The sequence below is a fragment of the Porphyromonas levii DSM 23370 genome (assembly GCF_000379925.1).
Classification (GTDB): domain Bacteria; phylum Bacteroidota; class Bacteroidia; order Bacteroidales; family Porphyromonadaceae; genus Porphyromonas_A; species Porphyromonas_A levii.
On record NZ_KB904234.1, the window covers coordinates 1 to 42,540 of the forward strand.

At 46.5% G+C, this 42,540-nt stretch carries 31 protein-coding genes, 3 tRNA genes and 1 pseudogene; 25 read left to right on the plus strand and 10 right to left on the minus strand.

Annotated features, from left to right (window positions below):
- Positions 1-480 precede the first annotated feature (480 nt).
- Positions 481-894, minus strand: a complete 414-nt coding sequence (locus A3GG_RS0102240; protein ID WP_018357705.1) for a hypothetical protein — start codon at positions 892-894, stop codon at positions 481-483.
- A gap of 91 nt (positions 895-985) precedes the next feature.
- Between A3GG_RS0102240 and miaB the strand changes: the two genes are divergently transcribed.
- Both miaB and rfbB read left to right on the plus strand, forming a co-directional pair.
- On the plus strand, positions 986-2,362 hold the full coding sequence (gene miaB, locus A3GG_RS0102245) for a tRNA (N6-isopentenyl adenosine(37)-C2)-methylthiotransferase MiaB (RefSeq protein WP_018357706.1): 1,377 nt from the start codon (positions 986-988) through the stop codon (positions 2,360-2,362).
- Between the two features lie 5 nt (positions 2,363-2,367).
- A complete protein-coding gene (rfbB, locus tag A3GG_RS0102250) occupies positions 2,368-3,441 on the plus strand; it encodes a dTDP-glucose 4,6-dehydratase (RefSeq protein WP_018357707.1) in 1,074 nt (357 codons plus the stop codon).
- Positions 3,442-3,675: 234 nt separating this feature from the next.
- On the opposite strand, the gene A3GG_RS0102255 is transcribed toward rfbB, so the two are convergent.
- The 7 genes from A3GG_RS0102255 to A3GG_RS0102285 all read right to left on the minus strand — a co-directional run bounded on the left by A3GG_RS0102255 (position 3,676) and on the right by A3GG_RS0102285 (position 10,959).
- Positions 3,676-3,750 (minus strand) — tRNA-Pro (locus A3GG_RS0102255).
- A gap of 225 nt (positions 3,751-3,975) precedes the next feature.
- Positions 3,976-4,851: a glucose-1-phosphate thymidylyltransferase RfbA gene (rfbA, locus tag A3GG_RS0102260; protein WP_018357708.1), complete on the minus strand. Its 876-nt coding sequence runs from the start codon at positions 4,849-4,851 to the stop codon at positions 3,976-3,978.
- A 2-nt stretch (positions 4,852-4,853) separates the two neighbouring features.
- Positions 4,854-5,774 carry a DUF5106 domain-containing protein gene (locus A3GG_RS12745; RefSeq protein WP_018357709.1) on the minus strand — a complete coding sequence of 307 codons (921 nt, stop codon included), beginning with the start codon at positions 5,772-5,774 and terminating at the stop codon, positions 4,854-4,856.
- On the minus strand, positions 5,771-7,267 hold the full coding sequence (locus tag A3GG_RS0102270) for a butyryl-CoA:acetate CoA transferase (RefSeq protein ID WP_018357710.1): 1,497 nt from the start codon (positions 7,265-7,267) through the stop codon (positions 5,771-5,773). Before A3GG_RS0102270 ends, A3GG_RS12745 begins: the two co-directional genes overlap by 4 nt.
- 78 nt (positions 7,268-7,345) lie before the next feature.
- Complete coding sequence (locus A3GG_RS0102275) at positions 7,346-8,146, minus strand: ABC transporter permease (protein WP_018357711.1); 801 nt, start codon at positions 8,144-8,146, stop codon at positions 7,346-7,348.
- Positions 8,143-8,766: an ABC transporter ATP-binding protein gene (locus A3GG_RS0102280; RefSeq protein WP_018357712.1), complete on the minus strand. Its 624-nt coding sequence runs from the start codon at positions 8,764-8,766 to the stop codon at positions 8,143-8,145. Before A3GG_RS0102280 ends, A3GG_RS0102275 begins: the two co-directional genes overlap by 4 nt.
- Positions 8,767-8,901: 135 nt before the next feature.
- Positions 8,902-10,959, minus strand: a complete 2,058-nt coding sequence (locus A3GG_RS0102285; RefSeq protein ID WP_156808647.1) for a hypothetical protein — start codon at positions 10,957-10,959, stop codon at positions 8,902-8,904.
- 664 nt (positions 10,960-11,623) lie between these two features.
- On the opposite strand from A3GG_RS0102285, the gene A3GG_RS0102290 reads away from it, so the two are divergent.
- Positions 11,624-14,452 (plus strand): M16 family metallopeptidase, encoded by a 2,829-nt coding sequence (locus A3GG_RS0102290; protein WP_018357714.1) that lies wholly within the window; start codon positions 11,624-11,626, stop codon positions 14,450-14,452.
- Between the two features lie 71 nt (positions 14,453-14,523).
- On the opposite strand, the gene A3GG_RS0102295 is transcribed toward A3GG_RS0102290, so the two are convergent.
- Positions 14,524-15,966, minus strand: a complete 1,443-nt coding sequence (locus tag A3GG_RS0102295) for an ATP-dependent DNA helicase (protein ID WP_018357715.1) — start codon at positions 15,964-15,966, stop codon at positions 14,524-14,526.
- Positions 15,967-16,129: 163 nt separating this feature from the next.
- On the opposite strand from A3GG_RS0102295, the gene A3GG_RS0102300 reads away from it, so the two are divergent.
- The 17 genes from A3GG_RS0102300 (at position 16,130) to A3GG_RS0102385 (ending at position 32,934) form a co-directional block, all read left to right on the plus strand.
- Complete coding sequence (locus A3GG_RS0102300) at positions 16,130-16,843, plus strand: hypothetical protein (RefSeq protein ID WP_018357716.1); 714 nt, start codon at positions 16,130-16,132, stop codon at positions 16,841-16,843.
- An 88-nt stretch (positions 16,844-16,931) separates the two neighbouring features.
- A complete protein-coding gene (locus tag A3GG_RS0102305) occupies positions 16,932-17,774 on the plus strand; it encodes a DUF3822 family protein (protein WP_018357717.1) in 843 nt (280 codons plus the stop codon).
- Positions 17,765-18,304, plus strand: coding sequence for a 16S rRNA (guanine(966)-N(2))-methyltransferase RsmD (rsmD, locus tag A3GG_RS0102310; RefSeq protein ID WP_018357718.1), 540 nt, complete (start codon positions 17,765-17,767; stop codon positions 18,302-18,304). The genes A3GG_RS0102305 and rsmD overlap by 10 nt, the downstream gene beginning before the upstream one ends.
- 25 nt (positions 18,305-18,329) lie before the next feature.
- Positions 18,330-18,578: a GlsB/YeaQ/YmgE family stress response membrane protein gene (locus tag A3GG_RS0102315; protein ID WP_018357719.1), complete on the plus strand. Its 249-nt coding sequence runs from the start codon at positions 18,330-18,332 to the stop codon at positions 18,576-18,578.
- A 135-nt stretch (positions 18,579-18,713) separates the two neighbouring features.
- Complete coding sequence (locus A3GG_RS0102320) at positions 18,714-20,204, plus strand: monomeric [FeFe] hydrogenase (protein ID WP_018357720.1); 1,491 nt, start codon at positions 18,714-18,716, stop codon at positions 20,202-20,204.
- Positions 20,185-21,186, plus strand: a complete 1,002-nt coding sequence (gene hydE, locus A3GG_RS0102325; RefSeq protein WP_018357721.1) for a [FeFe] hydrogenase H-cluster radical SAM maturase HydE — start codon at positions 20,185-20,187, stop codon at positions 21,184-21,186. Before A3GG_RS0102320 ends, hydE begins: the two co-directional genes overlap by 20 nt.
- A gap of 24 nt (positions 21,187-21,210) precedes the next feature.
- Positions 21,211-22,629 (plus strand): [FeFe] hydrogenase H-cluster radical SAM maturase HydG, encoded by a 1,419-nt coding sequence (gene hydG, locus A3GG_RS0102330; protein WP_018357722.1) that lies wholly within the window; start codon positions 21,211-21,213, stop codon positions 22,627-22,629.
- 83 nt (positions 22,630-22,712) lie between these two features.
- Positions 22,713-23,837 carry a [FeFe] hydrogenase H-cluster maturation GTPase HydF gene (gene hydF / locus A3GG_RS0102335; RefSeq protein WP_018357723.1) on the plus strand — a complete coding sequence of 375 codons (1,125 nt, stop codon included), beginning with the start codon at positions 22,713-22,715 and terminating at the stop codon, positions 23,835-23,837.
- A gap of 15 nt (positions 23,838-23,852) precedes the next feature.
- Positions 23,853-25,214 carry a TIGR00341 family protein gene (locus tag A3GG_RS0102340; protein ID WP_018357724.1) on the plus strand — a complete coding sequence of 454 codons (1,362 nt, stop codon included), beginning with the start codon at positions 23,853-23,855 and terminating at the stop codon, positions 25,212-25,214.
- Between the two features lie 64 nt (positions 25,215-25,278).
- The gene (locus A3GG_RS0102345) at positions 25,279-26,805 is read left to right on the plus strand and encodes a helicase HerA-like domain-containing protein (protein WP_018357725.1); all 1,527 of its coding nucleotides are present in this window, start codon (positions 25,279-25,281) and stop codon (positions 26,803-26,805) included.
- A gap of 618 nt (positions 26,806-27,423) precedes the next feature.
- A complete protein-coding gene (rpsO, locus tag A3GG_RS0102350) occupies positions 27,424-27,693 on the plus strand; it encodes a 30S ribosomal protein S15 (RefSeq protein WP_018357726.1) in 270 nt (89 codons plus the stop codon).
- 145 nt (positions 27,694-27,838) lie between these two features.
- Positions 27,839-27,910: transfer RNA gene (locus A3GG_RS0102355), tRNA-Glu, on the plus strand.
- A 41-nt stretch (positions 27,911-27,951) separates the two neighbouring features.
- Positions 27,952-28,209 (plus strand): 30S ribosomal protein S20, encoded by a 258-nt coding sequence (gene rpsT / locus A3GG_RS0102360; protein WP_018357727.1) that lies wholly within the window; start codon positions 27,952-27,954, stop codon positions 28,207-28,209.
- Positions 28,210-28,274: 65 nt separating this feature from the next.
- A tRNA-Glu gene (locus tag A3GG_RS0102365) sits at positions 28,275-28,346 on the plus strand.
- A gap of 129 nt (positions 28,347-28,475) precedes the next feature.
- Positions 28,476-30,710 (plus strand): RelA/SpoT family protein, encoded by a 2,235-nt coding sequence (locus tag A3GG_RS11655; protein ID WP_018357728.1) that lies wholly within the window; start codon positions 28,476-28,478, stop codon positions 30,708-30,710.
- A 5-nt stretch (positions 30,711-30,715) separates the two neighbouring features.
- Positions 30,716-31,372, plus strand: a complete 657-nt coding sequence (rpe, locus tag A3GG_RS0102375) for a ribulose-phosphate 3-epimerase (RefSeq protein ID WP_018357729.1) — start codon at positions 30,716-30,718, stop codon at positions 31,370-31,372.
- A 17-nt stretch (positions 31,373-31,389) separates the two neighbouring features.
- Positions 31,390-32,934: a ComEC/Rec2 family competence protein gene (locus tag A3GG_RS0102385; protein ID WP_156808648.1), complete on the plus strand. Its 1,545-nt coding sequence runs from the start codon at positions 31,390-31,392 to the stop codon at positions 32,932-32,934.
- Positions 32,935-33,092: 158 nt separating this feature from the next.
- Here the strand turns inward: A3GG_RS0102385 and gltX are convergent, their stop codons facing one another.
- The gene (gene gltX / locus A3GG_RS0102390; RefSeq protein WP_018357731.1) at positions 33,093-34,601 is read right to left on the minus strand and encodes a glutamate--tRNA ligase; all 1,509 of its coding nucleotides are present in this window, start codon (positions 34,599-34,601) and stop codon (positions 33,093-33,095) included.
- Positions 34,602-35,142: 541 nt separating this feature from the next.
- Here gltX and A3GG_RS0102395 point away from each other — a divergent pair.
- The 5 genes and pseudogenes from A3GG_RS0102395 to A3GG_RS0102415 all read left to right on the plus strand — a co-directional run bounded on the left by A3GG_RS0102395 (position 35,143) and on the right by A3GG_RS0102415 (position 42,262).
- Positions 35,143-36,348 carry a metallophosphoesterase family protein gene (locus A3GG_RS0102395; protein ID WP_018357732.1) on the plus strand — a complete coding sequence of 402 codons (1,206 nt, stop codon included), beginning with the start codon at positions 35,143-35,145 and terminating at the stop codon, positions 36,346-36,348.
- Between the two features lie 32 nt (positions 36,349-36,380).
- Positions 36,381-38,987, plus strand: a pseudogene (locus A3GG_RS0102400) (AAA family ATPase); the annotation flags it as partial.
- A gap of 97 nt (positions 38,988-39,084) precedes the next feature.
- Complete coding sequence (locus A3GG_RS0102405; protein WP_018357734.1) at positions 39,085-40,713, plus strand: fumarate hydratase; 1,629 nt, start codon at positions 39,085-39,087, stop codon at positions 40,711-40,713.
- 241 nt (positions 40,714-40,954) lie between these two features.
- Positions 40,955-41,455 carry a nitroreductase family protein gene (locus A3GG_RS12585; protein ID WP_248637643.1) on the plus strand — a complete coding sequence of 167 codons (501 nt, stop codon included), beginning with the start codon at positions 40,955-40,957 and terminating at the stop codon, positions 41,453-41,455.
- Between the two features lie 159 nt (positions 41,456-41,614).
- Positions 41,615-42,262, plus strand: coding sequence for a DUF4294 domain-containing protein (locus A3GG_RS0102415; protein ID WP_018357736.1), 648 nt, complete (start codon positions 41,615-41,617; stop codon positions 42,260-42,262).
- Positions 42,263-42,540 lie beyond the last annotated feature (278 nt).

The following is a 42,540-nucleotide window of genomic DNA, read 5'->3' on the forward strand; positions in this document are numbered from 1 at the left end:
AAGGAGAGGGAGAGGAGAGGGAAACAAACAATTGGAAACATTCAGTAGCGAGCTAACCAAATAGCCCGCTGGCAATCTCGTGTCCCAAAGTGTACCCATTTACAATAATTGTGGTATTCAGTAGCTTATAAATAGATAAAAAAGACAAAGACCAATCTCCAAAACAGCCAAACACCTCCCAAAATACAGCAAAGAGCACCCCAAAGTACCCCCAAATACTACCCCCAACAGCGCCGATCTATACTTTGCGGAATCTAGGCTAGCGCAACCAGGGAAATTTTTCCCTAGAAATAAATTTATTTTTCTGTACAAATAAAAATATTTATTCCTAGAAATAAATATTTTTATCTCTAGGAATAAATTTGCCTTATTGCGGTCGTCGTAAAGACTGAGACCGCTCGCCAATATTTGGAATAAGCTATGTGCTGTATTTGCACTGCCTTGTGCTAGATGTTACGAGTCTAACCTGAGGGGGCAAATTTAGTTGTATTTTCTATCTAGTATCTCTTTCATCACTACGGCAGTGCGGAGCTTTTGTTGGATGTTACTATCTAGGTCTAGGATGTCTTTGGCTAAAGGATTACTCTTGCCTGCCTCTTTGGAGTCTAGAACTTCCACCATCAGTTTCCCTCCCTCTATCTCTGTGAGGACATCTAGGCTCTGGTAGTTTGTGGTGGGAGTAATCTCTTTGGGGGTGGGCAAGGTATTATTTAGTTTCATGTGCGCCTCTTCTCGCCATGCCTCTAGCTGGGCATCACGTTTGGCGTTATGCTCTGCTGCTTCCTCCATATCCTCTCTCTCTCGCTCCTGATGCTCTTCTATTATCTTTTTAAGTCCGTCGGAGCCCTTCTTGAAGATGAAGAAGATGATAGCAACCCATATTATCCAACTCATATTATTATGTTCTGTCTGTCAAGTTGTTTTTGGTATCTTTGTTTCTCAAAGTTAGCTAAATAGTATGGGCTGACCAAATAGATGTCAAATAATGAACGATAAGATAATAGATAATAGCGAACAGTCTAAGCTCCTATATATGGAGACCTATGGCTGCCAAATGAATGTAGCTGACTCCGAAGTCGTGTATGCGATAATGGAAACCATAGGCTACGGTATGACGGAGCGCATGGAGGATGCCGATGTGGTGTTTCTTAATACCTGCTCGGTGCGAGACAACGCAGAGCAAAAGGTGATTAACCGACTAGAGCAGATAGATGGTATTCGCCGGAAGCACCGCCCTGGGATGATTATTGGCGTGCTTGGGTGTATGGCAGAACGTGTTAAGGAGCGTTTAATAGACGAACACCATGCCGATGTGGTTGTAGGCCCCGACTCATATCTCGATCTACCTAACCTTATAGGAGCTGCCGAGGCTGGAGAGAAGGCTATGAATGTGGAGCTCTCTACCAACGAGACCTACAAGGATGTGATTCCGCTAAAGCTAGATGGCGTACATATCTCGGGTTTTATCTCCATCATGAGGGGATGCAATAAGTTCTGTAGCTATTGTATTGTGCCATATACTCGTGGTCGTGAGCGGAGTAGGGAGGTGAAGAGTATCCTCAATGAACTGGAGGAGATGAAACGCCTTGGCTATAGGGAGGTGATTCTGCTGGGGCAGACGGTCAATTCGTATCGGTATGAATCGCCAGAAGGGGAGGTAGTAGACTTCCCGAGGCTTTTGGAGCTCTTGGCTACAGCTGCGCCTAATATGCGCATCCGATTTACCTCTCCTCACCCCAAGGATATGACCGATGAGACCATTCAGATGATGGCTAAGTATCCTAATATCTGCAAGCATATCCACTTGCCTCTGCAGAGCGGTAGCAATACGGTTCTCAAGGCTATGCGTAGAGGTTATACTCGGGAGTGGTTTTTAGATAGAGTGGCAAAGATAAGGGAGTTGATACCTGATTGTGGTATTTCTACTGATATCTTCTGTGGTTTTCATGCCGAAGGAGAGGCGGAGTTTGAGGAGACGTTAAGTATTATGCGGGAGATTCGGTTCGACTCCGCTTTCCTCTTTAAGTATTCGGAGCGTCCTGGGACATACGCTGCAAAGCATCTTGAAGATCATGTGCCTGAAGAGGTGAAGCTAGAGCGCTTGCAAAGGATGATAGATCTGCAGCAGGAGATACAGGCAGAGAGTAATAAGGAGGATATAGGGAAAGAGTTTACGGTGTTGGTAGAGGGCTTCTCTAAGAAAAGTAGGGAGCAATACTATGGTAGGACACAACAAAATAAGGTGGTCGTTTTTGATAAGCAACAGCATCGTATAGGCGAATTTGTTCGAGTAGTGGTAGATGAGGTGTCGAGCGCTACGCTTATGGGGCATGCCATAGAGTCTAACCAAGTACTGATATAAGCATTATGTCTGGGATTAATTATAAGAAAGTAGTCGCAGTAACTGGGGGCGCAGGGTTTATTGGATCCAATTTCTTGCTAACTATGGTGCCTGAATATCCGGAGTACCTATTTGTCAATGTCGATGCGCTAACCTATGCAGGTAGTTTAGCGAATCTGAAAGGGATTGAGGGTGCTGAGAATTACTGCTTTGAGCGTGTGGATATCTCTAAGATAGAGGAGGTACGGGCGCTTTTTGCCAAATATCCGATTACTAATGTGGTAAACTTCGCTGCCGAAAGTCACGTTGATAGGAGTATTCTGGGACCTCTCCCTTTTGTGTACACTAACGTGGTGGGGACGGTAAATCTACTACAAACTGCGTATGAGGCGTGGAAGGGAGATTTTTCCAATAAGCGTTTCTTTCAAGTAAGTACGGATGAAGTCTATGGTTCTCTCGCTCATGATGAGCACGCCTTTATCGAGCAGAATAGGTATGAACCACACTCTCCATACTCTGCTAGTAAGGCGAGTGCCGACCACTTTGTGCGTGCTTATCACGACACTTTTGGGATGCCTACTTTGATTAGTAATTGTAGCAATAACTATGGACCACTCCAGTTTCCCGAGAAGTTGATTCCGCTGGTGATTCGCAATATTATTGATCAAAAGCCTATCCCTGTGTATGGGGATGGCTCTCAGGTTCGTGATTGGCTTTACGTGCTGGATCATGTAAGGGCTATTGAGTGCATTATGATTAAGGGAAAGCCTGGGGAGACTTATAATATAGGTGGAAATAACGAGTTGAGGAATATTGACCTCGTTAAGCTATTAATAAGGTCGGTCGATAGTATTCTAGGTCACCCTGAGGGGCACTCTCTAGGTTTGATTACTTTTGTCGCAGATCGCCCAGGTCACGATGTACGTTATGCGATTGACTCACGTAAGATCTCTCATCAGTTAGGTTGGCAACCAAGTGTGACGGTAGAGGAAGGGATGCAGCGCACGGTGGCTTGGTATCTGAAGCACCAAGACTGGCTGGAGTATGTCACGAGCGGTGACTACCAAAGCTATTACGAACAGCAATACGGCAATAGATAGTAAGAAGAGAGCGAGCCTGAGGAGGATCACCTTAGGCTCGTTTTATTTTTCGGTTGTATGTTAGGCGCGAGGTTGTGTCGGTTGCTTTATGTATGGCGGTTGGGGGTTGGTAAAGTAAGGAGGGGGTGTTGCGAGTATGGTGTTTGGTACTCTTATGCGCTGCAGTCTGGGATAGTACGATAGGGTATAAAAGAAAACGAGCCTGAGGATTTCCTCAAGCTCGATTCACTTGTGTCGGGGTGGTGGGATTCGAACTCACGACCCCCTGGTCCCAAACCAGGTGCGCTAACCGGACTACGCTACACCCCGATAAGTCCTGCATTCAAGTCTTTCTCTCGTTTGCGATGCAAAGGTACATAGAATATTTTAATCTACCAAACATTTCTGCCCATTTCCCTAAGAAAATCTTTCTCTGTGTGCCTATTTCTATCCTATAATGTACTCTAATAAGAGGTCTATCGTACTCAATATATTGTGTATCTGTATCTTAAAGAAAAGTGTGCTCTAGAGCACACTTTTCTTAGATTTTATGCTCTACTCCGCTATTAAGTGGAGTAGGTACTTGGCATACTCGCTCCCTTTGTACTTCTCGGCAGTAGCGCGTATGCTTTCGGCATTGAGCCACCCTTTGTTTAGGGCTATCTCCTCGAGGTTAGCTACCTGTAGTCCTTGACGGCGCTCTATGGCACGAATAAATTCGCTTGCCTCATGTAGGGACTCGAAGGTTCCAGTGTCTAGCCAAGCAAATCCACGTCCGAGAGGTTCGACAGCAAGCCTATTCTCACCTAGGTATAGCTGGTTTACCGTGGTAATCTCTAGCTCACCACGGGCAGATGGTTTTACTTTTCTGGTTACCTCTACTACATCGTTAGGATAGAAGTAGAGCCCTACTACAGCATAGTTACTCTTGGGTTCTGTGGGTTTCTCTTCTATAGAGAGCACCTTGAAATCTTGGTTAAACTCTACCACACCATACCTTTCGGGGTCGCTTACATAGTAGGAGAATACTACTGCCTCACGCTCCTCCTTAACCCTTCTTAATGCCTCCTTAAGCGTGCGGTCGAAAGACTGGCCATAGAAGATATTATCACCGAGGATCAGGCAAGCGTCTTCACCGGCGAGGAAATCCTCTGCTAGGAGAAAGGCTTGAGCAATCCCCTCAGGTCGTTCCTGTACGATGTAAGATAGAGAGATACCGAAACGGCTTCCATCGCCTAGTAACTTCTTGAAGAGTGCTTGGTCATCCGGCGTGGTAATGATTAATATCTCTCTTATCCCTGCCAACATCAGTACTGATATGGGGTAGTAGACGAGTGGTTTGCCATAGACGGGCAAGAGTTGTTTGGAAAATGGGATTGTCGCAGGGTATAGCCGAGTCCCTGATCCTCCTGCTAGTACGATTCCTTTCATGATTAACGGTTGTCGAGATAATTTTCGATATCCTGAGGGAAAGTATCCTTAAGTATTACCTTTTTCTCCTTATCTAGGAGGTAAAGGGTGGGGAGCGCTTTGAGGTCGTAGAGGCTTTCGTTCCAAATGACACCATCAGCATTATAGCCAGCGGTGGCGAAGTCTGGGACAATGCTGAGTTTACTGAGCCACTCTTCCACGTCGTCTTGGGCGTAGATGCAAAGTACCTTTAGCCCTTTTTTTACTGCACTCTTGATGATGTTGCTTGTCCCAATGTACTCCATAAACTTCTGGCATGTACCGCAGTCGGGATTGTAAAACATCAGAAGCAGCTCATAGCCCTTAAAGCTATTGTAGAGGGTGTGTTTGCTGCCGTCAGCCGTTTGGTAGGTAAAGTCCTCAGCAGGAAAACCGACTTTGTTTCTATTGAAGAGCGCCTTGCGGTCTTCAAGTCGAACTTGATCCGCAGTATCTAGGAGCCCTTGTTTATTGGCTTCTTCCATTACAAGGAGGTATCTCTCCTCATTAAATATAGGGGAATTGGGATGACCTAGGTAGTTTGCTCCAATCTCCAAGGCTATAGAGTCCATAGCTGGGGTGGCAAGGTTAAAGAAAGTGTCCATCGTTCGGCGTTGAACCTCCTCATCGGCATTGTTTCCGATGGCATATAAGTCGGAAAGCCATTCTTCCCTAGCCCTGTCATTGGCGAACATATCGGGGGTTATCTCCTCCACGCCCTCAAAGAGACCGCCGAGCATATATCCAGCCCTTTCAGTGGGGTCTGTCATGATAGCCGGAGGGGTAGGCATCTCGGGTGCTTGCGCAGAAGACTTCTTGTCTTCGCTTTTAGAACCGCCACACGCCCCTAGTAGCAGTGCTATTAGGAGCGTGAGGGAGCTTACTTTCAATGTATTGAAGTTCATTTCTTATACTTGCTAAAGTCTGCGTTCTTCATGGAACCAGTCTCCTTGAACTGGCGGTGGAATTCGAAGCAGGCATCTAAGTGCATCTTGGTCTGTCCTTGAGGAGCAATCTCTAGGTACTCACGTAGCTTCTCCCTGTAGTCTGGGTGTACCACCTTATTGATAATCTCCTCGGCACGCTGTCTTGGAGACTTCCCGCGAAGGTCTGCAATACCGTATTCGCTGATTATAATCTTCACAGAGTGTTCCGAGTGATCCAGGTGCGATACCATAGGCACGAAGCAACTGATATCACCATTCTTCGCTACCGATGGAGTCGTAAAGATGGATAGATACCCTGAGCGAGTAAAGTCGCCAGATCCACCAATACCATTCATCATCTTGGTACCGAGGACATGGGTAGAGTTGATATTACCATAGATGTCTGCCTCTAGAGCCGTGTTGATAGCAATGATACCAATGCGGCGTGCTACCTCTGGGTTGTTGGAGTACTCTAGTGGGCGGAGAAGAATCTTATCCTTGAAGAAGTCAAGGTTGCCGTATATCTTCTGGATGCATTCACGAGAGACCGAAAGAGAACAACCTGAAGCAAACTTCACTTTACCCTTCTCCATCAGGGTGATTACTGCGTCCTGGATCACCTCTGTATAGACATTAAAGGCTGGTATATGCTCATTCTCACCCATGGCTCCGAGCACTGCATTGGCTACATTACCTACACCGCTCTGCACTGGTAGGAAGTCACAGGGGATGCGCTCTGCCTTCATTTCCTCCTCGAAGAACTTAGCCACATTGGCTCCAATCGCTTTGGTCACTTCGTCTAGCGGAGCAAATGCAGAGTCGTCATTAGGCTCAGAGGTCTTAACTACGGCTACAATCTTAGCGGGGTCTACCTTTACACACTCCTGCCCTACGCGATCGTGTGGGTCAAGTACCGCTATAGCCTCACGATGAGGAGGGTCTTGAAGCTCGTAGATATCGTGCATGCCACGGATAGCCTTAGGATGGCGGTCGTTGAGCTCCACAATAATCTTATCTGCAAGACGACAAATGGTAGGCGTGATACCCACACCAGTGGTAGGGACAATCTCACCATCCTCCGTTACCTCGGCAGCCTCCACGATAGCAATATCTATCTTGCCCAAGAAACCATACCTGATTTCCTGAGCGAGCATCGATAGGTGCATATCGAAGTAATCAGTCTCTCCGTTATTGATTAGGTTGCGAAGATCATTGTTGGACTGGTATGGGGTGCGGAACTTCACTGCATTTGCTCTTGCAAGCTCACCATCTAGCCTATCGCCAGTAGATGCTCCAGTAAACATTCCAATCTTGAATGGTCTTCCCGCCTCGTGCTCAGCCTTGGCATGGCGAGCGATAGCCGCAGGTACTACCTTAGGGCAACCTGCAGGGGTAAAACCACTAAATCCAACATTGTCATCGTGTCTTACAAACTGCGCTGCTTCGTCAGCGGTCATAAATTTTAGCGCCATGATATATCTGTATCTATGCTAATGAATATATGTAGATTATCTGTGACAAATGTAGCTATTCTTTTCGACATTAGCGTCTTAGCCCTTCTTCTTTTTCGTGAAAGTCTCAGGGCGGAGTAAGCCATACCCATCTAAGGACTGGTGGATAGCGATATTGAGGACAAGGACTATCGATATAGTGGAGCACACGAGGTGCAAAACCATAATCATTATCTGGTATCGGATGGCTACATTTGGGGAACTACCGCCTAGGATTTGTCCTACCAAGGTGCCAGGCATAGAGACCAGCCCCATCACTGCCATCGAAGCTATTGTAGGGGTAAAGGCGGTATGAAGGGCACCCCGAATAAATGGACGAGTAGCCTCTTCCCTATTTGCTCCATTACAAAGCATATAGTGGTAGTAGCGTTCTCCGGTGCTAAGCCCTTGGAAAAGGGCATTGAGCCCAAGGACGTTGCTCCCTAGGATATTGCCCATCAGGCTACCACACATAGGGATGAAGTATCGGCTCTCAAAGAGATAGTCGAGCTGTACCACAAATCTTAGGAAGTACATTATCACCACAAATACCGCAAAGAGTATGGAAGCATATATCCCAGGAAGGAAAATCTTCTTATTCAGATCCACCCTTCCTATCATCTCTATGCTGCAAACACCCACCATGATGAGTAGCCATACAATATTGATCCAAGCGTTATTCCACTCAAAGAGGTACTTGAGATAGAACCCAACCAGAAAAAGCTGCACTACCATGCGGATTGCAGAGAGGGTGATAGACATCGCTTGTCCCGTATTGTAGTAGATGTGTACAGCTATTGGGATGAGCAGTAGGCATAAGCCTATCACGAGATTGGGTATAGAAATGTCCGCTGTATTCATAGCTTGTTCAGTGTTATCTGTCTGTGCATAGACTCCGCAAGTTGGGTGTCGTGCGTCACCGTTACTATTGTAGTGTCGTGGAGCTGGGAGAGGTATTCGATAAAGCGCTGAGTATTGGTATGATCGAGTGCTGATGTAGGTTCGTCCATCAGGAGTATCTTCCTGCCCTGCAATAGAGCGGAAATAATCAGCATCCTTTGCCGTTCACCACCCGATATCTTCAGCATCGGTTTACCCAATATGGTAGTGGGGAGCCCGAGCCGCTCTACTGCTTCCTCGTATCTCTGACGGTCGAACTTCTGCTGTCTATTCGCTTTGTATTTATAGGGTGCCTGAAGCATCTCCAGTCCCGTATCATAAGGTAGCTGAACCTCCTGAGGTAACCAACCGACTAGCGTGCGAATCTTGCGGATATGCTCAGGCACTACCGCTAATCCATCCACTACGATACTCCCTTCTCTTGGTATTGCCAGCCCAACTATACTATTTAGGAGCGTGCTTTTCCCCGCTCCCGACTCGCCAGTAATGGCTACATGCTCGCCAGTCTCTATCAAGTCGGTAAAGCGATCTATAACCAGTTTGTCTCCAAAACGAAAGGTGGCGTTACTAAACTCAATCATCACAAAATCTTCATCTCACTATTTGCCCTATCTATACAGCAAAGATACCTAATTATATATACCAGAGAGAGAGGTTGTGCAAAACATTCTCTGCACAACCTCTCTCTCTGGTTATTGGTATCTGAATAGCGCTGATTACTTAGCTAGTTTCTCGAGTGCTATGGAAGTCTTGCGAAGTAAAGGGTCTATTGAGATAGGCTGTCCTACTGCATGCTCCATCCACTGCTGAGGGATGATACGACCATAGGTGAGCATCCGTGTAAGCTCCTTGGCAATATTCTTGTCCTTTACTGCCTCCTCAATTTGGAAACTAATCAAGTGTCCGATAGGGTAGTTAGGCAAGTAGAGAGGGTTATCAATCATGTGAGAGTACACAGCGAGAAGAGGTTCATCCTTTCCTCCAAGAATATCGGCAAAGTAAGTATTCCATACCCTTTTCGCTTCGGTAAGTACAGCCTCACGAAGCTCAGCAGGTGTGGCTTCTGGATGCTGATAGATCCACTCCCACACGGCAATATCTACTAGCGAAACGCCCATAATCTCCATGGTACCCCAGAATGCAGTCAGAGCTTCCCAATGCTCATCTTCTGGAGATGGGTTGGATAGTCCAAGCATCTCTAGATCACGCTTTTGGAATAGGAATGCGACAGCCTCTGTGAATGCTGTGTTAGGTACACCGCTGAGCATGTAGTAGTCTACATCCTCCAGTGTAAGTACCTGCTCCACGTTGTGTCCAAACTCATGAATAGCAATATTGTAGCCCTTATAGTCCATCCCCTCTGGAGTAATCCTTGTGCGAAGGTGAGCCTTCTCGCCCTTCATAGTTGCGCCCCAAGCATGTCCTGCTCCACGAGATGGCTCTACTACTACTTGCGAAACAATCTCATTTGCCTTGGCTTCGTCCCATCCTAGGTTCATGAGGATACGAGGTAGGTCTTTCCATACAGCCTCAGCATTTGGGTACTTCGCCTTGGTGATAGCATCTAACTCCGACTCGGGCAATCCGCCACGACCCTTGAAGCCATTATACCATATATCATGTGGCTCAAGAGGACGACCTAGGCGCTTAGTGATAAAGGCAGCAACCTCCTTGACCTGAGGTGAGGATAGAAGTCCCTCAAATAGCTTTACTACATCGGCTTGTAGTAGTTCCATATTGCCTTCAAAGGCACGGTGCAGTTGCGTAGGCATCTGTGGATAGTACTGATCCAGCTTTTGGTGCTGACGCATAGCCGTAAGTAGGTGGTTGTAGCGTATATCCTCCTCTCTCGCAGGGTTGCTTAGCTCTTTGCCCGATCGGAATACCTTATTAGATATAGGTTGCCAAGTCACCTCTGGGTTATTGATAACCACGGCAGGGATATCTTGCTTTACGATGTGCTTCATCACCTCGTAGATCATGCGCTGTTTCTCTAACCCCTTATCCGCGATGGAGTAGTTGCTCTTGATTTCGTCACGCAGTCCCCAGTGGGTAATTAGCTTTATGCCATCAGGGAAGAGCTGCTCGCCAGCTTCGTTGCGCAGCTTATCCATACATATATTGTAGTCCGAGATGTAGGCGTCTGCTCCTGTTAGAGTTTTAGAGACTTCCATCTTGAGCTCGGCTGGTACACGAGCTGAAAATAGGTCGCCCATACGAGCGTAAGCCCACTCCAGCCTGCTCCATTCCTTTCCTTTGGTGCTCTTTTCAGCTAGCGAATAGGGCGGAAAGTTGAGTGCCGTAACGAAAGCTAGCTTTGTGGCGTACATATCATCCGAGAAGTGTGATGATACATCGTAACTTCCTACTATGAGGTCGATATCCTGCATAGGGTCTCCATTAAGATGTAGTGGTTCCTTTAGCTTGACATCGATTAGGTTGTAGTGACCGAGAAGAATCTCATAAGTGCGAGACAGTCTTTCAAATAATAGCTTGCGGGCTTCGCTGTCTTTGGCAAAGTTCTCCACGCAAAACTTTTGGAATGCATCGCAATCACCATCACTTGCTGTCCAAAGAGTGGCAACGTGCTTCACGCCTCTCTCTAGTAGCTCCTTGTTGCTACCAGCGGGAAACTCCTTCTTCATGGTTTCGATAGTCTTCATCTGTACACTAGGGCAAATCGGATGATCTCCCTCCTTTGTCTCTTGCGCCCTTAGAGGGTATGCTACTACAGTGAGTGCTGCCACTAAGAACCACATCCAAACTTTCTTCATAGGTTACAATGGTTATGATTATACTAGTTTCGCAAAAGTACAAAATAATTAAAACAAAATGGCTATTTCGATAGACCTACTTCATAGTTGCCAAATTGGAGCGGAATAAGTTGCCTGATAGTAGGGCGGTGATGAGCTGGGGGCGTTTTGCGCTTTCCGTATTTGTATTTTCTAGATAGATAGCCAAAGATCGTTGAGGTCGTAAAGAACCCAATTGTGGTAGGTATTCCGTGTATAGTCTCTCCCGCAATGAACTCCAGTTCCTCCCGCGAGGGACTCGAGTTTCTCTGGCGAGAGACTGCAGTCCCTCCCGAGAGAGACTTTCCTTGCTCCCTAGTGTAATACTTTTTCCTATGTATAGGGCGATCTGTGAGAAAGGGAGAGACAATCACTCCTCCTAGTCAGAGTCTCTTGTACAATATCCACTCAGTGGTCTTGGTATCGGTCTTCAGACTTGTCGAGTTGCCGATACTCGCTTATATTTCTTTGATCTACCATACTGTATTACAGAGATATTCTGTCTAGTCTGTGTAGTAGAATTAGCACAATTTATATTTTTTAGAGCTTGATATTTCCGATATAATAGGTACATTTGCGCAATAGGAGACTATATAGAATCCCAGGTGGAGATAGAATAATAATAAATTATAATTTACAACTACAAATGAAAAAGACTTTACAACTTTGGATGAGTCTATTCGTGGTAGCGCTACTTGGTAGCTATACCCAAGTTGCTGCACAGGATCCTCAAGTGCAGCCTCTTCCAATTGACAAAGATGTTCGAGTAGGGAAGTTGCCTAATGGGCTTACTTACTTTATTCGCCACAATGAGATGCCTAAAGAACGTGCTAACTTCTACATCGTACAACGTGTTGGGTCAATGCAGGAGGAGGACAATCAGTCAGGTTTGGCTCACTTCCTCGAGCACCTCGCTTTCAATGGCTCTCGCCACTTCCCAGGTAAGGGGATGATTAACTACTTAGAGCGTATTGGCGTAAAGTTTGGTGAAGAACTAAATGCTTTTACCTCTTTTGATGAAACTCGTTATACGATTAAGGATGCGCCTGTAAATCGCGATGGCGTGGTGGACTCTTGTATCCTTATCCTTCGTGATTGGAGCGATGGTATTGCTCTATTAGATGAGGAGATTGATAATGAGCGTGGCGTAATTGAGGAGGAGTGGCGTCAAAGTGAAAAGGGTAATACTCGTGTACTTACTCAGGTGCTCAAGAGAATGTTCCCCGGACTTAACTATGGTAAGCGTATGCCTATCGGTAGTATGGATGTTGTCCGTAACTTCTCTTATCAGGAGCTACGCGACTACTACCATAAGTGGTATCGTCCAGACCTTCAGGGTCTAGTGATTGTAGGTGATGTTGATGTAGACGCAGTGGAAAAGAAGATTAAGGATACTTTCGCTGATATGAAAGCTCCTGTGAATCCTGCTGAGCGTGTATATGAGGAAGTGCCTGATCGTGAGGCTCCAATTAGCATCGTGGTAACTGATCCCGAAGCTACGAGCAATTACATCTCTATCTCTACCAGCTATGATGCTCTTCCAAAGGAGTATAAAGCATCTGCTGTTGGTCTTTCTAATAATTATATGACCACTGTACTAAGCATGATGATGAATACCCGTCTGGAGGAGATTGCACAGAAGCCTAATGCTCCATTTATCGGTGCAGAGATGAGTATTGGTCCTATCATGGGATTGACAATGACTGAGGATAACGTGGATATTACTGCTGTATTCGAACCTAATAAGGGAGAGATAGCACTAAACGCAATTGCTGCTGAGATCAAGAGAGCTAAGGATTTCGGATTTACTGCGGCCGAGTATCAGCGTGCAAGTGCAGAGCTAGTGAATAGCTATGAGAATAGCCTTAATTCTAAGGCAAACCGTACCAACACTTCTTATGCTGATGAGTATAGCAGCTACTTCACTAGTGGTGGCTATATCCCAGGTATCGAGTTCGAGTACCAGCTTATGAGCCAGCTAGCTCAGGGTCTACAAGTAGATGTTATCAATCAGATGTTCCAGCAGTTGCTAAATAGCAATAATACTGTAGTACTTCTTATGGGACAGGAGAAGGAAGGTGTTTCTTTCCCAACTGAGGAGGAGCTAATGGCTGCTTACAAAAAGGGTATGGAGCAGGAGGTAGAGGCTTATAAGGATGAGTTCTCTAACGTACCTCTAATGGATAATCTTCCAGATCCAGGTAAGTTACTTAGTGAGGAGAATGACCTGAAGTTTGGTGTTACGAAGTGGACTTTTGAGAATGGTGCCACCGTATACCTACTGCCAACAGATTATAAGAAGAATGATATTCGTCTTTATGGTATCAGCCATGGTGGTTATCTACAGCTTGCCGACAAGCTTGGTTCTGTCAATACTCGATCTTTCGATATGGCAGATGTGGCAGGTGTTGCTAACTTTGATAATACTGCACTCTCTAAGGTGCTCGCTGGTAAGACCGCTTCTGCTAGTACATTTGTAAATGGTCTATCAGAGGGCGTGAGAGGTAAGTCTTCAGATAAGGATCTCGAGAGCATGTTGCAGCTGATGTATCTCCGTATGACAGATATGCGTAGCAGCGATAGCGACTTCGCCGCTCAGGTAGAGAAAGCGAAGGTTATGCTTAAGTCAAGTACAGCTGATCCAATGTATGCTTTCTGGAAGGCGCTTCCAGGTGTTCTCTATCCAGGGAATGAGCTTCGCCAGCAGAAGACTGTGGAGGAGTACGACCAGATTGACTACGCTAAGATTGTAGAAGCATATAAGGGTAGGTTTGCTGATGCGAGCGATTTTACTTTCTTCCTAGTTGGAAGCTTTGACAAGGCAACCGTACAACCACTCCTTGAGCGCTATATCGGGTCTCTTCCAAGTACTCATTCTAAGGAGGCGGACCAGAGCGCTCTAGCTCCTAAGATGAATCCTAAGAGCACAGATAACACTATCACACTTACCGGAACAAACCCAATTGCTGCTTCTATAGCTGTATTTGTTAATGACGGCAAGTATGGTATGAAGGAGAATATGGTTGTTGATATCCTTGGTGAGGTGCTTAGCCAGCAGTTCTTCAAGAGTATTCGTGAGGATGAAGGAGGTACTTACGGTGTTGGTGTACAGGCTTCTGTACAAGAAGCTCCTAGAGGTGAGGAGTCTTTGCTGATTTACTACCAGACTAATCCAGATCAGGTAGAGAAGCTTAACAATAAGATTATGAGTGAGCTTCAGCTTGTAGCAGATGGCAAGATCAATATTGATGAGTACTTCAATAAGACAGTGCTCAACATGGAGAAAGCCTATGACCAGAATGTGCGAGAGAATAGTTACTGGCTAAATGTTATTAGTTCTTACTATTTCAAGGGCGAGAACTTCCATGACAACTATCTAGAGACGCTTCGTAGCATTACTACTGCTGATGTTCGTGCTGCGCTTTCTGAGATACTCAAGGGTCGTAAGCTAACTCAGGTTGGTATGACTAAGTAATCGAACTAAGGATAGTTACTAAATAAGGAAGAGGCTACGCAGCACTAAACTGCGTAGCCTCTTCCTTATCTTCACTGCTCTAGGTCTCCAAAGATAAAGGAGGGTGGATTGAGAATGTATAACTTTTCTGTAGCTCGGGTCATAGCGGTGTATAACCAACGGCAAAAGGAGAGATTAATCATCTCTGGAGTGAGATAACCGAAACTGAGGTATACCTCTTTCCACTGCCCACCTTGAGCTTTATGGCATGTCATAGCATAGGCGTACTTGACTTGAAGGGCATTAAGATAAGGGTCTTGACGAAGCTTTAGGTATAGGTCTCTGCGATTGGTAATATGTGGGTAGTCACTGCAAACCCCTTCGTACAGCACTTGGCGCTGCTCCTTAGTGAGTGCTGGCGCTTGTGTAAATAGGCTGTCCATCAGGAGCTGTGCCGAAATAAAGTCTCCACTGGTGTCTTGGAGTTCAGCTTCTCTGAAGGTAAAGCCATGAAGTTCTTGTTCTCGTCGAGTGCCTAACACTTTTAGAATTTCTCCATTCGCAAGGAAGTTGCTTGTGGCATTGCCTTGGCTGTCTACGGGTTGGTATAGATAATTATTGCGCACGACCATGAGGTTTTCACCCGGGACAATCTCCTCGTCGTAGTACAATGAACGGTTGCGGATGGCTTTGTTGTATTCTTCGGCATCCCTATTGGAGCGTGTGACAAGAAGCGTCTCTTCTTGTCCGACTCGTCGGTAAGAGTCTTCTACCAGCTCTGGTAGATCATAGCCTGATATGATTTCTACTTCACCTCCAGGCTCAGGCATAGGGAGGAGTGGTTCGGACCAATCTTTGCCTTGCTGTAGGTCTAAGATTCTGCCCCTAAGTAAATAGCTAAGGTAGACGATTTCTCCACCTTTTTCCTGGCGTACGATATCTTTGAGAACACCTTGGTACAGCACCGAGCAGTAGCCAAGAAGGTAGTCTGGATTGAGTGAGGGGCTGAGCTCTGTGCCGACGGGAGGAAGCTGGGCATCATCTCCGATAAGCAGTATCTTGCTTCCTTCTATGCTAAAGCAAAAGTCGGTAAGGTCATCGAGCAGGTGTCCACTTCCGAAGGTTCCAAATCCATCGCTCGAGTTATTGATCATCGATGCTTCGTCAATAATATATAAGGTGCCAGGCTGGTGCTTATTGAAGTTAATCTCATAAATTACCCCCTCGCTAGAGACTCTCTGACGGTAGATGGTTCTATGGATGGTAAAAGCTGGTAGCCCGCAGTAGTGCTCCAAGACTTTGGCAGCTCTACCAGTGGGCGCAAGTAGCATCTGAGGGCTGTGGTGCTCTTGTAGCATGCGCGATAGTGCTCCAATGAGGCTACTTTTTCCTGTGCCGGCATATCCTCGAAGGAGAAATATGGAGTGCTCAGTAGGGTCTGAGAGAAAGTTTTGAAGCTCTTCTATTACTGTCTGCTGGCTTAGTGTAGGCTTGAAACCAAAATAATCCGCTATTTGAAGCCTGTTGTGTGTCATATTCCCTGAAAATTGACTATATTTGAACGCTCATTTCTGTGGAAGTCTGAATAAATGTTGCTACTTTTGTACAGACTATCTGTGAGTATGAGAAGGAATTCCTTCTCCTCTAGATGGAGCGTTGATTGTTTGTGAATGCAAAATAACAAATATATTTGATGGTATGAAGACTTTAGTGAAAATTTTGTTGGCCTTAGCGGTTATTGGTCTGGGGTGGGCTGTGTATAACAGTATCCAGGTGCCAGCGGACTTTGATAAGACCAAGACAGCTCGTGAGCGTGCAGTGATTAAGGAACTAGTGGATATCCGTGCAGCTCAGATAGCTTACAAGCAGGCACATAATGTGCATGCTGCCAACTTTGAGGAGCTACGTAGCTGGCTCGAGACGGGTAAGGTGACTACTATCTTCCGTGTGATGGAGCTTACTGAGCAGCAGCTCGAGGATGGTATGACTGAGGCAAAAGCAAATGCTATTGTCCGTAAGGCAATGGCGACGGGCAACTGGGCTGAAGCTGAGGCTGCTGGTCTATCTAGCATTGTTGACGGTAAGCGTGTTTCTTTCGTTCGTGATACCGTGCCAGAACTAGCAAAGACTGCAGTATTTAGGGATCGTCCTGATTTCGATGTTCAGAAGCTCGGTATTGTTCCTTTCTCTAACGGTGCTGTATTCGCTATGGATACTGCTAGCGTGAAGACTTCTTCAGGCTTTGATATCAAGGTGTTTGAAGCAAGCACTACTTACGATGTATATCTAGGTGACCTCAATAACACTGAGTTGCGTAATCTTACAGACAAGCAGGTACAGATCGGTAAGTTCCCTGGTCTAAAGGTCGGTTCGCTAACTGAGATTAATAACTACGCAGGTAACTGGGAGTAATCTAGTGCCTACATGATTTTAAGAAAGCACACCTCTGTACCTCATGCGTGAGGTGTTGGGGTGTGCTTTTCGATAATATAATATTGAGGTGGGTAATATAATCACAATCGATCCTAAGCGTGAAGCTTCATACTCTGCCGACAAGGCACTTAATATGGAGGCGTACTTGGTAGTAAGCCGTGCCCAAATACAGTATGCAGCTCGCCCTATCGATGACAACTCTACTATTTATACTGCTACTGCACAGTTAGTCAACCATCCTGATGGAGGGATGCAACAGCTCTTTTGGGAGTATCCTCTATTTGCATTGCCTTACAAGAGTACTGTGATAAGCGTAGAGGATAGTAGCTCGTTTGTGGTAGTACCTCAAGATTTATTAGGAAGCGCTTCTAAAGAAGAATGGCTAGGAGTTGCTACTGGACTTAGTGGTCGTAGGGTAATGTCTATCGATATGGAGGAGGAGCGCTCTACTGTAATTTACTCGATAAGCCAGGAGCTCTTTGATTTTAGTCAGCGTTCGTTTTCTATCCCTTCGTATACCCATTGTATTGTTCCGCTGATACGATTGGCGGTTACATTTACTCGTCGTGACGTGCCTCGTGTGGTGATACTGATGCATCTCGGAGAGTCCATTAATGTCGTAATCGCTACAGAAGGACGGTTGTTGCTTGCTAATAGATATAAGGTGGCTAGCGATATTGATACTCTATACTATGTGACAGCTCTTTACCGGCAGTTTAAGTTTAGTCCTCAGGATACACCTCTCTTGGTGTATAGCCTTGAGGGAAGAGGGAAGTTGCTTAGCCTACTCGGAGATATAATTAGTGATGTGAGGTGGAATAGCTATCCATATCTCTCAAAGGAATACCAACAGAATAAGGTGCTTACGACCATACATCAACAACTTGTATTACAGCTACTATGCGTATAATTAGTGGACAATACGGGAAGCGCCGCTTCCCACTCCCTACGAGTTTCAAAGGACGCCCTACTACCGATATGGCAAAAGAAGGGTTGTTCAATATCTTGGCAAATAGGATTGATTGGGAGCAAACACGAGTACTAGACTTATTCGCAGGCAGTGGTAGTATTGGCTTCGAATGCCTATCGCGAGGTGCACACGAGGTACTTGCAGTAGAGAAAGATCCTCGCCATGCTTCGTTTATAAAGTCAGTAGAGGATGCCCTCTCTGACCATAACCATAAAGTGCAGACGAGAGATGCACTTAAATATATAGAAGAGTCTCGGGCGGATCAGCCTTTCGATTTAATCTTTGCTGACCCTCCCTATGCTCTTCCTCAGCTACCGGACTTGCCTGGCATGATACTCGGTAGTAGCTTACTTGCGCCTGATGGATTGCTGATAGTAGAGCATCCTCGGGATATCAGTTTTGGTGATAATGAGTGCTTTGTGGAAGTTCGTCGTTATGGCTCTGTCCACTTCTCATTTTTCACAAAGTAATATTAATATATAATACACAGATGTTATGGGATTAATTGGTTCTCTTATTACAGGGTTTATAGCTGGCTCACTAGCTAGCTGGATTATGCCTGGTGGCGGTCGCCACTGGATTGTAGATATCATCCTCGGTCTACTAGGTGGTCTAGTAGGTGGATGGGTGTTTGATATGCTTGGTATCGCTACTGGTGGTGGTTGGTGGATTAACCTTATCATCGCTATTATCGGTGCATGTATCCTGATCTTTATTGGTCGTCTTTTCTCTAAAAAGGAATAGAGACACAATATTTTATAGTGCGGAGTGGTGGAAGATACGTCTTCTACCACTCTTTTCCTTTCTTGGATATGCTAAAAAAGCTTATCTTTGCACTCGTAATTGATAGTTGTAACTTCATAAGAAATTAAGATTGGTATGGCGTACTCCAATAATGTGATGATAATCAGACACCAGCTTTTGGCAAAGCTCGTGCGACTATGGCATGAAAGTCAATTGGTCGAGAAGATAGATCAGGTTCCAATAGAGATGATTCCCAAATTCGGTAAGGATCGGGTTCGTTGTTGTCGCCACAAGGAGCGTGCAGTACTCAAGTATAAGATGCTACCTCTTTTGGGACTAGATATGTCGGATGAGAAGGATGAGCTTACTCCACTATCAGAATATGCTACAATGGCTCTTGAGCGCAAGGAGGTACTGAAGCAAAATTTACTGTGTGTGGTAGACGAAGCTTGTACATCTTGTGTGGACATTAATTATGAGGTATCTAATCTCTGTCGTGGTTGTGTAAGCAAAGCTTGCTACAATGCATGTCCTAAGAAGTGTATTTCCTTTAAGAAGAATGGTCAGGCCGAAATCAACCACGATGAGTGTATAAGCTGTGGTAGGTGCCATGAGTCATGTCCTTATCACTCTATTGTATATATCCCAGTGCCTTGTGAGGAGTCTTGCCCGGTTAAGGCTATTAGCAAAGATGAGCGTGGTATAGAGCATATCAATGAAGATAAGTGTATTTATTGTGGTTCATGCATAAACGCATGCCCCTTTGGTGCTATCTTCGAGATTTCTCAGGTCTTCGATATCCTGCAGGATATCCGTGAGGGCAAGCAAGTCATCGCTCTTGTGGCACCAGCAATATTGGCACAGTACGATGCAGAGCATCAGCAGGTATATAGCGCTATCAAGGGGCTTGGCTTCCATGATGTATTGGAGGTAGCTCAGGGTGCTATGGATACCGTTGAGCACGAAGGGCATGAGCTTATCGAAAAGCTACAGTCTGGTCAAAGCTTTATGACTACTTCATGTTGTCCATCATTCTACGAGGCAATCGATAAGCATATTCCAAAGCTCCACGATTACGTTTCAGACTCAAAGTCTCCAATGTATTATATTGCGGAGAGAGCAAGAGCGAAGTATCCAGATAGCAAGATCGTATTCATTGGCCCATGTGTTGCGAAGCGCAAAGAAGTTCGACGCCCTGGTCAGCAGGTAGACTATGTAATGACTTTCGAAGAGCTAGCCTCTATATTTGATGGCATGGATATCGACCTCAAAGCTCAGGAGCGCTTTGTGCCTGAGTTTACCTCTGTGCGTGAAGCTCATGGATTCGCTGCAAATGGAGGAGTTATGGGTGCCGTTCAGAGCTATTTGCGTACCAATCCAGCAACGGCGGATAAGGTAGATAAGATATCTACTGAGATGATTAGCAACCTTGACAAGCGTACTATTGCTAAGCTAAAGGGCTATGCTGCTAAGGGTAAAGCTGGAGGCCAATTTGTAGAGGTAATGTGCTGCCCAGGTGGCTGTATCCATGGGCCAAGTGCTCATAATGATATTGTCTCCGGCAGGAAACAACTGCAAAAGGAGATGGAGACGATTGACCTCACCTATGCAGATATTAATAAATAAACTCAAAGATGGGGAGAGGTTGTCTGAAGTGGATTTCCTCTCCCTTCTTTCTCTGCCAACTACCGAGATCGAAGAGATAGCTGGGCAGGTGGCGAGGAATCGATTAGGGTACACAGTGTTCCTGCGTGGCCTTATCGAGATATCCAATTATTGTCGCTGCAATTGTTATTATTGTGGTATCCGAAGTGGCAATAAAGAGGTGGTGCGTTATCGTCTGTCGCACGATGAAATATTAGAGACGTGTCAGATAGGAGCAAAGCTAGGGTTTCAGACCTTCGTACTTCAGGGAGGTGAAGACCCCTATTGGAGGGGAGAAAGACTAGTGCAACTCATTACGCAAATACATAAGAGCTACCCTGATATTACCATCACACTATCTTTGGGAGAGATGATGATGGACGAATACCAAGCTCTCTACGAAGCAGGTGCACGTAGATATCTCCTTCGGCATGAGACCATAGATCCCATTCATTTCCAGCAACTACATCCAGTAGATCAGACCATTGCCACTCGCCTAGAGGCGCTTCGCGCTCTCAAAGCAATAGGGTTCGAAACGGGCGTAGGTGGTATGGTCGGTTCCCCAGGGCAGACCCTCCACCATCTAGCTAAGGATCTATGCTTTATACAACAGTTTCAGCCAGATATGATTGGTATTGGTCCCTTTATCCCCCACAATGATACCCCATTTCGCCACTATCCTAGTGGCAGTCTTGATCTTACCCTCCGTATGGTGGCACTTTGTCGGCTCATTTGCCCCAATGCTAATATTCCAGCTACTACTGCAGTAGCGTCCTTAGCTTCCGATGGTCGTCGGAAAACCTTAGATGCAGGAGCTAATGTAGTGATGCCCAATCTCTCACCACCTACATATAGGGATTACTATTCGCTATACAATAACAAAGCTCGCACAGGTAGTGAAGCTGCCGAAGGGCTCACCTTGCTCCGTGCAGAGCTCTCTCAATATGGCTACACTACACTGTAGCCGCTATTCACATTAATATGATATATGCAATACGATAAATTTTCATCCAAAGCAGAGGAGTTTATCCACCATGGTGAGATCCTCGATAGCATTGCCTATGCCGAAGCTAATAAGGACAACATTGCCCTTCAGCGTATAATTATAGAGAAAGGGCGCCAAGCCAAGGGGCTAGAGCATCGCGAAGCGGCTGTGCTTCTTCTTGCTACAGATCCAGAGATAAGGCAAGCTACCGCCGACCTAGCCAATGAAATCAAACATCGCTTCTACGGCAAGCGCATCGTGCTATTTGCGCCCCTCTATCTCTCCAACTATTGTGTCAATGGCTGTACCTACTGCCCCTATCACATGAAGAATAAGAGTATCCCTCGACGTAAGCTTACACAGGAAGAGATTCGCAACGAGGTAATCGCACTGCAAGATATGGGGCACAAACGACTCGCTCTTGAGACTGGCGAACATCCTAAGTACAATACCATGGAGTATCTCCTAGAGTCTATCAAGACTATCTACTCCATCAAGCATAAAAACGGAGCCATCAGGCGTGTCAATGTCAATATTGCTGCAACTACGGTAGAGAACTATCGCCTCCTTCACGAGGCGGGTATTGGTACCTATATTCTCTTTCAGGAGACCTACCACAAAGCCAACTACGAAGCCTTACACCCTACAGGTCCTAAGAGCGATTATGCCTATCATACAGAGGCAATGGATAGAGCAATGGAGGGAGGAATTGATGATGTAGGCTGCGGCGTACTCTTCGGGCTCAATACTTATCTCTACGACTTTATAGGATTATTGATGCATGCCGAGCACCTCGAGGCTAAATATGGGGTAGGTCCCCATACCATTAGTGTTCCTCGTATCTGTCCCGCCGATGATATTGATGTAGAAGATTTCCCCAACTCCATTCCCGATGATATCTTCTTACACATCATTGCGGTAGCACGTATTGCAGTCCCATATACTGGTATTATCGTCTCTACACGTGAGAAGGAATCTGTACGCTCTGCAGCACTCCATGTAGGTGTTTCTCAGGTAAGTGGCGGTTCTCGTACTACGGTAGGCGGGTATGCTTCTCCCTCTGAGGCAGAGAACTCTCAGCAGTTCGAGGTCAACGACCATCGTACCCTCGACGAAGTGGTTGCTTGGCTACTAGAACAGGGACATGTGCCTAGTTTCTGTACTGCATGCTATAGAGAGGGACGTACCGGAGACCGCTTTATGCAGCTCTGTAAGAGCGGACAGATTGGAAATTGCTGTGGTCCCAATGCCCTCATGACCCTTCAAGAGTATATAGAAGACTACGCTTCCCCAGCTACTCGAGCTCTTGCCCAAGAGGCAATCCAGGACGAGCTAGAGCATATCCCGCACCTCAAAGTCCGCTCCATAGCTGCCGAGAGGATTAAGCGTATCAAAGAGGGCGAGCGCGACTTCCGCTTCTAGCAGTTCTTTCTGAGTAAGCGTAATGAGCTGTCTGAGAAAGATAAAGTATATTTTAGGACTTGAATAAGTTGGCTATTGTCGGTATGAAACAGAAGATATCCCAAGGAGATCGTCCCCACATAGTACTATACGGAGAGGTAAATAGCGGTAAGTCGAGCCTCTTCAATCTCCTCCTCGGTCAGGAGGCATCGGTGGTATCCGATATTGCTGGAACTACTACCGATGCGGTCTCCAAGGCTGTGGAACTGCCAGGTATTGGTGCTGTTGTCTTGGTCGATACTCCCGGAGTAGGGGATGAAACCTTATTGGGACAGAGACGAATGGAGGCAACAGAGCGTGCGCTTCGCCGTGCCGATGTGATTCTCTGCCTTGTCCCCCATGGAGCTAAGGTGGATACCAGATTAGAGCAGGAGTATCCTCGTGCCAAAGTCATCTCTATCCAATCTAGTAGAGATAATGAGGAGTATAATGCTCCTCAGAGAAGAGCTAAGGTTATCTCTATGCTTGCCGAAGTGCTTTCGGAGTCAAAGGCAGAGGAGCATACTATTACTGGGTCACTGGTGAAGGCTGGCAATCTTGTAATCCTAGTAATGCCACAAGATAGTGCTGCCCCTAAAGGTCGACTCATATTGCCTCAAGTGCAAACGATTAGAGAGCTTTTGGATAAGCAATGTCAGATGCTCTGTCTCCAGCCATCGGAGTTTTTGCCTGCACTCAATAAGCTCTCGGTATTGCCTGATCTCGTGATTACCGATTCACAAGTGTTTAAGCAAGTAGAGGAGATGGTACCGGATGGGGTGCCACTGACCTCCTTTTCGGTACTCATGAGTGCCTATAAGGGGTCTCTGCCCGAACTACTGGCAGGAGCAAAAGCACTCAACAACTTAGCACCTGATGCTCGTGTCTTGATTGCTGAGGCGTGTAGCCATGCACCCACTTCCGAAGATATTGGGCGTGTAAAGCTCCCAATGATGCTACGGAAGAAGTACGGAGAAGGACTAGTTATTGACCATGTTAATGGTAACGACTTCCCTGCAGATCTTACGAAGTATGACCTCGTTATCCACTGTGGGGCTTGTATGTTTAATCGCCAACACCTACTCAATCGTCAAGATATGGCGGTAGCGCAGAGTGTACCCATGACTAATTACGGGATAGCGATTGCTGCTATCCAAGGAATATTATCTAGAATTGCTTTGCCACAATAATAAAAGATAGATATCATGAATGAGACCAACAACGTTACTCTAAAGGCTTGGCTGAAAAAGTACTTCGACCTCAATAGGGAGAAGGAAAATGAAGAGCAAACGATAGAACAGATTCGTGCCGATGTGGAGTTTAGGGGCGCTAGGGTCTGGATCCTGATATGTGCTATATTTATAGCCTCTATAGGTCTTAATATGAATAGTACTGCAGTGATTATCGGAGCTATGCTTATCTCACCCCTTATGGGACCTATCATAGGATTAGGGCTAGGACTTGGGATTGTCGATTACGAACTAGTGAAGAGGAGCCTTCGCAATTTCGTTTTTGCCGTTGGGGTCGCTATTCTTACCTCCACGCTTTACTTCTTGATTACCCCAATATCTACAGCTCAGTCCGAGATATTGGCTCGTACTCAGCCTACAGTCTATGATCTTTTCATTGCACTACTTGGTGGTATCGCTGGTATTGTGGCGGGTGCCACCCGTACCAAAGGACAAGTCATCCCTGGAGTAGCTATTGCTACAGCCTTGATGCCACCGCTCTGTACAGCAGGGTATGGATTGGGGACAGGGCAGATGTCTTACTTCTTTGGGGCGCTCTACTTATTTATCCTCAATGCCGTATTTATCTGCCTGTCCACTTATGTGATGGTCAAGCTCCTCAACTTCCGAAAGTTTACCTACGTCGATCCCCAGCATGGTAAGCGTATAAATCGCTGGATGATTGTGATTGTCCTCTGTACTACAATCCCCAGTGTGTACTTGGCATCCCAGATGATTAGCAAGAGCATAGAGGAGCAGAGGGTTGCCAGTTTTGTTAAGAACGAAATGGTTATGGAGGATAGCTTCCTTCTTAAGTACGAATACAATAGAGGGGATAGCATCAATACTATTACGGCTTCTATGATAGGTAAGCGCTTGGAGGAGAGTGATCTATTGCTGCTTCAGAAGCGTTTGGTGGACTACGGACTGCGTAATACCCAGCTGAAGATAAGGCAAGGTTATGATGAGAGCATGAGTGAGGAAGTAAGGCACTCTATCCTGAGCGATTTGAAGCAACAGAAGAGTTCTTCGGAGAGTGTTGCCCAGTTCCTACAGCTGAGAAATGACTCGCTTCAATTGCAGCTCAATAAGGAGCAAGCTTTTTACCGAAAGTGCCAAGATGTAAGTGCTGAGGTGAAGCAACTCTTTGATCAGGTATCGAAAGTTGAGGTAGCCCAACTCTATTGTTTTAGTACCGATTCCATGCAAGTCGATACCTTGCCATTTATTCGCTTGCGTATTACCAAGTCGCTTAGTAAAGAGCAGGAAAAGGTGATCAGGAGATGGCTCTCTGTGCGTTTCGAAAATCCAGAAGTGCTCATTGAGAAAGTCAGATAACACTTCAAGTCTGGGTAATATTGCTATCTTTGGACAGAGTTGTATTTAAGAAAGAAAGGTAATTATGATCGAGAATAAGGAGCAGTTGCCACTCATCGGGCATAGTGGCGAGGGATTCGTGGGGTTTGTCCCCAAGATGATGAATAGGCATGGGCTTATCGCTGGAGCTACAGGTACGGGCAAAACCGTGACACTACAATCTCTTGCTGAGACCTTCAGCCAGATGGGTACAGCTGTATTCGCCACAGATATGAAGGGAGATCTCTCTGGGATTGCCAAGGCGGGTGGCAATAAGGAGAGCGTTACGAATCGTGTAGCGCAGTACGGACTAGAGGAGAGGGGTTATAGGTATGCAGGGTGTCCCGTAGAGTTTTGGGATGTCTTCGGAATAAAGGGTAATCCTCTACGCCTCTCAGTATCTAGTTTAGGCCCTTTGTTGTTGGAGCGCCTATTAGGGCTTAATGAGACCCAAGGTGGCGTACTCAATATTATATTCCGTATTGCAGATGAGCAAGGGCTCCTTTTGATAGACCTAGATGACCTCCAGACCATGGTGCGCTTTGTGGGGGACAACCGTAAGGAGTTTATCACCACTTATGGTAATATCTCTCCTGCATCTATAGGGGCAATTCAGCGTGCACTTATGCGCTTGGAAAGTGAGGGTGGGCATCAGTTCTTCGGTATGCCGGATCTTGACCCTGCAGACCTCTTTCGGCAAGTAGACGGGCAAGGGGTCGTTAATATCCTTGCTGCGGACCAGCTAAGCCGTTCGCCAAGGATATATTCGACACTGCTCCTATGGTTACTCTCCAATTTATTTGAGAATCTGCCCGAGGTTGGGGATTTAGATAAGCCCAAGATGGTTTTCTTTTTCGATGAAGCTCATCTCTTATTCAATGATATTAGCCCCGTACTGCTAGAGAAGGTGGAGCAAATAGTCCGTCTAATCCGCTCCAAAGGAGTTGGTATTTACTTTATCACGCAGACCCCTTCGGATGTGCCCGAGAGTGTGCTCGGACAGCTGGGCAATCGCGTGCTACACGCTTTGCGTGCTTATACCCCTAAAGATCAGAAGGCTATCAAGGCAGCTGCCGATGGTTTTCGCCCCAATCCTAAGTTCGATATGCAGGAGACCATCATGGGGCTTGGTACAGGAGAGGCTATAGTGAGTATGCTGGAACCCAAGGGAGCCCCTGGTATTACCGAACGGGTAGCTATTCTTCCGCCTCAGAGTTTCATAGGACCTCTGAGCGAAATAGAGCGTAAAAATCTTATGATGATGTCGTCCCTCTTCAGTAAGTACGCCCAAGAGGTAGACCCTGAAAGCGCTCAAGAGATACTTACAGCACGGATGCTCGCTTCCCAAGAGGCAGCAGATGCGCTCGAAGCGCAGAAGGAGCGTGAGAAGCAATTGAGAGCACAGCAAAAGGCTGAAGCCGAAGCCGCAAGGGCTAAGAAAAATGAGCCTAAGTCTTTTGTGGAGGAAGCACTGGGTACGCTTTTCAAGACAACCAAACGCCAACTGACTACGCAGATAGGACGAGAGATTACACGCACCATCTTTGGAACTTTCTTCGGACGCAAGCGATAGCCATCGATTATATTCTCTAAACTGCTCAAGGTTTGGACTGAATGGAGGGGGTCGTTGTATTAATCATCAAGATTACGATAACGTATATGCTCCCACTGTCCTCCCTAGTTTTATATAAGTCTCTCGCTGGAGAGACTCCAGTCCCTCAGGGGAGAGACTCCAGTCCCTCAGGGGAGAAACTCTAGTCCCTCAGGGGAGAGACTCCAGTCCCTCAGGGGAGAAACTCTAGTCCCTCCCGCGAGGGACTTTTTTTTGCTCAGGCAAGTGCATTCTCTTACTCAGGCGAGTGGAATAAAGTATGCACGCTTTAATTGGTCTATAGTTCGGCTTATGGAATTGACCGCTAGCCCAATTTGGCTTTGCTACTGCTGTGAGGTTATTGTGTAAGTGGGTGATAATGATTCGGAAGAGGCGTGTCTGTGCTCATCGCTATACGTGACCATAATTGGGCGGTAGTAGGTAGAATAGTAGTGTATAGGGGCAATTGTTCAAAACTTAGTCGGTGATTGGTTTGTCGCTTTGGCAATTTTTTGTATCTTTGCCGAGCAATCACCTAAGCGTAGGTAGCGTTCGAGAGAGCGTCATGGTTGTTTTGTTTAATTATATCAGGATAAAGTCATGTACTTGAATTCAGAGAAGAAGCAAGAGATCTTCGAGAAGCACGGGAAGTCTAACACTGATACTGGTTCCGCTGAGAGCCAGATAGCATTGTTCTCCTACCGTATCTCGCATTTGACTGAGCATTTGAAGTCAAATCGAAAGGATTATAATACGTCTCGTGCACTTAAGATGTTGGTAGGTAAGCGTCGCCGCTTGCTCGATTATCTAATGGAGAAGGATATCGAAAGGTATCGCCACATCATCAAAGAGCTTGGCATTCGTCGTTGATTCCAGGAGCGTCTGGAAGCGAGCTTGAGTTTAGATTGAAATTTCTTTCGAGAAGTTTTGGAGATTCGGAAAAGTTTTGTATCTTTGCACTCGCAAAGGTGATGAACGAGTTTTGAGAGACTCAAGCACGGATTGCTTTGAAATTGGCCCATTCGTCTATCGGCTAGGACGCCAGATTCTCATTCTGGAAAGAGGAGTTCGATTCTCCTATGGGCTACAGGTTTTTATTAGGAATAACAGAAGTTTTATACAAGGAATATGGCAAATCATAAGTCTGCGCTAAAAAGAGTAAGACAGAGTAGCACTAGGCGTGTTCGCAACCGTTACTATGGTAAGACGATGCGTAATGCTGTTCGTGACTTCCGCGCACTTACAGATGCTGCTGAGGCTCAGAGCAAGTTGCCAGAGCTTAATTCTCTCCTAGATCGTATGGCATCTAAGGGTAGGATTCATAGGAATAAGGCAGCCAACCTCAAGAGTTCTCTTGCACAGCATGTTAATGCCCTGGCTGTCTAAGCCGTGGAGAAGCGTTTGGGGGCTAATCTGAAATAGCACACTACAGATAGCGTCGTTATAGGTTTGGCCCGTTCGTCTATCGGCTAGGACATCAGATTTTCATTCTGGAAAGAGGGGTTCGATTCCCCTACGGGCTACGATATAAGAGTGCTACGATGGTATCATCGTAGCACTCTTTTTCACTATGTACTAAGCTATAGTATTGGTGCATGTCCTCATTTTTATGTACTTTTGTTTGGTAGACAAGTAGGGGAGCAAGTCAAAGTATGGGTATACAAACTGAGCAAGATTATGGATTGGTAGTTCAGTCGGCTTTTGATCAACTCTTGGCCGACTATCTTAATTCCAATCATCGAAAGCGCACTGATGTAATCGTTAAGGCATTTAACCTTTCACGTGCAGCACATGAGGGAGCAAAGCGAAAGAGTGGGGAGCCATATATTTTGCACCCTATAGCTGTCGCTAGTATTTGTTGTAACGAGATAGGGCTTGGGTCTACCTCAATAGCATCTGCCTTGCTCCATGATGTGGTGGAGGATACAGACTACTCGGTAGAGGATATCCGAGATATGTTTGGTAGTACGATAGCGCGAATTGTAGACGGACTAACCAAACTATCGGGAGAGATATTGGCAGAAGTGATGATGGGTAAGGAGAATGCTTCGGCGCAGCTGGAGAATATTCGTCACCTATTACTGACAGCCAATGATGATATTCGTATCGTTATTGTCAAGATTGCCGACCGTCTGCATAATATGCGTACACTGGGAAGTATGCCGGAGACTAAGCAAGTGAAGATTGCTTCTGAGACACGCCTCTTCTACGCACCTCTGGCAGAGCGACTAGGTATGTATGATATCATGAGCGAGCTCAATGATCTATCGCTCAAATATGACCATCCACAACAGTATCAGGAGATTCAGAAGGAGATAGAGAAGAGTGGACCAAAGAGATCGAGGCTATTCCAGGAGTTTTATGCCGAGGTGAAGGACGACTTGGATCGTACTGGGCTGCAGTACGAGATACAGCATAGGATGAAGGGCATCTATTCTATCTGGATGAAGATGACTAGCAAACAGCTCTCTTTCAGTGAGATTTATGACCTCTATGCTATACGTATCGTCTTCTTTCCAAACTCTCCTGAAACTGAGTACGACGACTGTTTCCGTATCTACCGAGCTATAAGCAAGCACTTCCGTATTAAGGATGACCGTACCCGAGATTGGCTTACAAAACCAAAGGAAAACGGTTATCAGGCTCTGCACATCACTGTAATGGGACCATTGGGTGAGTGGGTAGAGGTACAGATTCGCTCTTATCGAATGCATCAGATGGCAGAGCGCGGACTCGCCGCACACTGGAGATACAAGCAGACTCCCGGGGAGGTCGATGAGATAGAGCAGACTATCCTCAATAATGTTCGTGCACTACTGAGTAATCCTGGGCCTAGTGCTTCGGACGATTACGAGACCATGATGTATAAGTTCGCTACACAGGATATGCTCATCTTTACTAAAGGAGGGGAGCAGATGCGTGTGCCGCAAGACTTCACAGTACTAGACTTCGCCTATAGATTGGGTGAGAAATTTGGCAACCATTGTCTTGGTGCCAAGGTCAATCACGGTATGGTGAACATTGATTACCCTCTTCACAATGGCGATCAGGTAGAGGTGCTCACTGCCTCTAAAGTCCAGCCTCGGGTAGAGTGGCTCAGTTACGTCACTAGTCCACAAGCTAAACGAGCTATTCGTAGCTATCTCATCAATAATCGACGTAAAGACGTAGAGCGTGGCAAGAATATGCTGGAGGCTTTCTTGCGAGAGCACGAGTACGATATCTCGGAAGTCATGCCACACATGGGCTCTATTCTTAACTTCCCCAGTGTAGACGATTTTTATCTCGCTGTGCTAAGGGGTGAAGTTAATCTTGATGAAGAGTTGATTCACAAGTTATTAGAGTTGCACCAAAAAGGTGGATACGGTGGCGAGGATAGGCAACTATGGCTCGACTCCGATGAGACTCAGGTGCCGAGCGTACCTCTAGAAGACCGCAAGAAGATGTATACTCTTACGGCTCGAGATGGGCGTCGCAATTATATCCGTGCACTATGCTGTAAGCCTATCTACGGAGATGAGGTAGATGGGCTCCTAAACGATAAGAACCAAGTAGAGGTTCACAAGAAGAGCTGTCCCAATGCTATAAGGTTCAAAGCAAGCCATGGCGATAAGATACTTGCGGTATCATGGGGTTCTCATGTGCATTCCAACTTCGGTGTCACACTGGAGGTGGAGGGCGTCAATCAAGACGGCTTTGTGCTTAATATCCTCAATTCTATTAGAGAGCTGCATATTCCACTCATTCAGATAGAGTTTTCCAGCTCTATCGATCGCGCTATCGGTAAGATCAGGGTACGTGTGCCCAATCTGTCGGAGTTAAACTATCTGATCCGCAGACTCAAAGAAGAGAATGATTTATTGCGAATACATGTTATCAACAACTAAATACTATGGAGAGAAAAAGAATAATTGCCCCATCGGTACTATCCGCTGACTTCCTTAATCTTGGGCGAGATATCGAGATGCTCAATGCCAGTGAGGCAGAGTGGATTCACCTCGATATCATGGACGGTCGCTTTGTTCCCAACATCTCATTTGGCATACCCGTGGTTCATGCTATACGCAAGGCGACCACCAAGATGCTTGATGTCCACCTCATGATAGAGGAACCAGAGAAGTATATCACCGCTTTTGCAGATGCAGGAGCCGACCTCCTCACTTTGCACTACGAAGCTTCCCGACATCTTCACAGGGCTATGCAGCAAATTCATGACGCAGGGATGCAGGCAGGGGTCGTACTCAACCCTCATACACCAGTAGAACAGCTCTATGATCTCCTCCCATATCTCGATGTCGTATTGCTTATGTCCGTAAATCCAGGTTTCGGAGGACAGAAATTTATTCCCCAGACGCTCGACAAGGTAGCTAGGCTCCGTCGTATGATAGATGAGCGAGACCTTAATGTCGTTATCGAAGTTGATGGTGGCGTCAATGATATCACCGCTCCACAGCTGTTCCAAGCAGGAGCCGAAGCTCTCGTGGCTGGTAGCTACGTCTTTGGGTCGGACAATCCTGCCGAGACCATACGCCAACTCCTTCAAGCCTAGCCTACAGCACGCATGCCTTGACACCCCAGTCCCCCTTATTCCCACTCATAGGCTATCGGCATCGCCCTGCGCTTAGGCTCCTCATCGGATGCCTCCTCGGTATTGTCCTCTATGAAAGTGGTTACTTCCTATGGGGCAGCATTGTGCTAGGTGCATCATCCATCATAGCACTGATATTATCAAAGAGAATACCCACGATAGAGCTACTCATGTGGCTTTCTATCGTGGGTATTCTCTTTGGCGCTTACCTCTCACTACGTGCCCGACCCATTGATCGCCTTCCCTTAGGGAGCACCCTTTATCAGGCACCCATACGTATCCTCTACCCCATAGGAGCTAGTGCCGAGAGCCAAATAAAGTACAAAGCTCAGATACAGCTACCACAGGGACAATGGCTCACGATTCAGCTCCATTCTCCCAAAGAGATACCAGACTGCTATGGCAAAGAAGGGCTGGCAACCCTAGACCTCTCATCCCTCCATACGATTACGAGTCGAGGTTACCGTAACTACCTCAAGAGCGAAGGCGTCCAAGCCGAAGGACATCTCCATACCCTTCACACCCTCCAGCCAATGTCCCATCCACCGCTTATCAGTCGTCTACAGCGGTTCCGGCAATACCTTATCGATAGCTTTGAGCTACAAGCTCATTGCCATATCCCATGGCAAGATCGAGGCTTAATCTATGCCCTTGCCCTAGGTGATAGATCCTATCTTTCCAAAGACCTAAAGAAGCAGTTTGCCGCCTCGGGTGTAGCTCATATCCTAGCCGTTAGTGGCTACCACCTCGGTATTGTCTATGGACTCCTAAGTCTCCTTATGGGCAAACTCCTTTGGCGCCATCGTTATCGCCACTACCGTTATGGGCTCATCCTCCTTTCCCTCGTCCTGTATACCATCCTTACTGGTGCCTCAGTTGCCACCGTACGTGCGCTTCTTATGAGTAGCATCATCTTAGGAGCCAAGTTGATAGAACGCCCTGTCGACCCCATCCAAATGCTCTCCCTTATCCTGCTACTCCTCCTATTCCACAACCCCTTTGCGTACTATAGCATCGGTCTACTCCTCAGTGTTAGCGCCGTTTGGGGCATCTATACCTTTGCCTTTCTCATAAAGCTATATCTTAGACCACACAACCGTAGACTCCAATGGCTTTCTACCCTAATCGCTATTAGTCTATCTGCCCAAGTCGGAGTCCTACCAATACTCCTTACCAGTTTTGGTGCCGCTTCCCTAAGCTTCTTATGGAGCAATATCCCTATAACGATTCTCACAAGCCTTCTTATCCCTGTTGCACTCCTTAGCTTCCTAATAGTACAAGTATTTGGGAGCCTTCCCACATTCCTTCTTGTTGTCCTCCGCTACCTTGCCTCCGCTACGGAAACACTAACTTATCTCTTTACTCCAGAGTACTACGGCATCAATCTTCATGCCCAATTGCATCCACTCGTCCTGCTTCTCTATTATCCCCTCGTATACCTCCTCTATCGGAAGTTCTATCAATACGCCTTTCGCCATAGGATGTGGCATAGCAAGGCCACCCAAAGAGAAACTTTCTGGTAGGCTTTAGCCATTAAGGCAACAAAGAGAAGTGCATGTACGAGGTCTGCAAATCTCAGTCCTCATACATGCACTTCTCTCCTAGTCCCTTCCTAGTATTGTCGTCTTACTTGAGAATGTTACACGAAAGCGACGCCGTAGTTTGCTTTCGTGCAAAGGCCCTACTTATTCACTTCTAGAGCATATTTCATACGCCTTATCGCCTCAGGAATGCCCAAGACATGGATAATCTCATGAATCTTTGCGCCACGACCTTCGCCCACTAGTGCCATACGCATGCCGTTCATCACCTTGCCCATTGGTAGCGACTCATCGCCATTGATGCGTGCATATAGAGCCCGCTCTATCTCCTCTGCCGAAGCCTCTTTATCTAGAGACTCTAGTAGAGCTATCATCTCGCGGATGTATACAGGTGTCTCCTCCTTCCAGTGCTTCTTCATTCCCTTCTCCTCGAACGTCTCAGGAGCTAAAAAGAAGTAGCGAATCTCGCGAACGAAGTCGGGTAGTAGCTGCACTTTCTCTTTCGCTGTCCCAATGGCTTCTTGTAGTTTTTCTTCAGATGGATATAGCTCGTCAGCCTCCAGCATTGGGCGAACTATTTTAGAGAGTTCCTCCAAAGAGAGTTCCTGAATGTACTGGTGGTTGAACCACTTTGCCTTCTCGAAGTCAAACCTAGCCCCGCTCTTGCTACATCTATCAAGCGTGAATAGCTTTGCCAGCTCCTCCATCGAGAAAATCTCCTGTTCTGTACCAGAGTTCCACCCAAGTAGAGCTAGGAAATTGACTACCGCATTGGGCAAATAGCCTTGCTCACGATAGCCCATAGATACTGCGCCATCAGTAGGGTCTACCCACTCTAGTGGGAAAACAGGGAATCCCAGTTTGTCTCCATCGCGTTTGCTGAGCTTACCATTGCCTGTAGGCTTTAGGATTAAAGAGAGGTGGGCAAACTCAGGTGCCTTCCAGCCAAATGCCTCATACAGCAATACATGTAGCGGAGCACTTGGCAACCACTCCTCACCTCTAATCACATGAGTTACCTCCATCAGGTGGTCATCCACGATATTGGCAAGGTGGTAAGTAGGAAGCTCATCGCTGCTCTTGTAGAGTACCTTATCATCGAGGATGTTAGAATTAATCACCACACGACCTCTTATCAGATCCTGCACCTCCACATCCCTATCTGGTTCTACCAAGAAGCGCACCACATACTCAGCCCCACTCCCTAGTAGGCGCTCAACTTCTTCCTTTGGTAGCGATAGACTATTTCTCATCTTGCCACGAGTGAGCGCATCGTAGCTGAAGTTATCTGCTGCGTTACGTGCTGCCTCTAGCTCTTCCACTGTGTCGAAAGCATAATACGCCTTCCCAGCTTGCAAGAGCTCCTGTACGTAGCCCTTATATATTTCTCTACGCTCACTTTGGCGGTAAGGTCCCATAGGCTGGTTGTCCGTCCCTATCCCCTCATCTATTCCGATACCGAGCCACCGAAGCGACTCCACGATATATGCCTCAGCACCAGGGACAAATCGCTTACTATCTGTGTCCTCGATACGCAGTATCATAGTGCCTCCATGATGGCGTGCAAAGAGATAATTAAAGAGGGCAGTCCTTACACCGCCAATATGCAAAGCACCCGTAGGGCTGGGCGCAAACCTTACTCTTACCATAATTGATTCGTAATTTACTTCATTATTAAACGACACGACAAAGATACTAAAATACACTGCAGGTTACTACAGCCATAAGCCTAAATTTGTAATAAGCCCCCAACCCCCTGAAGGAGGCTATTTCCACTGCCACATAACAGCATAAGTCCCCTTCAGATGGTGGGTTACGAACCTCCGGGGTTAATTGCCTATACTCATTGACTATATACCCTTGTTTGCGCCTCTGGCGAGCGCTCACTGTGAATAGCCATAGTAGCCAAATTTATTCCTAGGAATAAATAAAACTTTTCCTAGAGATAAATATTTTTATTTGTACAGAAAAATAAATTTATTCCTAGGAATAAATTTTACCGCAAGCGCGATTCGTTGCAAGTACTTGCCTATGAGCTATTTGGGAATATACGATAGACGTTTGGATTGGGTGTATTCTTGAGGTGCTGCAGAGCTTTGTTTTGTCTTAGTTTTCTGATTGTTTATTTCCATTGATAATCGTTATCTTTGAGCATTGAGAGGGGGAGTTACTCTTTAGCATAGAGACGTTATGAAGATAATACATACGGGAGATTGGCACTTGGGTCAGTCGCTCCTTGGTGTGGATAGGCATTGGGAACAGGCATTATTTTTGGACTGGCTTTTGGCACAATTGGTACAAGAAGAGCCCGATTTGCTATTAGTAGCTGGGGATATCTTCGATAGTCCGAATCCTGCAGCGCGTGCTAGTGCACTCTACTATCGTTTTTTAGCTCAACTGTCTACCTTGGCACATCGGCCTCAGGTCGTGATTATCGCGGGTAATCACGATTCCGCTTCTAGGCTAGAAGCCCCTAGGGAGCTTCTCGAACAATTGGATATTCAGGTGAGAGGGGTAGTGCGCAAGACAGAAGAAGGGACTATAGACTACAATTCTCTTATGATTCCCCTAAGAGGAGGCGGGACTTGTTTGGCTGTTCCCTACCTTAGACAGGGGGATTATTTATCAGATAGGGGTTATGCCGATGGGGTGCGGATGTTTTATCAAGAGTTAGTGGCGCAAGTGCCTAACGATTGTACCCCTATCATCGCTATGGGGCATCTGCATGTAGTAGGCGGAGAGGTACTTCCCGATGACCATTCAGAAAGGGCTATTGTAGGCGGTCTGGAGTATGTCCCTGTGGAGGCTTTCTCGGAGCGCATAGCCTACACTGCTCTGGGGCATCTCCATAGGTCTCAGAGGGTAGGGGGGACAGAGCAGATACGATATTCTGGAGCACCTCTCCCTATGTCCTTCACTGAGGAGCACTACAGCCAAGGGGTACTCCTAGCAGAGTTGGATAATGAGTGCACAGAAGTGCGTACTATTTCTTACCCTTCACCATTAGAATTGAAGACCATTGGTCCTAATAGCAAGCAGAAGGTGCTAGATGAGATTAGCGCTCTCCCCGACCTTTCCGAGGGTGAAGAACTAGCCAAAGAAGCGCCTTTGCTTAGGGTGCTGGTGGAGCTATCGGAGCCAGAGCCTGCTTTGCGTGCAGAGCTGGAGGCAGCGCTTAAGGGGAAACGGGCAAGGTTGGTATTGGCTCAGCCTCTATACCCCTCTAGCGTAGGGAGGCAGGAGTTGCGTTCGCTAGAGGTGTTGGAGCGTGCATCCGAGCTAGAAGTGGCTGAGCAGGCTTTCAGCCAAAGATATGGCGGGGCTGAGATGCCCGATGAGATGCGGGCATTACTATCCATGGTAATTAGTGAAATACAGGAAGACGAGGACATATGAAGCTATTGGCAGTAAGAGGGATGAACCTCGCCTCTCTTGAGGGGGAATTTGAGATAGACTTCGGTCAGGAGCCATTGAAATCGGCAGGGCTATTTGCTATCACTGGGAGCACAGGAGCAGGAAAGAGTACCTTGCTCGATGCTATTACGCTAGCGCTCTATGGCGAGGTACCTAGACTAGTAGCCGCTAGTGGAAAGCGAGAAGGAGATGAGGAGCTAACGCCCAAGGATGCCCGCCGAATATTGAGACGTGGTATGGGTGAAGGGTATGCCGAAGTGGACTTTGAAGCGGTAGATGGACTAGAGTATCGTAGTCGTTGGTCGGTATGGCGTGCAGGACGTAAACCCGCGGGACGTATACAGGGTGAGCAAATAGCTGTAACGGAGCTAAAGGGCGGCCATCAATTACAAGGTAATAATCGGGAACTTAGGGAGCAACTAGAGCACTTGGTGGGACTATCTTTCGATCAGTTTCGACGAACCATCCTCCTTGCTCAGGGCGACTTCGCAGCTTTCCTTAGAGCAGAGGAGCGCGAGAAGACTCAGATCTTAGAGAAAGTAACGGGTACCGATATTTACCGTCGTATATCTATGCGTCTCTATGAAAGAAATAGAGAGGCTCAGGCTGCGATTGAGCAGTTAGATAGCCAAATAAATCAGCTGATGCCATTACCGGAGGAGGTATTGCATGAGAAGCAGAGCAGACTCAAGGAGATTGCACAAACGCAAACGGAACTGAGTAAACAGAAGGAGTTTTGCAAGAGTAGTCTGGCATGGTTGGAGGAGCATTCTCGAAGGACACGTGCTGTAGAGGAGGGAAAAATAGCATTGTCCTCAGCTCGTAAAGCACATGATTCGGCCGATCCTCTTCGATCCGAACTGAATGCGGTAGAAGCTGTATTACCTATCGCTCCTACTTATAAGGAGAAGAAGGATAAGGAACAGCAACTCAAAGATAATAAGTATGAACAACAGCAACTGGAGCAGGAACTGCATGACCTCCAAGCTGACCTTGTGGCTATGGACACCAAGATTGATGAGGCAAAAATACGGATGGTATCGGCAGAGGAAGTAATTGCAGAGAGCGAACCTATGCTGAGTGAGGCAAGGCGTCTTGATGTGGCTTTGCAACAAAAGAAGGAGGATAGCCAGAGGCTGAACCGCGTGCTGAAAGCGAAGAGTACGGAGCAATTAAGTCGCCAAGTGCTTGCGTTACAAGAGACTCAGGCAGAGATTACTAAGGTTAGTGAGCAGATGGAGGTGCTCCAGCGCTCTCTCTCGGTCGAAGTATCGCACCTAAGGTCGAAGCTGGTCGATGGTACGCCTTGTCCAGTGTGCGGTGCGCTGCACCATCCTTCTGCGAGTGAGCAAGCTCCGATTGCTGAGGAGGAGGAACGACAGGAGGTTTCGGCTCGTCTCTTGAAGCTACGAGAGAAGGCGGAAGGATTGCGAGAGGAAATAGGGGGGCTTCGGAAGTCGGTACAGCTGGAGGAGGAAGCAAGGAAGGAGCTGTCTGAGGTAAAGGAGTCTTACAAAAGTATTGAGGCACAGCGCAAAGCCTACTTCGATGGAAAGGCGGTGGATAGTGTGGTTCAGGAGCAGGCTAAAGCCTTGAAGTCTGCTCAAAAGGAGTATGATAAGCTATCTGGAGAGCGGTTAGAAAAGGTATTGGCTGAGAAAACAGCGTCAGTTAAGCTCGACGAGCTCTCCAAGCAGAAGAAGCTATTGGAGACTACTCTTGTTGCATTGAATGATGCCGTGAGCACTTTCTTATCTGACAGAGAGGACAGTCTGAGCACTGCGGAACTGGACACCCTTTTGGCGCATGATAGTAAGTGGATAAGCTCGGGAAGACAGAAGTTGAAGCACCTTGATGAGCAATTGCAGAAAGCAATACTCGTAGTCCAAGAGCGTGAAAGACTACTTCAAGAGCATATACAGCATTCGGATAAACCAGTGGACTCTCTACTTCCCGAGACAGTGAAGGCCCAGATGCAACAGGTGGAACAGCAACTCAAGACTTTTGCAACAGAGGAAAAAGAGATGGCTCTAGAATTGGCTAAGGATAGCGATACACGAGAGAGGTTGGTACAATTGATAGCTCAGAGAGAGGCACAGGCGCCAAAAGTAAAGCTATGGGCGCAGCTCAATGATTTGCTGGGATCCGCTTCGGGTGATAAGTTTGCTAAGATAGCTCAGCGCTATACGATCTCCAATCTATTGGGGTATGCCAATAAGCATTTGCAGACGATAGCGCCCCGTTATAGACTGAAACAGGTGGATCCCGATTCGCTCAACCTCGTGGTAGTGGATACCTATATGATGGATGAGGAGCGTACGGTCTTCTCTCTGTCAGGAGGCGAGACTTTCTTGGTTTCTCTTGCTCTTGCTCTTGGGCTGTCGTCTCTTTCTAGTCGTCACATGCGTATCGGGTCCCTTTTTATAGATGAGGGATTTGGTAGTCTGGATGGCGATACCTTGGCGGTAGCGCTCGATGCCTTGGAGAGCCTTCAAAGCCAGCAGGGTAGGTTGGTAGGTGTTATCTCGCATGTGCAGGAGATGAACGAACGTATCTCTACTCAGATTCAGGTGCAGAGCAATGGTAGGGGAGGAAGCAAGATTGTGATAAAGGGAGCCTAGACGGTATTCCCTCCGTTCGGATTAGGGAAATCTTGTCTAGGTGTTAGAAATGTAGTAAATTTGATGAGGGAAAATTAATCACTATAATTAGGTATATATGGCAGGTAAGGAATTTCATTATCAAGAGATGTTCCCACTAGGGAAGGAGAAGACAGAGTACTACTTATTGACAGATAAGTATGTGAGTACTTCGGAATTTGAGGGGGAGACTATACTCAAGGTGGAGTATGAGGGTATTCGTCAGATGATGAAGCAGGCGTTTCACGATGTGAGCTTCTATCTCCGTCCAGACCACCAGAGAATGGTGCTGAAGGTATTGAACGATCCTGAGTCTTCAGAAAATGATAAGTTTGTGGCACTGACTTTCCTCCGCAATGCTGAGGTGAGTGCTAAGGGGTTGTTGCCCTTTTGCCAAGATACAGGAACGGCCATTGTCTTAGGGAAAAAGGGACAAAGGGTATGGACAAACTTCACGGATGAGGAGGCTATCTCGCATGGTATTTATGATACGTACCAGGAGGATAATCTGCGCTACTCGCAGAATGCACCGCTGAGTATGTATGAGGAGGTGAACACTAAGACAAATCTGCCAGCGCAGATAGACCTGATGGCAATTGAGGGAGACGAGTATAAATTCCTCTGCATAGCTAAGGGTGGCGGATCGGCCAATAAGACTTATTTGTATCAGGAGACAAAGGCGGTACTCAACCCTGAGACATTGGTGCCTTTCCTAGTAGAGAAGATGAAGTCCTTGGGTACGGCAGCATGTCCGCCTTATCACCTTGCTTTTGTGATTGGGGGTACTTCGGCAGAGACGAACCTTAAGACAGTGAAGCTGGCTAGTGCTAAGTATTATGACGAACTGCCTACTACAGGTAATGAGTATGGTAGGGCTTTCCGTGATGTGGAGCTTGAGGCTAAGCTACTTGAAGAGGCTCATAAGATGGGCTTGGGCGCACAGTTCGGTGGCAAGTACTTTGCTCATGACGTTCGTGTTATCCGTCTGCCACGCCATGGCGCATCGGTGCCTATTGGTATGGGGGTGAGCTGCTCTGCCGATAGAAATATTAAAGCTAAGATCAATAAGGAGGGTATTTGGATTGAGAAACTAGAGACGAACCCTGCTAGTCTTATCCCAGAGGAGTACCGCAATGGTCTTGAGGGTGAGGTTGTAAAGGTGGATTTGAACCGTCCGATGAAGGATATTCTTGCTCAGCTAGATCAGTACCCAGTCTCTACTCGTCTATCCTTGAGTGGTACTATTATCGTAGGTCGTGATATCGCACATGCGAAACTCAAAGAGAGAGTAGATAGGGGCGAGGGCTTGCCACAGTATATCAAGGATCATCCAATTTACTATGCTGGACCAGCTAAAACTCCAGAGGGAATGCCTTCTGGTTCGTTTGGCCCGACTACGGCTGGTCGTATGGATAGCTATGTAGACTTGTTCCAAGAGAATGGTGGCAGTATGGTGATGATTGCTAAGGGTAATCGTAGCCAGCAAGTCACCGATGCTTGCCATAAGTATGGAGGCTTCTACCTAGGTAGTATCGGTGGTCCTGCAGCCATCTTAGCACAGGAGAGTATTAAACACGTGGAGGTGCTAGAGTACCCAGAATTGGGTATGGAGGCTATCTGGAAGATAGAGGTAGAGGACTTCCCTGCCTTTATCCTTGTGGATAATAAGGGTAACGACTTCTTTAAGCAACTCAAGCCATTGAAGTAAGTCATATAAATTGTATAGCGAGGTGGCTGCGGGAAGAATTCTTTCTGCAGCCACCTCGGTTTTGTAGAACAATAAGTAGTAAATATCTGTTTCATGAGCAGAGACATATATATTACGGAATAAGATTAGATGATGAATAAGAATATAGAGAAGGTGCTAGATGTAGCACTAAAACGGAGAAGCCATTACGCTTTAGGAGTGGGTGTCTCCTCAGGAGGAGGTTGAGGACTTGCTGAAGGCAGTGCTGCGAGGTGTACCGACACACTTTAATAGCCAGTCTGTACGTATGGTATTACTAACGGGTGATGCCCACCGCAAGCACTGGGAGTTAGTGGAGCGAATCCTGATTGAGCAGATAGGTGAGGAGCTATACAATACTGGCACTAAGGGTAAGATTCATGACTCCTTTATGAGCGGTGTAGGTACTGTATTATTTTTTGAGGAGTCTACAATCACTGAGGGATTGAGTGCAAAGATGCCGCTCTACGCAGCGAACTTTGCAAAGTGGGCTCAACAGGTTCAGGGGTCGCACCAATGGGCAGTATGGTTGGGCTTGACGGAGCTTGGCTTTGGGGCAAGTCTTCAGCACTATATCGGTATTGATGATGCCGCCATTAAGGCACAAGTAGGGGCACCTGAGGCGTGGGAGTTTATCGCACACATGCCATTTGGAAAGCCACTTGATACCCCAGAGGTCAAGCCCAAGACCTCGATGGATGAATTGCTAAAGGTATTTGGATAAGTAACATAGTTGATTTAGGTTATTGTTTTTCTCCCTCACCCATGAGACAAGTGGGTGGGGGAGTTTTTATATTGCTTAATGTGTGGTAAATAAAGCTAAGAGAGTATGAAAGTTGAGTCTATAGGCATAAAATGGATTATCTTTGTCTCGGATTCCTAAATGAGTCGTATTATATTGGGTAATAGAAGTTATATACAGAAGTTTTTCTTACTCTTGCTGTTTTTTATAGCAGTGAGCCCGTCTGTTGTAGCCCAAGTGGTAGAGAAGAGTAGTATCCCTGCGCCTGTGGTTAAGGGTTATATTGTGCCAGCTACAGTATTCGATGGTGATACTATGCCCAATCTCTCTCTTCCTGTAGTGCATATATTTAAGCCACTGAGACTAGATACTAGGGAACAACAGTTGGCGTATCGTCGCTTGGTGAGAGACGTAAAGAAGGCTCTTCCTTTTGCCAAAATCGTATCGGCGACTTTGATGGAGACCTATGAATATATGGAAACTCTGCCAACGGAGCGTGATAAGACACGGCACGTGCGTCAGCTTGAAAAGGATCTATTGAAGCAGTTTACCCCGCAGCTTAGAAAACTGACGCTAAACCAAGGAAAGCTATTGATAAAATTGATAGAGCGTGAGACCGGAACTAGTAGTTACGGTCTTATTGATGCCTTTCTCGGTCGTTTCTCCGCAGGTTTTTGGAATACCTTGGCAAATACTTTTGGTGCATCTCTCAAGACAACATGGGAGCCTGAAGGGGAAGATGCTGTCATAGAGCGAGTTTGTATCATGGTAGAGCGAGGATATATATAGTCTCCATCAATAATTAGTTTTACACATCTGCTGATAATGATAAGGCGAGGGCATCAACCTTCGCTAGTCATCCCTTTACCGTCCTCGCCTAATTGCATGACCATTTATATACACTAAATGGTCTTATGCTCTAGCTAAATGGCTTAATAATTGTGGCCCAATCATTTACCTATTTAGTATATCGTTGTCTTCCAGTGGTGGAAGCGTATGAACGATTACAAACTACACGCTGACGATTGCTGAAAAATGAGGAATGTGATTTATTAACAATGTGATTT

Excerpts from the sequence above, each read along its gene's own strand:
- A3GG_RS0102240 (WP_018357705.1), bottom strand. The coding sequence starts at position 894 with ATGAGTTGGATAATATGGGTTGCTATCATCTTCTTCATCTTCAAGAAG.
- miaB (WP_018357706.1), top strand. The coding sequence starts at position 986 with ATGAACGATAAGATAATAGATAATAGCGAACAGTCTAAGCTCCTATAT.
- rfbB (WP_018357707.1), top strand. The coding sequence starts at position 2,368 with ATGTCTGGGATTAATTATAAGAAAGTAGTCGCAGTAACTGGGGGCGCA.
- rfbA (WP_018357708.1), bottom strand. The coding sequence starts at position 4,851 with ATGAAAGGAATCGTACTAGCAGGAGGATCAGGGACTCGGCTATACCCT.
- A3GG_RS12745 (WP_018357709.1), bottom strand. The coding sequence starts at position 5,774 with ATGAACTTCAATACATTGAAAGTAAGCTCCCTCACGCTCCTAATAGCA.
- A3GG_RS0102270 (WP_018357710.1), bottom strand. The coding sequence starts at position 7,267 with ATGGCGCTAAAATTTATGACCGCTGACGAAGCAGCGCAGTTTGTAAGA.
- A3GG_RS0102275 (WP_018357711.1), bottom strand. The coding sequence starts at position 8,146 with ATGAATACAGCGGACATTTCTATACCCAATCTCGTGATAGGCTTATGC.
- A3GG_RS0102280 (WP_018357712.1), bottom strand. The coding sequence starts at position 8,766 with ATGATTGAGTTTAGTAACGCCACCTTTCGTTTTGGAGACAAACTGGTT.
- A3GG_RS0102285 (WP_156808647.1), bottom strand. The coding sequence starts at position 10,959 with ATGAAGAAAGTTTGGATGTGGTTCTTAGTGGCAGCACTCACTGTAGTA.
- A3GG_RS0102290 (WP_018357714.1), top strand. The coding sequence starts at position 11,624 with ATGAAAAAGACTTTACAACTTTGGATGAGTCTATTCGTGGTAGCGCTA.
- A3GG_RS0102295 (WP_018357715.1), bottom strand. The coding sequence starts at position 15,966 with ATGACACACAACAGGCTTCAAATAGCGGATTATTTTGGTTTCAAGCCT.
- A3GG_RS0102300 (WP_018357716.1), top strand. The coding sequence starts at position 16,130 with ATGAAGACTTTAGTGAAAATTTTGTTGGCCTTAGCGGTTATTGGTCTG.
- rsmD (WP_018357718.1), top strand. The coding sequence starts at position 17,765 with ATGCGTATAATTAGTGGACAATACGGGAAGCGCCGCTTCCCACTCCCT.
- A3GG_RS0102315 (WP_018357719.1), top strand. The coding sequence starts at position 18,330 with ATGGGATTAATTGGTTCTCTTATTACAGGGTTTATAGCTGGCTCACTA.
- A3GG_RS0102320 (WP_018357720.1), top strand. The coding sequence starts at position 18,714 with ATGGCGTACTCCAATAATGTGATGATAATCAGACACCAGCTTTTGGCA.
- hydE (WP_018357721.1), top strand. The coding sequence starts at position 20,185 with ATGCAGATATTAATAAATAAACTCAAAGATGGGGAGAGGTTGTCTGAA.
- hydG (WP_018357722.1), top strand. The coding sequence starts at position 21,211 with ATGCAATACGATAAATTTTCATCCAAAGCAGAGGAGTTTATCCACCAT.
- hydF (WP_018357723.1), top strand. The coding sequence starts at position 22,713 with ATGAAACAGAAGATATCCCAAGGAGATCGTCCCCACATAGTACTATAC.
- A3GG_RS0102340 (WP_018357724.1), top strand. The coding sequence starts at position 23,853 with ATGAATGAGACCAACAACGTTACTCTAAAGGCTTGGCTGAAAAAGTAC.
- A3GG_RS0102345 (WP_018357725.1), top strand. The coding sequence starts at position 25,279 with ATGATCGAGAATAAGGAGCAGTTGCCACTCATCGGGCATAGTGGCGAG.
- rpsO (WP_018357726.1), top strand. The coding sequence starts at position 27,424 with ATGTACTTGAATTCAGAGAAGAAGCAAGAGATCTTCGAGAAGCACGGG.
- rpsT (WP_018357727.1), top strand. The coding sequence starts at position 27,952 with ATGGCAAATCATAAGTCTGCGCTAAAAAGAGTAAGACAGAGTAGCACT.
- A3GG_RS11655 (WP_018357728.1), top strand. The coding sequence starts at position 28,476 with ATGGGTATACAAACTGAGCAAGATTATGGATTGGTAGTTCAGTCGGCT.
- rpe (WP_018357729.1), top strand. The coding sequence starts at position 30,716 with ATGGAGAGAAAAAGAATAATTGCCCCATCGGTACTATCCGCTGACTTC.
- gltX (WP_018357731.1), bottom strand. The coding sequence starts at position 34,601 with ATGGTAAGAGTAAGGTTTGCGCCCAGCCCTACGGGTGCTTTGCATATT.
- A3GG_RS0102395 (WP_018357732.1), top strand. The coding sequence starts at position 35,143 with ATGAAGATAATACATACGGGAGATTGGCACTTGGGTCAGTCGCTCCTT.
- A3GG_RS0102405 (WP_018357734.1), top strand. The coding sequence starts at position 39,085 with ATGGCAGGTAAGGAATTTCATTATCAAGAGATGTTCCCACTAGGGAAG.
- A3GG_RS0102415 (WP_018357736.1), top strand. The coding sequence starts at position 41,615 with ATGAGTCGTATTATATTGGGTAATAGAAGTTATATACAGAAGTTTTTC.